The organism is Bradyrhizobium sp. AUGA SZCCT0160 (assembly GCF_018130105.1).
Classification (GTDB): domain Bacteria; phylum Pseudomonadota; class Alphaproteobacteria; order Rhizobiales; family Xanthobacteraceae; genus Bradyrhizobium.
In genome coordinates this window covers 282,519-338,486 of record NZ_JAFCMD010000001.1, presented here as the reverse complement: position 1 = coordinate 338,486, position 55,968 = coordinate 282,519, and the positions used below count along the sequence as shown (strand labels likewise).

General features: G+C 63.5%; 57 protein-coding genes and 1 other RNA gene (2 of these 58 running past the window's edge). 40 read left to right on the top strand and 18 right to left on the bottom strand.

The window, feature by feature from the left end; translation table 11 throughout:
* The 5 genes from JQ558_RS01675 to JQ558_RS01655 all read right to left on the bottom strand — a co-directional run.
* On the bottom strand, positions 1-640 hold the 5' portion of the coding sequence (locus JQ558_RS01675; protein ID WP_212292652.1) for a tetratricopeptide repeat protein. It extends 239 nt beyond the left edge of the window; only the first 640 of its 879 coding nucleotides appear in the window; it begins with the start codon at positions 638-640; its stop codon lies off the left edge, out of view.
* 61 nt (positions 641-701) lie between these two features.
* Positions 702-1,694: a hypothetical protein gene (locus JQ558_RS01670; RefSeq protein ID WP_212292651.1), complete on the bottom strand. Its 993-nt coding sequence runs from the start codon at positions 1,692-1,694 to the stop codon at positions 702-704.
* A 203-nt stretch (positions 1,695-1,897) separates the two neighbouring features.
* Complete coding sequence (locus tag JQ558_RS01665; RefSeq protein ID WP_212292650.1) at positions 1,898-3,691, bottom strand: thioredoxin domain-containing protein; 1,794 nt, start codon at positions 3,689-3,691, stop codon at positions 1,898-1,900.
* A gap of 109 nt (positions 3,692-3,800) precedes the next feature.
* Positions 3,801-4,265, bottom strand: coding sequence for a DoxX family protein (locus tag JQ558_RS01660; protein ID WP_212292649.1), 465 nt, complete (start codon positions 4,263-4,265; stop codon positions 3,801-3,803).
* A 146-nt stretch (positions 4,266-4,411) separates the two neighbouring features.
* Positions 4,412-5,143 (bottom strand): cytochrome c biogenesis CcdA family protein, encoded by a 732-nt coding sequence (locus JQ558_RS01655; RefSeq protein WP_212206962.1) that lies wholly within the window; start codon positions 5,141-5,143, stop codon positions 4,412-4,414.
* A 221-nt stretch (positions 5,144-5,364) separates the two neighbouring features.
* On the opposite strand from JQ558_RS01655, the gene JQ558_RS01650 reads away from it, so the two are divergent.
* The 3 genes from JQ558_RS01650 (at position 5,365) to JQ558_RS01640 (ending at position 9,853) form a co-directional block, all read left to right on the top strand.
* Positions 5,365-7,407 (top strand): adenylate/guanylate cyclase domain-containing protein, encoded by a 2,043-nt coding sequence (locus JQ558_RS01650; RefSeq protein WP_212206963.1) that lies wholly within the window; start codon positions 5,365-5,367, stop codon positions 7,405-7,407.
* 24 nt (positions 7,408-7,431) lie between these two features.
* Positions 7,432-8,409: an NAD(P)-dependent oxidoreductase gene (locus tag JQ558_RS01645; RefSeq protein ID WP_212206964.1), complete on the top strand. Its 978-nt coding sequence runs from the start codon at positions 7,432-7,434 to the stop codon at positions 8,407-8,409.
* A gap of 151 nt (positions 8,410-8,560) precedes the next feature.
* Positions 8,561-9,853: an MFS transporter gene (locus JQ558_RS01640; RefSeq protein WP_212206965.1), complete on the top strand. Its 1,293-nt coding sequence runs from the start codon at positions 8,561-8,563 to the stop codon at positions 9,851-9,853.
* A gap of 5 nt (positions 9,854-9,858) precedes the next feature.
* On the opposite strand, the gene JQ558_RS01635 is transcribed toward JQ558_RS01640, so the two are convergent.
* A complete protein-coding gene (locus JQ558_RS01635) occupies positions 9,859-10,470 on the bottom strand; it encodes a TetR/AcrR family transcriptional regulator (RefSeq protein WP_212206966.1) in 612 nt (203 codons plus the stop codon).
* Positions 10,471-10,610: 140 nt separating this feature from the next.
* On the opposite strand from JQ558_RS01635, the gene JQ558_RS01630 reads away from it, so the two are divergent.
* The gene (locus JQ558_RS01630; protein ID WP_212206967.1) at positions 10,611-11,843 is read left to right on the top strand and encodes a cytochrome P450; all 1,233 of its coding nucleotides are present in this window, start codon (positions 10,611-10,613) and stop codon (positions 11,841-11,843) included.
* A gap of 172 nt (positions 11,844-12,015) precedes the next feature.
* Positions 12,016-15,744: an AsmA-like C-terminal region-containing protein gene (locus JQ558_RS01625; RefSeq protein WP_212292648.1), complete on the top strand. Its 3,729-nt coding sequence runs from the start codon at positions 12,016-12,018 to the stop codon at positions 15,742-15,744.
* Between the two features lie 100 nt (positions 15,745-15,844).
* Here JQ558_RS01625 and JQ558_RS01620 read toward each other — a convergent pair whose 3' ends face one another.
* Entirely contained in the window at positions 15,845-17,419 is a 1,575-nt protein-coding gene (locus JQ558_RS01620; protein ID WP_212292647.1) for an ABC-F family ATP-binding cassette domain-containing protein, read from the bottom strand.
* 244 nt (positions 17,420-17,663) lie between these two features.
* Between JQ558_RS01620 and JQ558_RS01615 the strand changes: the two genes are divergently transcribed.
* Positions 17,664-18,257 (top strand): tetratricopeptide repeat protein, encoded by a 594-nt coding sequence (locus JQ558_RS01615; RefSeq protein ID WP_312014939.1) that lies wholly within the window; start codon positions 17,664-17,666, stop codon positions 18,255-18,257.
* A gap of 78 nt (positions 18,258-18,335) precedes the next feature.
* Here JQ558_RS01615 and JQ558_RS01610 read toward each other — a convergent pair whose 3' ends face one another.
* The 5 genes from JQ558_RS01610 to ssrA form a co-directional block, all read right to left on the bottom strand.
* Positions 18,336-18,596, bottom strand: coding sequence for a ribbon-helix-helix domain-containing protein (locus JQ558_RS01610; protein WP_212206970.1), 261 nt, complete (start codon positions 18,594-18,596; stop codon positions 18,336-18,338).
* Positions 18,593-18,781 carry a DUF4169 family protein gene (locus tag JQ558_RS01605; RefSeq protein ID WP_192738001.1) on the bottom strand — a complete coding sequence of 63 codons (189 nt, stop codon included), beginning with the start codon at positions 18,779-18,781 and terminating at the stop codon, positions 18,593-18,595. The genes JQ558_RS01610 and JQ558_RS01605 overlap by 4 nt, the downstream gene beginning before the upstream one ends.
* Before the next feature lie 273 nt (positions 18,782-19,054).
* Positions 19,055-20,473 carry a class II fumarate hydratase gene (gene fumC, locus JQ558_RS01600; protein ID WP_212271907.1) on the bottom strand — a complete coding sequence of 473 codons (1,419 nt, stop codon included), beginning with the start codon at positions 20,471-20,473 and terminating at the stop codon, positions 19,055-19,057.
* A 79-nt stretch (positions 20,474-20,552) separates the two neighbouring features.
* Positions 20,553-21,080 (bottom strand): SspB family protein, encoded by a 528-nt coding sequence (locus JQ558_RS01595; RefSeq protein WP_212206972.1) that lies wholly within the window; start codon positions 21,078-21,080, stop codon positions 20,553-20,555.
* Positions 21,081-21,293: 213 nt separating this feature from the next.
* Positions 21,294-21,652, bottom strand: a transfer-messenger RNA (tmRNA) gene (gene ssrA / locus JQ558_RS01590).
* 78 nt (positions 21,653-21,730) lie between these two features.
* Here ssrA and JQ558_RS01585 point away from each other — a divergent pair.
* From JQ558_RS01585 to JQ558_RS01505, 17 genes are all read left to right on the top strand, one after another.
* Complete coding sequence (locus JQ558_RS01585; RefSeq protein ID WP_212292646.1) at positions 21,731-22,351, top strand: chromate transporter; 621 nt, start codon at positions 21,731-21,733, stop codon at positions 22,349-22,351.
* A complete protein-coding gene (locus tag JQ558_RS01580; protein WP_212292645.1) occupies positions 22,348-22,881 on the top strand; it encodes a chromate transporter in 534 nt (177 codons plus the stop codon). Before JQ558_RS01585 ends, JQ558_RS01580 begins: the two co-directional genes overlap by 4 nt.
* A 105-nt stretch (positions 22,882-22,986) precedes the next feature.
* On the top strand, positions 22,987-23,487 hold the full coding sequence (locus tag JQ558_RS01575; RefSeq protein WP_212292644.1) for a tripartite tricarboxylate transporter TctB family protein: 501 nt from the start codon (positions 22,987-22,989) through the stop codon (positions 23,485-23,487).
* Positions 23,488-23,494: 7 nt separating this feature from the next.
* Positions 23,495-25,060, top strand: coding sequence for a tripartite tricarboxylate transporter permease (locus tag JQ558_RS01570; RefSeq protein ID WP_212206976.1), 1,566 nt, complete (start codon positions 23,495-23,497; stop codon positions 25,058-25,060).
* Positions 25,061-25,177: 117 nt separating this feature from the next.
* Positions 25,178-26,164: a tripartite tricarboxylate transporter substrate binding protein BugD gene (locus JQ558_RS01565; protein WP_212206977.1), complete on the top strand. Its 987-nt coding sequence runs from the start codon at positions 25,178-25,180 to the stop codon at positions 26,162-26,164.
* Between the two features lie 183 nt (positions 26,165-26,347).
* Positions 26,348-27,142, top strand: a complete 795-nt coding sequence (locus tag JQ558_RS01560) for a thymidylate synthase (RefSeq protein WP_212206978.1) — start codon at positions 26,348-26,350, stop codon at positions 27,140-27,142.
* Between the two features lie 8 nt (positions 27,143-27,150).
* Positions 27,151-27,636, top strand: a complete 486-nt coding sequence (locus JQ558_RS01555; protein ID WP_212292643.1) for a GNAT family N-acetyltransferase — start codon at positions 27,151-27,153, stop codon at positions 27,634-27,636.
* Positions 27,636-28,163 carry a dihydrofolate reductase gene (locus JQ558_RS01550; RefSeq protein ID WP_212206979.1) on the top strand — a complete coding sequence of 176 codons (528 nt, stop codon included), beginning with the start codon at positions 27,636-27,638 and terminating at the stop codon, positions 28,161-28,163. The genes JQ558_RS01555 and JQ558_RS01550 overlap by 1 nt, the downstream gene beginning before the upstream one ends.
* 169 nt (positions 28,164-28,332) lie before the next feature.
* Positions 28,333-29,478: an FtsH protease activity modulator HflK gene (hflK, locus tag JQ558_RS01545; protein ID WP_212206980.1), complete on the top strand. Its 1,146-nt coding sequence runs from the start codon at positions 28,333-28,335 to the stop codon at positions 29,476-29,478.
* Positions 29,475-30,383: a protease modulator HflC gene (gene hflC, locus JQ558_RS01540; protein WP_212206981.1), complete on the top strand. Its 909-nt coding sequence runs from the start codon at positions 29,475-29,477 to the stop codon at positions 30,381-30,383. Before hflK ends, hflC begins: the two co-directional genes overlap by 4 nt.
* A gap of 91 nt (positions 30,384-30,474) precedes the next feature.
* Complete coding sequence (locus JQ558_RS01535; RefSeq protein WP_192737988.1) at positions 30,475-30,675, top strand: DUF2065 domain-containing protein; 201 nt, start codon at positions 30,475-30,477, stop codon at positions 30,673-30,675.
* Positions 30,676-30,835: 160 nt separating this feature from the next.
* Entirely contained in the window at positions 30,836-32,353 is a 1,518-nt protein-coding gene (locus JQ558_RS01530; protein WP_212206982.1) for a Do family serine endopeptidase, read from the top strand.
* Between the two features lie 222 nt (positions 32,354-32,575).
* The gene (locus tag JQ558_RS38285; RefSeq protein ID WP_409410479.1) at positions 32,576-32,875 is read left to right on the top strand and encodes a hypothetical protein; all 300 of its coding nucleotides are present in this window, start codon (positions 32,576-32,578) and stop codon (positions 32,873-32,875) included.
* 367 nt (positions 32,876-33,242) lie between these two features.
* Entirely contained in the window at positions 33,243-34,298 is a 1,056-nt protein-coding gene (locus JQ558_RS01520) for an efflux RND transporter periplasmic adaptor subunit (RefSeq protein ID WP_212292642.1), read from the top strand.
* A 50-nt stretch (positions 34,299-34,348) separates the two neighbouring features.
* On the top strand, positions 34,349-35,029 hold the full coding sequence (locus tag JQ558_RS01515) for an ABC transporter ATP-binding protein (protein WP_212207167.1): 681 nt from the start codon (positions 34,349-34,351) through the stop codon (positions 35,027-35,029).
* Positions 35,026-36,186 (top strand): FtsX-like permease family protein, encoded by a 1,161-nt coding sequence (locus tag JQ558_RS01510; RefSeq protein WP_212292641.1) that lies wholly within the window; start codon positions 35,026-35,028, stop codon positions 36,184-36,186. Before JQ558_RS01515 ends, JQ558_RS01510 begins: the two co-directional genes overlap by 4 nt.
* A 2-nt stretch (positions 36,187-36,188) precedes the next feature.
* Positions 36,189-37,379 carry an ABC transporter permease gene (locus JQ558_RS01505; RefSeq protein ID WP_212206986.1) on the top strand — a complete coding sequence of 397 codons (1,191 nt, stop codon included), beginning with the start codon at positions 36,189-36,191 and terminating at the stop codon, positions 37,377-37,379.
* Between the two features lie 120 nt (positions 37,380-37,499).
* Here the strand turns inward: JQ558_RS01505 and serB are convergent, their stop codons facing one another.
* Positions 37,500-38,393 (bottom strand): phosphoserine phosphatase SerB, encoded by an 894-nt coding sequence (gene serB, locus JQ558_RS01500; protein ID WP_212292640.1) that lies wholly within the window; start codon positions 38,391-38,393, stop codon positions 37,500-37,502.
* On the opposite strand from serB, the gene miaA reads away from it, so the two are divergent.
* The 8 genes from miaA to ilvC all read left to right on the top strand — a co-directional run bounded on the left by miaA (position 38,392) and on the right by ilvC (position 46,432).
* Entirely contained in the window at positions 38,392-39,321 is a 930-nt protein-coding gene (gene miaA, locus JQ558_RS01495; RefSeq protein ID WP_212292877.1) for a tRNA (adenosine(37)-N6)-dimethylallyltransferase MiaA, read from the top strand. The two genes, serB and miaA, sit on opposite strands and share 2 nt — an antisense overlap.
* 406 nt (positions 39,322-39,727) lie before the next feature.
* A complete protein-coding gene (locus JQ558_RS01490) occupies positions 39,728-41,503 on the top strand; it encodes an acetolactate synthase 3 large subunit (protein ID WP_212206988.1) in 1,776 nt (591 codons plus the stop codon).
* Between the two features lie 5 nt (positions 41,504-41,508).
* Positions 41,509-42,495 carry a threonine dehydratase gene (locus JQ558_RS01485; RefSeq protein WP_212271898.1) on the top strand — a complete coding sequence of 329 codons (987 nt, stop codon included), beginning with the start codon at positions 41,509-41,511 and terminating at the stop codon, positions 42,493-42,495.
* 19 nt (positions 42,496-42,514) lie between these two features.
* The gene (ilvN, locus tag JQ558_RS01480) at positions 42,515-43,057 is read left to right on the top strand and encodes an acetolactate synthase small subunit (protein ID WP_192737977.1); all 543 of its coding nucleotides are present in this window, start codon (positions 42,515-42,517) and stop codon (positions 43,055-43,057) included.
* Between the two features lie 3 nt (positions 43,058-43,060).
* Positions 43,061-43,759, top strand: a complete 699-nt coding sequence (locus tag JQ558_RS01475; RefSeq protein WP_212206989.1) for a class I SAM-dependent methyltransferase — start codon at positions 43,061-43,063, stop codon at positions 43,757-43,759.
* A gap of 6 nt (positions 43,760-43,765) precedes the next feature.
* Complete coding sequence (locus JQ558_RS01470; protein ID WP_212271897.1) at positions 43,766-44,656, top strand: EamA family transporter; 891 nt, start codon at positions 43,766-43,768, stop codon at positions 44,654-44,656.
* A gap of 7 nt (positions 44,657-44,663) precedes the next feature.
* The gene (locus JQ558_RS01465) at positions 44,664-45,266 is read left to right on the top strand and encodes a LysE family translocator (protein WP_212206991.1); all 603 of its coding nucleotides are present in this window, start codon (positions 44,664-44,666) and stop codon (positions 45,264-45,266) included.
* 146 nt (positions 45,267-45,412) lie between these two features.
* Positions 45,413-46,432 carry a ketol-acid reductoisomerase gene (gene ilvC / locus JQ558_RS01460; RefSeq protein ID WP_192737974.1) on the top strand — a complete coding sequence of 340 codons (1,020 nt, stop codon included), beginning with the start codon at positions 45,413-45,415 and terminating at the stop codon, positions 46,430-46,432.
* A 148-nt stretch (positions 46,433-46,580) separates the two neighbouring features.
* On the opposite strand, the gene JQ558_RS01455 is transcribed toward ilvC, so the two are convergent.
* A complete protein-coding gene (locus JQ558_RS01455; protein WP_312014955.1) occupies positions 46,581-47,378 on the bottom strand; it encodes a DUF2336 domain-containing protein in 798 nt (265 codons plus the stop codon).
* On the opposite strand from JQ558_RS01455, the gene JQ558_RS37055 reads away from it, so the two are divergent.
* The 3 genes from JQ558_RS37055 (at position 47,283) to JQ558_RS01445 (ending at position 49,390) form a co-directional block, all read left to right on the top strand.
* Complete coding sequence (locus JQ558_RS37055) at positions 47,283-47,789, top strand: hypothetical protein (protein WP_249142329.1); 507 nt, start codon at positions 47,283-47,285, stop codon at positions 47,787-47,789. The genes JQ558_RS01455 and JQ558_RS37055 overlap by 96 nt on opposite strands.
* 502 nt (positions 47,790-48,291) lie before the next feature.
* Entirely contained in the window at positions 48,292-49,143 is an 852-nt protein-coding gene (locus JQ558_RS01450; protein ID WP_212292638.1) for an SDR family oxidoreductase, read from the top strand.
* Positions 49,144-49,150: 7 nt separating this feature from the next.
* Complete coding sequence (locus JQ558_RS01445; RefSeq protein WP_212206994.1) at positions 49,151-49,390, top strand: hypothetical protein; 240 nt, start codon at positions 49,151-49,153, stop codon at positions 49,388-49,390.
* A gap of 33 nt (positions 49,391-49,423) precedes the next feature.
* Here the strand turns inward: JQ558_RS01445 and JQ558_RS01440 are convergent, their stop codons facing one another.
* Complete coding sequence (locus tag JQ558_RS01440; protein WP_212292637.1) at positions 49,424-50,047, bottom strand: ferric reductase-like transmembrane domain-containing protein; 624 nt, start codon at positions 50,045-50,047, stop codon at positions 49,424-49,426.
* Positions 50,048-50,158: 111 nt separating this feature from the next.
* On the opposite strand from JQ558_RS01440, the gene JQ558_RS01435 reads away from it, so the two are divergent.
* From JQ558_RS01435 to JQ558_RS01425, 3 genes are all read left to right on the top strand, one after another.
* A complete protein-coding gene (locus JQ558_RS01435) occupies positions 50,159-50,857 on the top strand; it encodes a TetR/AcrR family transcriptional regulator (protein ID WP_212292636.1) in 699 nt (232 codons plus the stop codon).
* 145 nt (positions 50,858-51,002) lie between these two features.
* Positions 51,003-51,185 carry a hypothetical protein gene (locus JQ558_RS01430; RefSeq protein ID WP_212271892.1) on the top strand — a complete coding sequence of 61 codons (183 nt, stop codon included), beginning with the start codon at positions 51,003-51,005 and terminating at the stop codon, positions 51,183-51,185.
* An 11-nt stretch (positions 51,186-51,196) separates the two neighbouring features.
* Positions 51,197-51,439, top strand: coding sequence for a hypothetical protein (locus tag JQ558_RS01425; protein ID WP_212271891.1), 243 nt, complete (start codon positions 51,197-51,199; stop codon positions 51,437-51,439).
* Here JQ558_RS01425 and JQ558_RS37050 read toward each other — a convergent pair.
* Complete coding sequence (locus JQ558_RS37050) at positions 51,411-51,656, bottom strand: helix-turn-helix domain-containing protein (RefSeq protein ID WP_249142274.1); 246 nt, start codon at positions 51,654-51,656, stop codon at positions 51,411-51,413. The genes JQ558_RS01425 and JQ558_RS37050 overlap by 29 nt on opposite strands.
* Positions 51,629-52,117 (bottom strand): Crp/Fnr family transcriptional regulator, encoded by a 489-nt coding sequence (locus JQ558_RS01420; protein ID WP_249142273.1) that lies wholly within the window; start codon positions 52,115-52,117, stop codon positions 51,629-51,631. The genes JQ558_RS37050 and JQ558_RS01420 overlap by 28 nt, the downstream gene beginning before the upstream one ends.
* A gap of 281 nt (positions 52,118-52,398) precedes the next feature.
* Between JQ558_RS01420 and JQ558_RS01415 the strand changes: the two genes are divergently transcribed.
* A complete protein-coding gene (locus JQ558_RS01415; protein ID WP_212271889.1) occupies positions 52,399-52,623 on the top strand; it encodes a response regulator in 225 nt (74 codons plus the stop codon).
* A gap of 145 nt (positions 52,624-52,768) precedes the next feature.
* Here JQ558_RS01415 and JQ558_RS01410 read toward each other — a convergent pair whose 3' ends face one another.
* Complete coding sequence (locus JQ558_RS01410) at positions 52,769-52,963, bottom strand: hypothetical protein (protein WP_212271888.1); 195 nt, start codon at positions 52,961-52,963, stop codon at positions 52,769-52,771.
* A gap of 598 nt (positions 52,964-53,561) precedes the next feature.
* Here JQ558_RS01410 and JQ558_RS01405 point away from each other — a divergent pair.
* The gene (locus JQ558_RS01405; protein WP_212292635.1) at positions 53,562-55,274 is read left to right on the top strand and encodes a sulfatase-like hydrolase/transferase; all 1,713 of its coding nucleotides are present in this window, start codon (positions 53,562-53,564) and stop codon (positions 55,272-55,274) included.
* 98 nt (positions 55,275-55,372) lie between these two features.
* A protein-coding gene (locus tag JQ558_RS01400; protein WP_312014938.1) for a sulfatase-like hydrolase/transferase crosses the window boundary here: on the top strand, positions 55,373-55,968 show its start. It continues 1,075 nt past the right edge of the window; the window shows 596 of its 1,671 coding nt (coding positions 1-596); its start codon is at positions 55,373-55,375; the stop codon falls past the right edge of the window.

Sequence of the window (55,968 nt, the reverse complement as noted above, 5' to 3'; positions counted from 1 at the left end):
GGTTGCTGAGGGCGCCGGCGTGTCGCGGCGCGATCTGCAGCGCCTTGCCGTATTCCGCGATGGCCAGCTCTTCGAAGCGGCCCTCGTTGACGAAGGCGTCGAAATCGGAGCCGGCCTTTTGCTGCAACGCCGCTGCCCGGCCGAAGTAAGCATTGACCCACTTTGGATTGATCACGATCGCGGCGTCGTAGTCCTGCATCGCGCGGTCGATGCGGCCCTTGTCCCGGTAGGCGTCGCCGCGGTTGGTGAAGGCAAGGGGATCGTTGGGATTGAGCCGGATCGCAGAATCGAACTCCGTGATGGCGCGATCGATCTGCTTCTGGCGCAGGAAGGCGACACCGCGGCTGTTGAACGGGCCATGGGCGGTCGGGTGGGCTTTCGTCGCCGCGTCGAAATCCGCCACCGCCCGGTCGTAGACGCCGAGAGCCAGATTGGCATTGCCGCGGATGAGATAGACACGGGCAAGTTCCCTGGCCTCGGCGGGCGGCGCATTCGTGATGACGAATGAGCAGGCCGCAGCCCTCGGGGCGGGCGGGGTGGCATTGTCCAGGCAGATGCGCTGCTGCGCTTCGGCCTGCGCGCCTGCCGGCGCCAGGATGATCGTGACGGCGGTGAGAAGGACACTGGCGAGAACCCGCATCGCGCGCTCCGTGTTTCGAGACTGTCCCGTTGCTGATCGGGGCCGCTGCGTCGCTTTCATGTCACGAGCGTCCCGGCTGGCGCGCGATCGTGTCGGAAGCCGTCTGCGGCGGGGACTTGGCACGGGCTTCGTCTTGCAGACGCCGGTTGGTCTCGGCGTTGCGGCGTATGAGCGTGCCTATTGCCCGCGCGATTTCGTCGTCGTGCCGGCCGAGCACGCAGCCGCCCATCGCGATCGCGCCATAGTCGAGCACCGCGTGACGCTTCGGGTCGGTGGCTTCGACGAGGAGGTGGGGAACCACGTGGCCGGCCTGTCGCAGGGTGTGCACCATGGGGGTCTGCTGAGCGGCTGTCGGCACCTGCTGGTCATACGGGTCGCTAATGACCATCATGCGCAGGGCGCGGTTCTGCGCGAGCCATTGCACCTTGCCCGTGATGTCGAAATAAGTCCTGGCAGGATCGCCGGGCCGTGCGGGACCCCGGGTCACGATCTGTCCCGAGCCGGAAATCAGGCAGGCGACGTCGCGCCGCATTTGCGCGAGGCCGAACACCAGCCGGCCTCCGCCGGACTCCCCGAACAGATGGAAGCCTTCGAACTGGTAGCGTTGCCGGAGCGCCTCGAGCGCCATGTCCATCAGGTGCAGCTCGACGAGGGTCTTGCGTGATAGATGGGTGCCGGAGGTGCCTTCGACGCCGATACGACCAAGATAGATCGCGGTGGTCTTCGCCATCTTCGAAAAATGGTCGGCGATAGCGACGAGTTTGTCGGTGTTGACGTCACTGGCCTTGGACGGATCTGCCCAGGTCCAACGGGTCGGATCAACCGGACCGTTGTGATCGCCGTTCAGAATGATGACCGGGCGCGAGCCCTGGCCTCCGGCGGTGGAAAGATAATACCGGACACAGAAATCCTGGCTGTAGACGTTGAGCCAGAAGGTCTGCGGTTTCGCGGCGCACTCTTCGCGCGTCATCGTGATCCCGCGCAGCGTGTCTTCCTTCCTGATAATCTCCGCGCCGGCAGGGCCGGCCGCAAACAGCGAAACGGCCAGCAGCATCGCTGCAAGCGAGCCGCGCGCCACATTCGACCAGCAAGCATATGTTGAGAAAGCCATGACGACCAACACCGGTTCATTCCTGTTGGCCGTTTGTCGCTTGAAGCGGGTGGAGGCGCTGTGATGCCGGTCACAGAGGGGCGCTTCCCGCTTGGCGGGATGGTCGCGGGGCTGCGGGCGCGCATCGCCCGTCTTATGAACGGCGCCTAGTTCATCGCGGCGCGCGAAGGTTTCAACTTTGCCATCTGTTTCACCGTGGCCTGCAGCTCTTCGGCATTGAACGAGGGGAACGAGCAGATCCGGTTGCTGCAGGCGAACGCGGCGGGCTCGCCGAGATCGGGATATTCGACGTCGGGATTGGGCAGCTTGCCCTCGCGCAGGTCGAGCCACTCCAGGCGCTTGTAGCGGGCCGGCAGCGCCCGTGCGAGGGTATGCAGGGCCTGCGCGCGGGGCGCATCCTTACGGCCGACGATCGTCATATGGGTCGGCTCGATCGCGAGTTCTTCGTCGGCGAGCAGCACGCCGGGCAACGGGCGCATCATCTCGGCCGAGGCACTGCTCGCATAGCGCATCGCATGTGAGGCGTGCTCGCGATAGGTTTCGTCGCCGTAGTAGCGGTTGAGCAGGTTCATGAAGCGCGCCACCTGCACCTGGTCATCAAGCAGTTTTGCCGGTTTTGCCAATACGCCGGTTTTGCCTTCCGCTTTCCTCGACGTTACGAAGCCACCGGCCTCGTCGCGAAAAGTCGCGACGAAATCGCCGGCTTTGGCCGCGGAGGTGAGCCAGTCGCGGTTGCCGGTGGCTGCGTAGAGATCGAGGAAGGCCTGGCCCATCGCCAGCGTGTCGCCGAGGAAGGGTCCGCCGCGATCCTTCTCGCCATGGCGGAACCCACCGCCCGGCAGCGCGCGGTTGGCGTTGACCCATTTCGCAGCACGCTCGGCAATGGCCAGCGCTTTTACATCGTTGGTGACGTTGTAATAGGCGGCGAGAGCCGAGATCGCCCAGCCGTTCTCGCGCGCATACAGATTCTTGTCGATGCGTGGCATGCCGAGTTTGCGGCGCCCGGCATCGCCTAGCGCATAATATTTGTGGCCGTCGGTGTCGTGATCTAGATCGGCATCCTGGCTGACATAGAAGGCGCCCTCGGGACCCGAGAGAAAGGCCGCAAGATAGCGCTCGATATCGCGGGCCGCCTTGAGATATTTCGGGTCCTTCCACAGCGCATAGGCCTGGCTGTATTGCCGCAGATACTGCGCCTGGAACGACATGATCTTTTCGAAATGCGGATGGGTCCAGGAGCCCGCTTCGGAATATTGATACACGCCGCCCCACACCGGATCGATCAGTGCGATTGCAGCGTCCAGCGTCTGTCGCGCGCGCTTGATCGCAAGGGCATCGCCGGTCTCTGCACGGGTGATCGCAAGATCCAGGCTGTCGGCGTCGATGAATTTCTGGTTCTCGCCCCAACCGCCGAGCTTTTCGTCGTAGGACTCGTCGACAATCTTGGTTAGGTCCGCGCGCTGCTGCTTGCTGAGGAAGGCCGATGCTGAAGGTTTGACTTCAAAGGCCTCGCCGACTGAAGGCCCGGGTGAGGGATCGTCGATGATGGCCTTGAGCAGCGCCCGCATCCGTTCCGGCTCGATATAGCCCCGGAGCTTGGCGATCTCGGTGCCGTCGGGTCCAAACACGATGGTCGCCGGCCAGCCCCAATCGCCATAGCGGCTCGACAGATCCGGATTGGCGTCCTGGTCGACACGAACCGGCAGATATTTCGACGCCAGCAGGCCTTTGACCTCCGGATCGGCATAGGTGGTCTTTTCCATGACGTGGCACCAGTGGCACCACACCGCCTCGAGATCGAGGATCACAAAGCGCTTTTCGGCGGCGGCGCGGGTGAACAGGTCATCGCTCCATTCGCTCCATTTGACGCCATCGGATGCGTGGGCGGAACCGGCCGCGAGCGCGGCAAGGGCGAGGGCGGCGAGGCGGACGAGTTTCATGGCGGCTCCCGGAAGCGCTGGTGTCTCGACAGCTACGCGCGCGCCAAAATCCGGGCTCAGACTCATCCGCGATGTCACGGCATTGTGAGGGCGCGGGGGCTGCCGATGCTCAGGCCGGCACTTTGTTGTACCCGGCAGATTTCATCAGCAGCCGATCGAGGGACGCGGCACCAGGGCCTGCGATGGCGAGCCACGTGAAGGCGGCGAAGTAGGTCATTTCCTCGAAGCCGAGCAGCGTTTGCAGCGAATCGACGTCATCCCATTTGGCCGACTTGATCGCGACCAGCATGACCACCGCCAGCATCGCGGCGGGGATCCGGGTGAACAGGCCGAGGATCAGCATGGCGCCGCCAAAGAACTCGACGCCCGATACAAAAGGGGTGAGGATTGTCGGAAACGGGATGCCCCAGCCGATAAAATTCTCGGTGACTTGTGGTAAATTGGTGAGCTTGCCCCAGCCGGCCAGCATGAAGGTGTAGCCGACGACCAGCCGCATGATCAGCGGGCCGGCCCAGGAGAAGTATGAGCCGATCTGCGCCGGCAACAGGATCAGAAGATTGACGATAAAATTCATGCGGGCCCCCTCCGATTATTATCGTGACGCGAGGCCGCACCGGCGGCCTCTCAAATCAAGTGCGCACGAAGACGCTGCGGCCGCGCAGGGCGGCAATCTGGTCATGGCAGGAGTTTCGCAACGGATAGCCCGTTTGTTACGGGGCGTTAGCCGAAATTTTGCAGTGCGGGAAACGTTTCCAGCAGCCAGATGCTGGCGCTGGTAACGGCGCCGGTCAGGAAACCGATGCCGGTAATGACCATCAACACACCCATGGCGCGCTCGACGGTGGTGAGATGCCGCTTCATCCGCGCGAACAGCTCGGAGAATTGTTCGATCATGAAGGCGGCCAGCAGGAACGGAATTCCAAGCCCGAGGGAGTAGACCGCGAGCAGGCCCGCGCCCTTGGTCACCGTGGCTTCGGCGGCCGCGATCGACAGGATCGCCGCCAGGATCGGCCCGATGCAGGGGGTCCAGCCGAACGCAAACGCAAGCCCCATGACATAGGCGCCCCACAGCCCGACCGGCTTCGGTGCGGTCAGCCGTCCCTCGCGCATCAACAGCCCGATGCGGGTCAGCCCCAGGAAGTGCAGGCCCATGATGATGATGACGATGCCGGCGAGAATCGAGAGCTCCGCCGACCAGGCCCGGATCAGGCCGCCGACGAACGAAGCGCTGGCACCGAGCGCCACGAACACGGTGGTAAAGCCGAGCACGAACATCAGCGCCGCGGCCATCACCGCGCGTTTCGAGGCCTTCGTCGCCCCGTCATTGTTGACCTGCTCGATGGTCGCGCCGGTCAGGTAGATCAGATACGGAGGCACCAGCGGCAGCACGCAGGGCGACAGGAAGCTGACAAGTCCGGCAATCAGGGCCGCCGGGATGGAAACATCGTGCATTGCATGACCTTCGAGAACTGCCGCAAGGCATAGCGCCGTCTTGGCTTGTACGGAACAGGCAATCGGTAAGTTTCGTCGGCTTCCGGCTCAACTCTGGTCACAGAGCCGTGTCCAAGGGTATGACAAGGCATATGGAAGGCGCCGGGATAGCCTCGCCGGTGAAACAGACGCTAGTATCATTCCGTATTGCGGTAACCGATCCCGCGAACCAGGACCCCGCAATGCGCATCGGCATTCGCAACGCCATCTCGGCCCTCGTGCTGACTTCGATCGTCGTCAGCGCCGTCGGCGTGCACCTGTTGTGGTGGCGCACCGCCCAGCAGGTCAGCCAGACCCTTGCCGACACCATCAACGACCAGATCGTCTCCGCGGTCGGCGACGAACTGCAATCGATCACCTCGGAAGCGCGATCGTCGATGTCGGCGGTGCGCACCCTGTTGCTCGGAAAAGTGTTCGAGGCGCGCGACGCCGAGATGCGCGAGGTCGTCATCCGATCGCAGTTGCGGTCGCAACCGACCATTTCCTGGGTAGCGTTCGGATGGCCGGACGGAACGTTCTTTGGCGGGCACAAGCTTGGCAATGGCGTCATCGAGATGATCGAGATCGCGGGCGATCGAAAGGCGAAGATCAACCGTTATGAGTTCGGAGGTGGCGACACGCTGCTCAAGTCCAGCCGCGTCGAGGACACCAATTATTCCGTCACCGATCAGGAATGGTTCCGCGAGGTAGCCAGCTCCAACGACGAAAACTGGTCGACGCTGACCAAGCATCCCAACGGCGAACGTCTGGCGGCCGCCTTCGCGGCGCCGATCCAGATCGATCAAGGACCCGCCGGCGTCATCGCCATCATCATCGAACTGACGCGGGTCTCGAATTTCCTGTCGCAGCTGACGGTCGGCAAATCGGCCGGCGCCTTCATCCTCGATCGCGAGGGCGGCGTGGTCGCGGCGCCCGATCCGGATGCCAGCGAAGTGACGCCGCTGAAGACCGGCCATCCGCTGTTTGCGGTCGCGGTGGACGCGATGAAGAAGGCCGGCACCGCCTACAATCCCGGCGAGGGCGAGCCGCTGAAGCGCCAGGTGACGCGGGACGGCAAGGTCTATCAGGCGGTGCTGACGCCGATCTCGTTTCCGGGCTGGTCGCTGGTGACAGTGGTGCCGGAGTCGGAATTTCTGGGGCCGGTACAGATGACGATCCGGAACCTGCTGATCGGACTTGCGATCCTGATCGTGATCGCCGGGCTGCTGTCGGCATGGCTCGCCCAGCGCCTGATCGCGGCGCCGCTGATCAAGGTGGTGGGCGAGATCAGGCATGTCGAGCGCTTCGATCTGGACAAGGTCGAGCGGCATCCGTCGCGGCTGACCGAGATCGAGAACCTGTCCGGCGCCATCGGCGACATGGCGCAGGGGCTGGCGGCGTTCCGAAAATACATTCCCGCGGATCTCGTGAAGCGGCTGATCAGCGACGGTAACGGCGCGCGCCTCGGCGGCGCGGTGCGGCCGATGAGCGTGATGTTCATCGACCTCGCCGGCTTCACCGGCATCTCGGAGCGGCTCGGCGACCGCATCATCCCGCTGCTGTCGCGTTATTTCGATTCCGTCTCGGTGCAGATCCAGGCGCAGGGCGGCACCATCGACAAATTCATCGGCGATGCCGTGATGGCGTTCTGGGGTGCGCCGGCGCCGAACCCCGAACACGCCGTCGATTGCTGCCGTGCGGCTCTGGCCTGCCAGCGCGCGATGACCGAGGTCGGTCTGGTCGACGACCATGGCCAGCCGGTCAAAATCCGCATCGGCATTAATTCCGGTGACATGCTGGTCGGCAATATCGGGTCCGAAGTGCGGCTGAACTACACCGTGATCGGCGACGCCGTGAACATCGCGAGCCGGCTCGAGGGCACCAACAAGGTCTACGGCTCGACCATCATCATCGGTCCCGAAACGCGGCGTCTCGCGGGCGACCGCATCGTGGTGCGCGAACTCGATCGCCTCGCGGTCTACGGCCGCGCCGGGGGCTTGCAAATCTACGAATTGCTTGCGATGGCGGACGAGGCCGGCGGTGCGATCGACTGGGTGAGGGCCTATGAAGCCGGCCTCGCATGCTGGCGGGCGCGCGAATTCACGGCCGCGATCACGGCGTTCGAAGAGGTGAAGAAGGTCAAGGATGATGCGGCGGCATCGGTGATGATCGCGCGCTGCAGGGAGCAACTCGAGAATCCGAGCGACCAGGATTGGGACGGCACTTCAGTCGCCAAATCCAAGTAGGTGCTAACAGGCGGAGATGTTGATTTGAAAGTCCTGCTCACCCATCCGCCGCAAGCGAGGGCGCAATATTACGGCGAGCGCAGCCTGAGCGGATTGCAGGCGATCGCGCAGGTGCAATTGCACGAGGGCAACGACGCGCTGGATGCGTTCGGCCTGATCGACGCCGCACGTGACGTCGAGATTATCGTCGCCGACCGGCTCACCGCCGGACCCGGCGAGATATTTGCGCGGCTGCCAAAGCTGCGCGCCTTCGTTCGCTGCGCCGTCGACATTCGCAACATCGACGTCGAGCAGGCTTCGCGCGCGGGCGTGCTGGTTACCCGGGCCGGACCCGGTTTCGTCCAGTCGGTCGCCGAACTTGCGCTCGGATTCATGGTCGACCTATCGCGCGGCGTCTCGCGTGCCAGCGCCGACTATCATGCCGGGCGGAAGCCCAAAGTGATGATGGGCCGACAACTGGCCGGCAGCCGCATCGGCATTATCGGATATGGCAGCATCGGCCGCTACCTTGCCGGGATTGCCAAAGTGCTGGGCATGGAAGTTTTGGTCGCCGATCCCTTTGCGAGTGTGAGCGAGCCTGACATCCGGCATCTGCCGCTCGACGATCTGCTAGCGCGTTCGGACTTTGTCGTCTGCCTCGCAGTCGCCAATGAGGCGACGGAAAATCTGATCGGGCAGGCGGCGCTGGCGCGGATGCAGCCGCATGCGTTCTTCATCAATCTGTCGCGCGGCAATCTCGTCGACGAGGCGGCGCTGACCGCGGCCCTGCACGAGAACCGCATCGCTGGCGCGGCGATGGATGTCGGCCGGGCCCTGGACCAGATGCCGACGCCGGAACTGGCAAAGCTGCCGAACGTGATCGCGACGCCGCATATCGGCGGCCTGACGCCGCCGGCGATCGAGTACCAATCGCTGGAAACGGTGCGGCAGGTCGAGAAGATCATCGCAAGCGAGATTCCGGTCGGCGCCGTGAATGCCATCAGCTGGACGCGACGTCCTTGATGCCCTGCAGCATTCATGGCTGACCAGACGAGCTGGCGCTTGTATAGTTTCAAAAGCTCTTGACCCCGTCATTCCGGGATGGTCCGAAGGACCAGACCCGGAATCTCGAGATTCCGGGCTCGCACTTCGTGCGCCCCGGAATGACATGCCAATGCGCCTTCCCTTCTTTTACGGCTGGATGATCGTCGCGGTGACGTTCGTCACCATGGCGATCGGCGTCAATGCGCGGACCGCGTTCTCGTTGTTCTTTCCGCCGATCATCTCCGAATTCGGCTGGGAACGCGGCGTCACCGCGGGCGCCTTCTCGTTCGGCTTCGTGGTCTCCGGCGGCGTCAGCCCATTGATCGGCCGCTTGATGGACCGCCACGGCCCGCGCGCGGTGATGGAACTCGGCGTCGCCTTGATGGGCGCGGGCCTGCTGCTGGCGCCGCTGACGACGCAGCCCTGGCATCTCTATCTCACCATCGGCGTGCTGGTCGGCGCGGGAAGCGTGTGTCTCGGCTATTCCGGCCAATCGCTGTTCGTACCGAACTGGTTCATTCGCCGCCGTGGCCTCGCGATGGGGCTGGCGTTTGCCGGCGTCGGGATCGGTTCGGTGACCTTGCTGCCCTGGGTGCAGCATATGATCGAGCAGACCGGCTGGCGCACCGCCTGCACCGCAATGGGCATTGTCGTCCTCGTCGTGTTGGCGCCGATCAATCTGTTGCTGCGGATGCGCCCCGAAGATATCGGGCTACTGCCGGATGGTGATGCCGCGCCGACGGCGACTTCAGCAAAGCCGATCTCGAACATCGTCGATCCGGTCTGGGCCGCTACCGACTGGACCTTGCGGCGTGCGCTGCGCACCGCGCGATTCTGGTGGATCTGCCTCGGCTATTTCTGCGGCCTGTACGTCTGGTACGCGGTGCAGGTGCACCAGACCAAGTTCCTGCTCGATATCGGATTCTCGGCCAACGTCGCGGTCTGGGCGCTCGGCGTGGTCAGCCTGCTCGGCATTCCCGGCCAGATCTGGCTCGGGCATCTCTCCGACCGGGTCGGACGTGAATGGATCTGGGCGATCAGCTGCCTGGGTTTTGCGATCTGCTTTGCGGCGCTGATCGGGCTGAAATTCGCGCCTGTGTTGCCGCTGGTTTATCTGATGATCGTGACCCAGGGCGTGCTCGGCTACGGCCTGACCTCTGTGATGGGCGCGGTGGTGCTCGAAATCTTCCAGGGCAAGCAATATGGCAGCATTTTCGGCACCATCATGCTGGCGGCGCTGGCCGGCGGCGCGGCCGGCCCGTGGGCGACCGGGTTTTTGTTCGACCGCTACGGCAGCTACACGCTGGCCTTTGCGATCGGCGTCGCCGTGAGCGCCTTGTCGGCGTTCGCGATCTGGCAGGCCTCACCGCGCAAGATCCGCGCCGTCGCGGGTCAGCTGCATAAGATGCAAGGCGACGGTTAGAATATTTACTTGGACGCCACGCCGATCACGCGTTCCAGATCGCTGATTGCGCGCAGAAAGCTGTCTGAGGGCGTGGTATCCGGATCGATCAGCCGATGCAGGCGGAAGCCGTCTTCCATCGCCAGAACGATAGCCCCCCACCATGCCGGATCGAGCACCGAATCCTTGCCGCTGTTCTTCGCCGTGGTCTCGACAATGTCGGCGATCAATTTTCGGCGAGCGCGCAGCCGCTTGGCAAGTTCGGGCCGGCGCTTTTCGGCGCGCGCCACGAACAGGATCATCTCCATGTGCAGCAATGGCGAGCGGCCGAGCGGATCCTGCTGGCTGCGATCCATGGTCTTCAGCGCGTCGATGAAATCCGGCAGGCTTTTGTGTTTCGCCAGCAGATCGTGAAGGCGCAGAATGGATTGCTCGACGTGATTCTCGAGCATGGCGATGATCAACTCGTCCTTGCTCGTGAAATTCGAATAGAATGCGCCGCGCGAGAAGCCGGCCGCGGCGGCAATGGTTTCGATGCTGGCGCCACCGATGCCTTGTTCCTCGAACACCCGCGCCGCCGCCTCGAACAGCTTGTCGCGGGTATCGTCCCTTGTCGGTCTGGTTCGCAACCTTGACATCGGCGCAATTTAGGTGAGAATGCAACTCAATACAACAGTGTATCGAGTTGCGGAGACCCGGATGGAAGATCCGGCATCAGAGCATGCGATGCGCTGATAGACTAATAAAAACTGCGGTGTGGAAACCAATCGAGGTCATCATGAACGAGCACGTTCAGGCTGCGACGAGCGAACCGCTTTTCAATCCGTTGTCACCGGAATTCATCCGCAATCCCTATCCGCACTACGCGCGGATGCGCGCCACCGATCCCGTGCATCTGACGCCGCTCGGCCTTTATGTCGCCAGCCGGCACGCCGAAGCCAGCCTGGTGATCCGCGACAAGCGCTTTGGCAAGCAGCATGTCGAACGCACCATCCGGCGCTATGGGCCCAACATCATGGAGGAGCCGGCCTTTCGCAGCCTGGGCCTGATGATGCTGCAGCAGGATCCACCCGACCATACCCGCCTGCGCGGGCTGGTGGTGCAGGCTTTCACCGCGCGCCGGGTCGAGGACATGCGTCCGCGCATCCAGCAAATCGTCGACGAGACGCTCGACCGGATCATCCCGCAAGGGAAGATGGACCTGATCGAGGATTTCGCCTTCCGCCTGCCGGTGACCGTCATCTGCGACATGCTCGGCATTCCCGAAGAGCATCGCGAGGCGTTTTACACCAGGGCGCGTGCGGGTGGCCGCATTCTCGATCCCGTGCCGTTGTCGCCGGAGGAGATCAAGCAGGCCAACGAAGGCACGATGATTTCCGAGATGTATTTCCAGCAATTGTTCGAGTTGCGGCGAAAGAACCCCGGCAACGATCTGACCACGCAGCTGGTGCAGGCGGAGGAAGACGGTCACAAGCTCTCCAATGAGGAGCTGACGGCCAACATCATCCTGCTGTTTGGCGCCGGCCATGAGACGACCGTCAACCTGATCGGCAACGGCCTGCTGGCGCTGCATCGCAATCCGGACCAATTGGCGCTGCTCAAGGCCAGGCCCGAGCTCATGACCAATGCGGTCGAAGAGTTCCTGCGTTACGATTCCTCCGTGCAGCTGACCGGCCGGGTGGCGCTGGAAGACATCGATGACCTCGGCGGCAAGCGGATTCCGAAAGGCGAGACCGTGCTGTGCCTGCTGGGTTCGGCCAACCACGATCCGGCGGTCTATCCCGATCATCCCGAGCGTCTCGATATTACCAGACCCAATGTGAAGCCGCTGTCCTTTGGCGGGGGCATCCACTTTTGTCTCGGCGCCCAGTTGGCGCGCATCGAGGCTGAGATCGCGCTTTCCACCCTGCTGCGCCGGATTCCCGACCTGCGGCTGGATGACGCGGTGAACCCGGAATGGCGGCCGACCTTCGTGCTCCGGGGCCTGAAGCATCTGCCGGCGAGCTGGTAACCATATCGCCTCGACATCAACGAGGCCTCAGGTTCTGAATAAATCGGAACCGGCGGGGGCTATGGCGCTGATGCCGCTGTGACTTCGCCATACTTCTCTCTATATATTGGGCTGCTCCGGCCCTGAGTTCGCGTGGCGCGGTCTGTGCCGGAGCGGTTCATGGGGAGACACCGTGCAGACGACGCTGCTCGGCCTGGCAATCGCCTTTATCATTGCGCTGGTGGCCGCGCTTGTCGGGCCGTATTTCATCGACTGGAATCAATTCCGGCCGCAATTCGAGGCCGAGGCGAGCCGGATCATCGGCGCGCCGGTGCGCGTCGGCGGCAAGCTCGACGCGCGGCTGTTGCCGGCACCGTCGTTGCAGCTGCGGGCGGTAACGGTCGGCGGCGCCAACGACCTCGGCAAGGTGCGCGCCGACAAGCTCGACGTCGAATTCAGCCTGGGTTCGCTGATGCGCGGCGAAGTGCGCGCCACCGAACTTTCCATCAACGGCATGTCGCTCGATCTCGGGCTCGATCCAAAGGGCCGGATCGACTGGCCGGCCTCGACCGGAACGCTCAATCCGGGCTCGCTGGCGATCGATCGGCTGAATCTCACCGGGCGGATCGCGCTGCACGACGCCGCCAGCCGCAGCACCCTCGAACTGAACGACATCGCCTTTTCCGGCGATGTCCGTTCGCTGGCGGGCTCGATCCGCGGCGACGGCAATTTCGTGCTGTCGGGCACGCGCTATCCGTTTCGAGTTTCTTGCGGCCAGACCGCCGACGGCAACGGCACGCGTGTGCATTTGAATATCGATCCCGGTCCGAAGACGCTTTCGGCCGATCTCGACGGTCTATTGTTTTTCGAGGCGCGGGCGCCGCGCTTCGAGGGCACCATGGTATTGGCGAGTCCGCCGCGCCCAAAGGCAGACGACTTCGACACGTCGCCGCCATCCTGGCGTGTCAGCTCCCGCGTCAAGGCCGATTACTCAACCGCACGGCTTGATGCGCTCGAAGTGACGTATGGCGCGGACGAGCGCGCGCTGAAACTGGCGGGCAATGGCGACCTGCGCTTCGGCGCCGCGCCGCTGCTGCGGGCTTCGCTCGCCGCGCGCCAGCTCGATGCCGACAGATTCTTCGCCAAGGACAGCAAGGACGCCAGCGCGACCGAGCCGGTGCGAGTGCTGCCGGCGGTGCGCACGCTGATGTCGGGCCTTCCGCAAGTCCCGATTGCGGCGCAGATCGGATTGGCCTCCGAACAGGTGATGCTGGGCGGCCGTCCGTTGCAGGACATCGCTGCCGAACTGCATGGCGATGCGAAATCCTGGAGCGTACGCAAGCTGGAGTTTCGCGCGCCGGGTACGACGCGGGTCTCGCTGAGTGAGGCGATCGCCAAAGGCGCGGCGCCGGATCAGTTCAAGGCCGCGCTCAACGTCGAATCGTCGGATCCCGACGCGCTGATGACCTGGCTGCAGGGCCGCGGCGACATCGGCTTTCGCAGCCAGAAGCCGTTGCGGCTGCGCGGCGACGTCACCATCGCGCCTGATGGATTTGCCATCGATGCGATGAAGGCCGAGATCGATGGCGGCGCCGTCGAAGGCCGTATCGCGGTGTCACACCGGCAGCCAAGCAGCGGCTCGAAGATCACGGCAGAGTTGAAGGCCGAGCGCCTCGACCTTGATGCGGCCACGGCATTGGCGCGTTCGCTGGCCGGCCCGCAGGCCGAATGGCCGGACGAAGGGCGGCTGTCATTGGATATCGGCCGCGCCATTTCCGCCGGCCAGGAGTTGCGGCCGCTGGTGGCCAGGCTTGGTTATGGACCAAAGGCGTTTTCGCTCGACCAGTTGAATATTGGCCAGCCCGACAAGGTCGCGTTGGAAGGCGTCGGCCGTTTCGATCGCTTCGCTTCGATTGGGAAGCTGGAACTTCATTCGACGGCGTCGTCGTTTGGCCAGATCACCGCGTTGGTGGCGCCGTTTGCGCCGTCGCTGGCCGCGCGGCTCAACGCGATGGGAGCGAGCCCGGGGCCTGCGCGCGTCAAACTCGCGCTCGAACTCAACAAGAGCGCGGGGCAGGCCGATCATGCGAACGCGCGCGCGGTGGTCGACATCGAGGCGCCGCAGCTCAAGGGGATCACCACGATCACCGCAAGGCCGGCCGTGACGGCGATCCAGGGCATCGATCTGCAGGCGCTGGGGCGCAGCGAAATCGGCATCGAGTCGAAGATGTCGTCGGGGCAGGGCCGTGCCTTGCTGGCGCTGCTGGGACTGGATCGCACGATGACCGCCGGCGACGGCCCGGCGCAATTCGAAGGCTCGGCGACGGGGGCATGGGGTGGATCGCTGCGGCTCAAGGCGAAGATCTCCGGAAAGGGTCTGGACGCCGATGCCGACGGTACGGCGGAGCCATGGGCGCAGGAGGCCAAGGGCAGTTTCTCCCTGAAAGTTCGCAGCGCCGATTTCGGGCCGTTGCTCGACCTCAAGCCGACGGACACGCTGGCACAGAATATCGGCCTGTCCTCGCGCGTGTCGCTCGCAGGCAACAAGCTCACGTTCGACGATCTCGACAGCAGCATTGCCGGTTCACGGCTGCGCGGACACGTCGCGGTTACCCTGGGCGAGGAAAAAAATATCGAAGGCGAAATTGGCCTCGACCAAATCGCGCTGGCGCCGGCCTTTGCGTTGGCGATGGGGGCTGCCGGACACGATGCGGCGGAGCCGCTGACCGCGGGGCTGGTCAAGGGCTGGCGCGGCAAGGTCGCATTCCAGGCATTGCGTGGCTTGCTGCCGGGCGGCAGCGAATTGCAGCCGGTGAGCGGGATTGTGAAAAGCGACGGCCAGTCGCTGACCTTCGATTCCATCAAGGGCAAGATCGGCGGTGGCGAGGCCACGACCACGATCGACGCCAGGCAGGGCCCAAATGGCATTGCGCTGAACGCGAGCGTGCAGCTCAGTAGCGTCGATGGCACGGCGCTGCGCTATCGCAATCTCTCGATGCCCGCGGGCCGTGCGTCGCTGCAGATGGCGTTGGCAAGCCAGGGCCGCAGCGCGGCGGCGCTGACCGGCGCACTCTCCGGCAGCGGAACCGTGACGCTGGAATCCGCAAGGATTGCCGGGCTCGACCCGCGCGCCTTTGAGGTGGCGGTTCGCGCCAGCGATGGCGGCCAGGCCAAGGACGATGCGCGGCTCAAGCAAATCGTCGAACCGGCGCTGCTGGCCGGCGCGCTGGCGGTCGGCTCGGCGCAAATCCCGTTCAACATCCGGGATGGCCGGCTGCGCGTCGGCGCCACCACGCTCGACGCCAATGGTGTGCGCGCCACCGTCTCCGGCGGCTATGACATTCCGGCCGATCAGGCCGACATCCGCGCCGCGCTGGCGCTGACGATGGTGGGGCCTGCGACCGGCCGCCCCGAAATTCAATTGTTTGCCGTGGGCACGCCCGATGCGCTCAGTCGCAGCGTCGACGTGACGGCGTTGTCGTCCTGGCTGGCGGTACGGACGATTGATCACGAAACACGAAGGCTGGATGCGATCGAGCGTGGCGAACCGCCGCCGCCGATGCCGGCCCCGATATCGTTGCCGCCGGATGCGGCGGTGCCATTAACGCCGGAAGCGGCGTCGCCGAGCGAGGCGCTGTCGCCAGTGCCGGTGCCCGGCCGCGATCCGCGGCGGCCGCCGGCAGCCAAGCCAAAGGCCGCCACACCGCCGCGCCCACCGGCACCGATTGCGACAGCGCCCGCGCCAAATCCGCCGGCGCCGCTGGCGAGCCAGCCGCAGCTTGCACCGCTGCCGCCGCCGATCGAAGTCAGGCCGGCGCCCGGTGCTGCGCCGATAGCCAAGCCGAGGCCGAGGCCGCCGCTGTCGCTGACACCGCAGGTCGCCAATCCGCCTCCGCAGCGGCCGGCGCTGCAGAATAACTAACCAAAGCGTTTTCAAGCGAAGTGGCTACCGGTTCGCATAGCAATCTGTTTGCGCAGATTGCGTAGACTTATCTGCGGCAGAAAACGCGTCAAACAAGAATCTAGAGCACGATCTCGCGCTGGATCCCGAACGACTGCAAGAACGCCTGATCGTGGCTGATCACGATCAGCGCGCCGTCGAAGCCCTTCAACGCAGCTTCCAGTTCCTCGATCGAGGTGAGATCGAGGTGATTGGTCGGCTCATCCAGCAGCAGCATGAAGGGCGGTTGAGGTCTTGCAAACACGCAGGCCATTCCCGCGCGCAGCCGCTCGCCGCCGGACAGGGTGCCGGCGATTTGCAGCGCCGCGCGGTTGCGGAAGGCAAAGCGGGCGAGGGCGGCATGCGCTTCATTCGCGGTCAGCTCCGGATTGAGGCGGCGGAGATTGTCGAGGATCGATGAAGCCGGATCGAGCAGCCCGACATGCTGGTCGAGCACGGCGATGCGATCGGTCAGGCGGCGGATCTCACCGCTCGCAGGTTTCAGTTCTCCCGTGATCAGGTGGAACAGCGTGGTCTTGCCGGAGCCGTTGGCGCCGCGGATCGCGATCCGCTCAGGCCCTCGGACCTCGAACGACAGGGGGCCGAACAAACGGCGGTCCTCAAAGGACATCGTTACATCCCCGAAGGCGATGAGTTCGCGCCCGCCGGGCAGGTTGGTCTTGGGCAGGTCGATCGAAAGCGGTGTCAGGACTTCCACTTTGGCGCGGGCTTCTTCCAGCGCATCGGTGCGATCGCCGAGCAGGCGGTCGGCAAGGCGACCCTCGCGGGCGCTGCTCGCTTCCGCGATCTGCTTTTGGACACCCAACATTATCCTTGCCTGGCTGCCCGAGCGTGCGTAGGCGCGACCGACGCTGTCGCGGCGTGCCTTCTTCTCGCGCGCCTTCTGTACAGAGCGTTCGGTGTCGCGCAGCGCGTCCGACGCGCGCTCGAGCTCGGCTCCCGCGCGTGCCCGGGCGGCATCGCGCGCCTCGGCGAAGGTGGACCACGCGCCGCCAAACACGGTAATGCCGACCGGCGTCAGTTCGACGATGCGGTCGACGCGATCCAGCAGCGTGCGATCGTGGCTGGCGACGAGTGCGCCGCCCTGCCAGCGTTCCAGCAGTTGCGCCACCGCTTGCCGTCCATCGGCGTCGAGATTGTTGGTGGGCTCATCGAGCAACAACAAGTCCGGCGCCTCGATCAAGAGGCGCGCCAGCGCGACGCGCGTTCGTTCACCGCCGCTCAGCGAGGCGAGCCCGCGATCGAGCGGCATCGCCGGCAGGGCGGTTTCGATCAGCGCGGTCTGCAATCTGGCTTCCAGCGTCCAGTCGGCATCCGCGGCATCGTCGAGCGAGCCCTCGCCGCGTTCGAGACGGCGCAGGCGGGCGAGGTCGCCGGCAACACCGAGCGCTTGCGCGACCGTCTGCCGGTCATCCGCCAGCTGCGCGAGCATGCCGATCAAGCCGATGCGTTGCACGGATCCGCCGGCAGGTTCGCTCTCGCCTGCGATCAGGCGCAGCAGTGTGGATTTGCCGGAACCGTTGCGGCCGACGAGCCCCGTTCGCTCGCGCCCAAGCGCAAGCGTCAGTCCGTCGAACAGTGGCCGGCCGTCAGGTGTATTGAGGGAAATCGAATCCAGAATGAGAAAGGCGGGCATGAAGAGCTTCCGAAATGGACAGGGATCGCGGCGCGGTGTGCATTGCGATGTCCATTGCTCTCTCCATGTGTCCGTGTAGCTGGATCGGCATTTCCTAGAAACTTGCCGGCCCGAAGGCAAGGGCGTCCTCGCCGGTCTCTCCGATTTGTGAGGAGGCTCCGACGAAGTCGGGGAATGTACGGTGCAAGGCGGGGTTGATGGATACGGCTGGAGGAATTTTTACCCTCGAGAGCAGGAGGTGCGCGTGGTCAAATCCGTGATCAGTTTAGTAACACTGGCAATGCCCTTGATGGCGCTGGCCGTTGCGTCACCGCCGGTTCCAGCCTTTGCCGCCGGAGGTGGCGGCGGCGCCGATTCACCGATGGCAACGACCCCAGCGCCGGAAACCAGGTCGGCGCCGCGGCCCGCCAGAAGCAGCACCCAAAAGGCCAAGAAGAAAGCCAAGGAAACCAGCCTCGGCGACCCCGCCTTTATCCAGGGGTATCGTGCGGCCTATGCGACGATCTATGACCGCAACGAGTATGCCGGCGCCATCGAGCAGTTGAAGGCGCTTGGCCACGACGACCATCCCAAGGTGGCCAATCTGATCGGCTACTCCTATCGCAAGCTCGGCGACTACAAACTGTCGCAAGCCTGGTACGAGCGCGCGCTCAAGGCGGATCCGAACCACGTGCTGACGTGGCAGTACTACGGCCTATGGCAGATCGAGCAGGGCAACCGTGATTCTGCGCAATATCATCTGAGCCGGATCGCTGCGATCTGCGGCACCGACTGCACGGAGTATCGTTCGCTCGCGGCCGCGCTTGAGAAGCCGCCCGGTTCGAGCCTCGTCTATTAATGTGTGCGAGACGATCGCCGCGGGCGTATTCCCTTGCGAGGAACGCCTGCGGCTAGTTTGAGCCCGACGACATGCGTTCTAGCTCTGCGGTCTGGCCTCAGGCGCAGCTGCGGCCGCCGGCATCGCGCGGGTGCGGAAATAGTCCAGCACGAACAGACGTATCGCCGAGGACAAATTGCCCTGCTGGCGATTGCTGTCGATCTCGCCGACCAGTTCGGACAGCGTCATGTTCCGCAGGCCCGAGATTTCCTTCATGCCGTTCCAGAACGCCTCTTCGAGGCTGACGCTGGTCTTGTGGCCGGCGACCACGATCGAGCGCTTGACGACCGGCGACTTCATGATGCGTCTCCGCCGTCGATGCGATGTTGATCCAGCAAGTTCCCGGCGCGATCCTTCGCCTGCTCGTCGAGCGCGCGTTCGGATTTGGTACGGCCGAACCGCGCGCGGTTGGCGTCGGCCTGCTTGGCCGAGGCTTCGCGCTCGTTGCGCTTCTTGAAGCGCTTCAGGTTGACCACGTCCCCCATGCTCGCCTCCATCATCCGGCGACTTGAAGGTGTGAAAATCCGTTACGTATGCAAACGTGATCACGCCGCGCGCGTGCAAAATCGATCGTCATCAGAATCCCCGTGTAGCGCTCTCTGATAGCATCAATAAATAAGTTTCGCTCTGCGAAAACCAAATATTTTGTGCTCGTACCATGTGTCCGCGAGATGGCGATAGATGAGCAAACTCATTCTTTGGAGTTATGATCTATATCAAGTCCTGCACGTCCGTAGTTTACCGGGGGCGCGCGACCATTAGCCCGGGTGTGTCATCTTGTCGGGCTGGACCAGGCGATCGAACTCGGCCGCAGTAACGAACCCAAGCCGCACAGCCTCTTCTTTCAACGTGGTTCCGCGCGCATGCGCCGATTTGGCGACCTTGGCGGCGTTGTCGTAACCGATCTTGGGCGCGAGCGCCGTCACCAGCATCAGTGAACGCTCCATCAGATCGCGGATGCGCTTTTCGTCGGCGCGTATTCCCACCACGCAATGCTCGGTGAAGGAGCGAACCACGTCCGACAACAATTGGATGGAATTCAACATACAATATGCCAGCACGGGCTTGTACACGTTCAGCTCGAAATGGCCCTGGCTGCCGGCGACGGTCACGGCGGTCTGGTTGCCGAACACCTGGCAGCAAACCATCGTCAGCGCTTCGCATTGGGTCGGGTTGACCTTGCCCGGCATGATCGACGAACCCGGTTCGTTTTCGGGCAGGATCAATTCGCCGAGGCCGGAGCGCGGGCCCGATCCCAGAAAGCGAATATCGTTGGCGATCTTGAACAGGCCGGTTGCCACCGAGTTGATCGCGCCGTGCACCAGCACATAGGCGTCGTTGGAAGCCAGCGCCTCAAACTTGTTGGCGGCACTCGTGAACGGCAGTTTCGTGATCTTGGCGACGTGTTTTGCGAATGTCCTTGCGAATTTCGGTTTCGAGTTGAGGCCGGTGCCGACAGCGGTGCCGCCTTGCGCCAGCGGATACAGATCCTTCACCGCCACGCGCAGCCGTGCGATGCCGCTTTCCACCTGTGCGGCGTAGCCGGAAAATTCCTGACCCAGCGTCAGCGGCGTCGCATCCTGGGTATGGGTTCGTCCGATCTTGACGATCCCAGCGAACGCCTTTTCCTTCTTGCGCAGTTCGCGATGCAATTCGCTCAGGGCCGGGATCAGATCGTCAATAATGCGCCCGGCGGCGGCGATATGCATCGCGGTCGGGAATGAATCATTCGACGACTGGCTCATATTGACGTGATCGTTGGGATGAACCGGCTTCTTGGCGCCGAGTTCGCCGCCGAGCATCTGGTTGGCGCGGTTGCCGATCACCTCGTTGAGATTCATGTTGGTCTGGGTACCGGAACCGGTTTGCCAGACCACCAGCGGAAAATGGTCGTCGAGCTTGCCCTCGATCACCTCGCGCGCGGCGCGGGAGATGGCGGTGGCGCGGCGCGCGTCGAGCAGGCCGAGGTCGCGGTTGGTCTGCGCGGCGGCGAGCTTGACGATGCCGAGCGCATGGACCAGCGCGGTCGGCATGCGGTCATGGCCGATACGAAAATTCTGCCGCGAGCGCTCGGTCTGCGCGCCCCAATAGCGATCGGCGGGAACGTCGATGGGCCCGAAACTGTCGGTTTCGCTGCGGGTGGACTTGGATCGCTTGGGTGTCGCTCGTCGGGCCATCAATGAATTCCGTTACGCTTGGATGCGGAACGGTCATTCTAGCGCGCCGCGGATTTTCCCGCGCGTAGATTGTCTCCAGTTATTTCTTGCGGAAACGATCCAGCCGCACCACTTCCGCGCCCTCGCTTGGCTTGGCCGGATCATCCTTGCTCTCATCCTTGCTTTCGGCGGCTGTCGCCGGTGCAGGAACGGGCAGGCTGGTAGCTGCGGGAACGGTGGGCAGATTGGCAGTGGGCGTTTCGGCGGCCTCGTCGGACGGCTCGAATTGCAGCCCGAACTTCACCGAAGGATCGAGGAAGCTCTTGATCGCCGCGAACGGAACCACCAGCCGCTCGGGAATGCCGCCGAACGACAGGCCGACCTCGAAGCGATCCTCGCTCACCACCAGATCCCAGAACTGGTGCTGCAGGATGATGGTCATCTCTTCCGGATATTGCGCCAGCAGCCGCGGCGACAGTTTGACGCCGTCGGCGGTGGACAGGAAGGTGATGAAGAAATGATGCTCGCCGGGCAGGCCGTGCTCGGCGGCGTCGGTCAGCACGCGGCGCAGCACCCCGCGCAGCGCGTCACGCGCCAGCACGTCATAACGGATGTGGTCGGTCGCCATGATGGTCCTGTCAGGTTGAGAAGGGTGGCGCTGCCGGTCGCCCGACTCGCCATTTGACCCATGCTACCCCGGCGGCGGCCGCAGGTCAGCAGGCGTCATCGATCGAATTTCCGGCAGCAGCGTTCCGCCGAGCGGCAAATCGCAAGAAAACCGGCAGGAAAACCGGCAAGAAAACTCACAAGAAATCTCGCAGGAAAAGCGGGAGCAAATAAAAGTGGAGGCTTCTGTTGCCAGGTGCCTCCGAACCCCGCCTAGCGGAGCTTAACCCACTAGGACTTTAGACTTGGTTTTTCAAACTGCGTTACGCAGCCTGAGCAACCGGAGCATAGTTGTCGTTTGCAACTATTGCATAGCCCGATAACGGCGGAACCATACCGAGAAAAAACACGCCCTTTACGCCCTCGTCGATCCTGTTTCGCCCCCGCCGAAACCCGCCTTCAAGGGGGTGGGCTTGGGTGGAGGCGCCGGGTACTGCCCCCGGGTCCGAATGGTTTATTGCGACGGCAATTTATTTCCATAGCCGGCGAACCGGCACCCCTAATATAGGGGGCAAAGGCTGAGAAAAATAGTGCCGGGATAGGCGTGGAAAGCGCGGGAACCGGCCGAATTGGGATTGGCCCTGGCGGTGCCGCCGTTCTAGGTTTTGGACCATGAAATCCCCGGCTTCGGAATCCCCGCCGGCCGCTGTCACGGCGCCGGATCTTCCTGCATCGCACCCGCCAAACCAGCCCGGTCTGCTCGAGCTGTTTGTGGCGTTCGCCAAAATGTCGCTGGCCGGCTTCGGCGGGGTGCTGGTCTGGGCTCGGCGCGGTATCGTCGACCAGCACCGCTGGATGACGGCGGAAGAATTCAATGAGACCTTCGCGCTGTGCCATTTTCTGCCGGGGCCCAATATCGTCAACCTGTCGGTCGTGTTCGGCTCGCGCTTTCGTGGCATTGCCGGCGGCATCGCGGCCTTTGCCGGGCTGGTCGGTCCGCCCATGGTGATCGCCACGATCCTCGCGGCGCTGTACGCGCGCTACGGCGAGATCGACGCGCTGCGGCGGATCCTGGCCGGCGTTTCCTGCGCGGCGGTCGGGCTTCTGATCGCGGTCGTCTTCAAGATGATGATGCCCTTGATCAAAAAGCGCGACCTGGTCGGGCTCGTGATCCTGCTTGCGGTATTCATTGCCATCGGCGTGCTGCGGCTGCCGCTGCAGACGGTGCTGCTGGTGGCGGTCCCGCTCAGCCTCGGCATTACCTGTTTTCTGCGCCAGCGGGTGGGCGCATGAATTCGGAGGGCAATCCGATTTTGACGCTCGTTTGGACTTTCGGATTGATGTCGCTGTTTGCGGTTGGCGGCGCGAATTCGGCCATACCCGAGATGCACCGGATCGCGGTCGACGTTCACCACTGGATGAATGACAAGCAATTCGCCGACATCTTCGCCATCTCCCAGCTCTCGCCCGGGCCGAACGTGCTGATCGTGACCCTGATCGGCTACTCCGTCGCCGGGGTCGGCGGTGCGCTGGCGGCGACCCTGGCGATGTGCGGCCCGACCGCCGTCCTTGCCTATTATGTGAGCCGCCTTTTGCAGCGGTCGAGCCAATCCCGCTGGCCCGCCATTATCCAGGCGGCCCTTGTTCCGCTTTCGATCGGCCTGATGGGCGCCAGTGGCCTGATTTTGGCGCTGAGTTCGGACCTTAGCTGGGTGGCCGGCCTGATTACGGCAGCCGCCGCGGTTCTGGCATTTGCGACGCGGCTCAATCCGGTCTGGATATTGCTGGCCGGAGGTGCTTTGGGTTTTGCTGGCGTTATCTGAGGAAAATCGCTAGGCAAGACCCTGGGACTGTGCACAAACGCCATCCAATCAGAAACGCCATCCAATCAGAACGGGCGGGAAGCCCTGTCGGGGGGAGAGATATCGATGAGTGATACGCCGAGCCACGCGCCGGTCAATTCCATCTTGCCGAAATGGATTCGCGGTCCGCAGGACTTTATCGGCGGACTCGCGATGGTGGCGATCGCGGTGTTCGCCCTGTGGGCGTCGAGCGATCTGCAGGGCATGCGGGGGTTCTCGTTCGGAGCCGGGACAGCGCCGCGCATGTTCGCCTTTCTGTTGCTTGGCCTCGGCGTTGCGGTGATGCTCGTCGGCATCGTCACCGAGGGCGCGCACCTGGCGAAATACCATTGGCGGGGCCCGCTCTTTGTATCGCTGGCGATCCTGTCCTTTGCGTTCCTGATCCGCCCGATGGGCCTGATCGTCACGGCGTTCTCGAGCTTCCTGATTTCAGCGCTGGGGACGCCGGAAACGAAATGGACGGAAACCATCATCGTCGCCGTGTGCCTGACGGCGTTCTGCAGCCTGTTGTTTCCCTACGCGCTTGGTCTGCCCTTGCAGATGCTGCCCAAATTTATGATCCGGTGAGGGTGTGATGGGTGACATTTTTTCAAACCTTGGTCTCGGCTTCGGCGTCGTATTCCAGCTGGTGCAGTGGACCCCCGCTTTTCTTGGCGGCGTATCCATTCCCATTCCCGTCAACATTCTGCTCTGCCTGATCGGTGCATTGGTCGGAACGCTGGTCGGCGTGCTGCCGGGCATCGGCACCATCGCCACGGTCGCCATGCTGCTGCCGATCACCTTCGGTCTGCCGCCGGTCGGCGCGCTGATCATGCTCGCCGGCATCTACTACGGTGCGCAATATGGCGGTTCGACCACCTCGATCCTGGTCAACATTCCGGGCGAGGCGGGCTCCGTGGTGACCGCGCTCGACGGTTTTCAGATGGCCAAGCAGGGCCGGGCAGGTCCGGCACTGGCGATCGCGGCGATCGGCTCGTTCTTTGCGGGCTGCGTCGCGACCGTTCTGATCGCGCTGCTTGGCGCGCCGCTGACCAAAATCGCGTTGGCGTTCGGGCCCGCCGAATATTTCTCGCTGATGGTGCTCGGCCTGATCTTCGCGGTGGTACTCGCCAAGGGCTCGGTGCTGAAGGCGATCGCGATGATCGTGTTCGGCTTGCTGCTGTCGATGGTCGGGTCCGACATCGAGACCGGTGCGTCGCGGATGGCCTTCAACATCCCCGAACTCGCGGACGGATTAGGCTTTGCCACCGTCGCGATGGGCCTGTTCGGCTTCGCCGAAATCATCCGCAATCTCGATGCGGGCGGTGAAACCGACCGCCAGCTGGTGCAGCAGAAGGTGACCGGCCTGATGCCGACCAAGAAAGACCTGATTGCTTCTGCACCTGCGATCGGGCGTGGCACGGTTCTGGGATCGATGCTCGGAATTCTGCCGGGCGGCGGTGCGACAATCGCATCGTTCGCGGCCTATACGATGGAAAAGAAGCTGTCCAAGACCCCATCGCGGTTCGGCCGCGGCGCGATCGAAGGCGTGGCGGCGCCGGAAAGCGCCAACAACGCGGCGGCGCAGACCTCGTTCATCCCGCTGTTGACGCTCGGCATTCCGCCGAACGCCGTCATGGCGCTGATGGTCGGCGCGATGACCATTCACGGCATCGTGCCGGGACCGCAGGTGATGCAGAAGCAACCCGACCTCGTCTGGGGCATGATCGCTTCAATGTGGGTCGGCAATCTGATGCTGCTGATCATCAACCTGCCGATGGTCGGGATCTGGGTGCGGCTGTTGCGTGTGCCCTATCGGCTGATGTTCCCCTCGATCGTGGTCTTCTGCTCGATCGGCATCTATTCGGTGAACAATGCTCCGACGGACGTCATGCTCGCCGGCGCATTCGGGCTGGTCGGATACTGGCTGATCAAGCACGATTTCGAGCCGGCGCCGCTGCTGCTCGGGATGGTGCTCGGACCGCTGATGGAAGAGAACCTGCGCCGGGCGCTTCTGATCTCGCGCGGTGACTGGTCAGTGTTCCTGACGCGTCCGCTATCGGCGCTGTTGATGGCTATCGCTGCAGCCCTGCTGGTGCTGGCGGTGCTGCCTTCGCTACGAAAGAAGCGCGACGAGGTGTTCGTGGAGTCCGAGAACTGACCTGCGTCGGCTCGCCACAGCCCGAAGTCGACTCGACTTCGCGCGTTATTTCGTGAAATGGAAATGCCGGCCGATCGGGCCGGCATTTGCTTCAACGGCTTTAGCTGGGAGACTTAGATGAAACTATATGGTCGTCGCTCTGTGGCGGGTGGTTGCCTGGCCATCCTTGCCGGGCTGGTCGCGCTTGCCGCGCCGGCCCAGGCGCAAAACTATCCGACGCGTAGCATCACCATGATCGTGCCGTTTGCGGCGGGCGGTCCGACCGACGTGATCGCGCGCATCGTCACCGGCCATATGGCCCAGACGCTCGGCCAGGCCATCATCATCGAGAACGTGGTCGGCGCCGGCGGCACCACCGCCACGACCCGCGCGTCGAAGGCCGCCAATGACGGCTATACGCTGATCACCGGGCATATGGGCACGCATGCGGCGTCGGTTCCGCTCTATCCCAAACTCGCCTATCATCCCGAGAAGGATTTCGAGCCGGTCGGGCTGCTCGCCGGCACGCCGATCCTGATCCTGGCGCGCAAGGATTTCGCGCCCAAGGACCTCAAGGAATTCATCACCTACGTCAAGGCGAACGAAACCAAGATCAATGCGGCGCATGCCGGCGTGGGCTCGGTCTCGAACGTGTCGTGCGAACTGCTGAACTCGGTGCTGGGGGTCAAGCCGGTCGGCGTGCCCTTCAACGGCACCGGGCCTGCGATGAACGCGCTGGTGGCCGGACAGGTCGACTACATGTGCGACCAGATCGTCAACGCCGTGCCGCAGATCAATGGCGGCACCATCAAGGCCTATGCGATTGCGACCGCCGAGCGCAATCCGTCGCTGCCCGATGTTCCGACCACCACGGAGGCCGGCCTGCCGGCCTTCCAAGCCCAGGCGTGGAATGCGATTTTCGCGCCGAAGGGAACGCCGGCCCCGATCGTCGCCAAGCTGAACGAGGCGATCGTCAAGGCACTCGACGACGAGACCGTCAAAAAGCGCCTGCTTGAGCTCGGCAGCGTGATCCCGGGCCCCAAGGATCGCACGCCGGAAGCGCTGGCCGCGCTGGTGAAGAGCGAAATCGCGAAGTGGACGCCGGTTCTCAAGCCGGCAGGTTGATCAATCCGATCAAGTAGATAGGTGAGGGGCGGAACGCAGGTTCCGCCCCTTGTTGTTTCACGGAAGGCGCATCATTTTTCCGGGTATAATCGGGGCGTCGCCGAATCGGCGCTGTCGATTGCCGCTTCAGGCCGCTAAATTCGCCTTCCCGATAGGCTTGCGAAACCGACGCCAAGAAGTGCCATGAATCAGTACCACGACCTGCTCGAACGGATCCTCAGCGACGGCGCGGAGAAGCACGACCGCACGGGCACCGGTACGCTGTCGATCTTCGGTCACCAGATGCGCTTCAACTTGAGCGCCGGGTTTCCGATGCTGACCACCAAGCGGCTGCCGCTGAAGGCGATCGTGCACGAATTGCTGTGGTTTCTGGCCGGCGACACCAACATCAAATACCTCAAGGATAACGGCGTTTCGATCTGGGACGAATGGGCCGACGCCAATGGCGATCTCGGCCCGGTCTATGGTTCGCAATGGCGATCATGGCCGGCGCCCGACGGCCGCCGCATCGACCAGATTTCCAATCTCATCGACATGATCAAGCGCAACCCGGATTCGCGGCGCCTGATCGTGAGCGCGTGGAATCCGGCCGACGTCGACAAGATGGCGCTGCCGCCCTGTCACTGCCTGTTCCAGTTCTATGTCGCCAATGGCAAGCTGTCGTGCCAGCTCTATCAGCGCTCCGCCGACGTGTTCCTCGGCGTGCCCTTCAACATCGCGTCCTACGCATTGCTGACGATGATGGTGGCGCAGGTGACGGGATTGAAGGCGGGAGATTTCGTGCACTCGCTCGGCGATGCGCATCTGTATTCCAATCATCTCGAACAGGCGCGCCTGCAACTGACGCGGCCGACGCGGCCGCTGCCGGTCATGAAGATCAATCCTGACGTCAAGGACATCTTCGCGTTCCGTTACGAGGACTTCGTGCTCGAAGGCTACGATCCGCACCCGCATATCAAGGCTGCGGTCGCGGTGTGAGCGATTGAATGGCCCTTGCTATCCGCCGCGCACGTCCCGATGAAGCCGGGCTTGTCTTGTCCCTGGTTCGCGAACTCGCCGAGTACGAAAAGCTGCTTCACGAGGTCGAGGCCACCGAAGCTGACATCGACGCCGCGCTGTTCGGCAGCCATCCGCGGCTGTTTTGCGAGATAGCGGAGTGGGAGGGGGAGCCGGTCGGCTTCGCGGTCTGGTTCGTCAATTTCTCAACGTTCAGCGGCCGGTCCGGTATCTATCTTGAGGATCTGTTCGTCCAGCCGGCGCAGCGCGGCAAAGGCATCGGCAAGGCGCTGCTGTCGCAGCTTGCGAAGCAATGTGTGGCCAACGGCTGGTCGCGCTTGCAATGGTCGGTACTGGACTGGAATACGCCGTCGATCGAATTCTACAAATCGCTGGGTGCAGTCATGATGGACGAGTGGACGGTATGCCGGGTGAGCGGTCCGGCGCTGACAGCGCTGGCGCGGGGCGCGCGCTGATGGAGATCGTCCTCATGGTCGCGGTCGCCGAGAACGGCGTGATCGGCGCCGATGGCGCCATCCCGTGGCGGCTGAAATCCGACATGCAGCGGTTAAAGGCGATGACGATGGGCAAGCCGATCGTGATGGGCCGCAAGACCTTCCAGTCGTTTCCGCGCCGGCCGCTCCCAGGGCGGACCAACATCGTGGTGACGCGCGATGCCGCCTACCGCGCGGAGGGCGCCGTGGTCACCACTTCCCTTGCCGACGCCGAGGCGATCGCCACCGGCGATGCGCTGCGACGTTTCGCCACTGAGATCGCGATCATCGGCGGCGCGGAAATCTACGCGCATTGGATCGATCGTGCCGATCGGCTGGAAATCACCGAGGTGCATGCCCGGCCCGACGGCGACACGCGTTTCGCCGCAATTGCGGCTTCGGACTGGGAAGAGGTCGCGCGCGTGCGGAATCCGGCCGGACCCGACGACAGCGCCGAGTTCTCCTATGTGACATTTCGTCGGCGCGGCACGCGTCAATTGTCGCATTAACCTCGCTAGCCAATGTTTGCATTGACAATTATGGCCCCAATCATAGCTGTTTCAGATCATAAGCTTGCGTTGTAAGGGCCCGGGCGGTCCCCTATAAAGCCGGTCGGACATGCGAGGCCGGGCATTTTGCCCAATCAGGCGGACCCGGGCCCGCGGAGGAGACTTTAATATGCCGTGGAAGAATCAAGGCGGGGGCCCGTGGGGCTCGGGTCCAAAGGGACCGTGGGGCAACGGACCTCAATCGGTTGGACCACGCCCGCCCGATCTCGAGGACCTTCTGCGCCGCGGCCAGGACAAGCTGCAGAATCTTCTGCCCGGCGGCCATTTCAGCGGCATGGGCATCGCGCTGGTTCTGATCGGCGCGCTGGCGATCTGGTTCCTGTCGGGCTTCTTCCGCGTTCAGTCGGAAGAACTCGGCGTGATCCTGCGCTTCGGCAAGCACATCAAGACCGTGCAGCCCGGCCTGAACTACCATCTGCCGTATCCGATCGAGACCGTGCTGCTGCCGAAGGCGCTGCGCGTTTCCACTATCTCGATCGGCATGACGCTGATCAGCGATCCGAGCGGGCGCGGCCGCACCATGCGCGACGTGCCGGAAGAAAGCCTGATGCTGACCGGCGACGAGAACATCGTCGACGTCGATTTCACGGTGCTGTGGCGGATCAAGCCCGACGGCGTCGGCAATTTCCTCTTCAACATCCAGAACCCCGAAGGCACCGTGAAGGCGGTCGCCGAAAGCGCGATGCGCGAAGTGATCGGCCGTTCCAACATCCAGCCGATCCTGACCGGCGCCCGCACCACCACGGAAGCCGGCGTGCAGGAGCTGATGCAGAAGACGCTCGACAATTACGGTTCGGGCGTCCAGATCACACAGGTACAGATGCAGAAGGTCGATCCGCCCGCGCAGGTGATCGACGCGTTCCGCGACGTGCAGGCCGCCCGCGCCGACCTCGAGCGTCTGCAGAACGAAGCGCAGACTTACGCCAACCGCGTCGTTCCGGACGCTCGCGGCCGCGCCGCACAGATCCTGCAGGTCGCCGAAGGTTACAAGGAACAGGCGGTCGCCGAGGCCAAGGGCCAGAGCGCGCGCTTCCTGAAGGTCTATGACGAATACAACAAGGCGAAAGACGTGACGCGGCAGCGGATCTACCTGGAGACAATGGAACGTATCCTCGCCAATGCCGAGAAGCTCGTCTATGACGGCGGCCCGAATGGACAGAACATGGTGCCGTATCTGCCGCTCAACGAGTTGTCGCCGCGGCGAACGCCGACGCCGCCCGCCACCGGTCAGCAGCAGCAGGGAGGCAACCGATGAGGTCTCCCGTCACAGGCATTGTCCTCCTGATCTCGCTGTTCGTCGTCGTCATCTTCGGCTACAGCTCCGTCTTCACCGTCGACCAGACCCAGCAAGTGCTGGTGGTGCGGCTCGGTGAACCGATCCGCGTCGTCACTGAACCGGGCCTGAACTTCAAGGCGCCGTTCATCGACACCGTCATCTCGATCGACAAGCGCATCCTCGATCTGGAAAATCCGTCGCAGGAAGTGATCGCTTCGGACCAGAAGCGGCTGGTGGTCGACGCCTTCGCCCGCTACCGCATCAAGAACGCGCTGCGCTTCTATCAGAGCATCGGCTCGATCCAGGCCGCCAACGTCCAGCTCACCACGTTGCTGAACGCGGCGCTGCGCCGCGTGCTGGGCGAGGTCTCCTTCATCACGGTGGTGCGCGACGAGCGCGAAGCCCTGATGCTGCGTATTCGCGAACAACTCGACAAGGAAGCCGACGGTTACGGCATCCAGGTGGTCGACGTGCGAATCCGCCGCGCCGATCTGCCGGAGCAGAACAGCCAGGCGGTCTATCAGCGCATGCAGACTGAGCGGGCACGCGAGGCCGCCGAGTTCCGCGCCCAGGGCGGACAGAAGGCGCAGGAGATCAGGTCGAAGGCCGATCGTGAGGCGACCGTCATCATCGCGGAAGCCAATTCGACGTCCGAACAGACGCGTGGTGCCGGCGACGCCGAGCGCAACCGCCTGTTCGCCGAGGCCTACGGCAAGGATCCCGACTTCTTCGCCTTCTACCGCTCGATGTCGGCCTATGAGACCGGGCTTCGCAGCAACGACACCCGCTTCCTGTTGCGGCCGGATTCGGAGTTCTTCCGCTTCTTCGCCAATTCGGCCGGCCACCCGCCAGCCGCCCCCGCGCCAGCCACGCCGAAGCAATAGCTCTCGGCCGGCCACACCATATCAGGCGAAGCGGACCCCGCTTCGCCTGCGACAAAAGCAAGAACTGCGTTCAGCGGGAGGTTGCCATCCGATGAGGTCCATAGCGTTTGCCGACTTCCTCATCGGCCTGGGAATCCTGTTTGTGCTGGAAGGCCTGATGTTCGCGGCAAGCCCGGCCTGGATGCGCCGGGCGATGAAGAGCGCGATGACGACGCCGGACAACATTCTGCGCGCGGTGGGCATCGGATCGGCGGTCGTGGGCCTGCTCCTGATCTGGCTGGTTCGCCGCTAGCGCCGGCTGTGCCGACCTTGGCAAATCGTCTGCGGAATCAACGAAATCGTGAGCCGCCGATGGCCGGTTTTTCGCCGAAATGCCCGGTTCAAATGCTTGCGCCTCAGACCCGTTCGGGCGCACTGTGGACCCCAAATCGACCCGCTGGAGAGAAGCTGACATGACCGGAGCCAGACCCGCTTTGAGCCGTCGCCTGCGCATGATGGGGGCTGCGATTTCACTCGGCGCCGCCGGCGCTCTGGCTTCAGCGCCGGCTTTTGCGCGGGGCCCGGACGGCATCGCCGACATCGCTGAAAAGGTGATCGACGCCGTCGTCAATATCTCGACCTCGCAGAACGTCGAGGCCAAGGGTGGTGGTGGTGGCGGCGACCGGCAGGCCACGCCGCAATTGCCGCCGGGTTCGCCGTTCGAGGAATTCTTCGACGACTTCTTCAAGAACCGTCGCGGCGGCGCTCCCAAGGGCGGCGAGCGAAGCGAGATGCAGCCGCGCAAGACCAATTCGCTCGGCTCCGGTTTCATCATCGATACCGCTGGCGTCGTCGTCACCAATAATCACGTCATCGCGGATGCCGACGAGATCAACATCATCATGAACGACGGCACCAAGATCAGGGCCGAACTGGTCGGTGTCGATAAGAAGACCGATATCGCGGTGCTGAAATTCAAACCGGTGAAGCCGCTGGTCGCGGTTAAGTTCGGCGAGTCCGACAAGCTGCGTCTCGGCGAATGGGTGATTGCGATCGGCAATCCCTTCAGCCTCGGCGGCTCGGTGACGGCCGGCATCGTCTCGGCGCGCAACCGCGATATCAGCCAGGGGCCCTACGACAGCTACATCCAGACCGACGCCTCCATCAACCGCGGCAATTCCGGCGGTCCGCTGTTCAACCTCGAGGGCGAAGTGGTCGGCGTCAACACGCTGATCATCTCGCCGACCGGCGGTTCGATCGGCCTCGGCTTTGCAGTACCTTCGAAGACCGTGATCGGCGTGGTCAATCAGCTCCGGGAATTCGGCGAGCTGCGCCGCGGCTGGCTCGGCGTACGCATCCAGCAGGTCACCGACGAGATCGCCGAAAGCCTCAACATCAAGCCGGCGCGCGGCGCGCTGGTCGCCGGCATCGACGACAAGGGCCCGGCCAAGCCCGCCGGGATCGAGCCCGGCGACGTCGTGGTCAAGTTCGACGGCAAGGACGTCAAGGATCCGAAGGACCTGTCGCGGGTGGTCGCCGACACCGCGGTCGGCAAGGAAGTCGAAGTCGTCGTCATCCGCAAGGGCGCGGAGGAAACCAAGAAGGTGACGCTCGGCCGGCTCGAGGATAACGAGAAGGTGCAGCAGGCCGCCGCCAAGTCGAAGGACGAGCCTGCCGCCGAGAAGCCGGTGACGCAGAAGGTGCTCGGTCTCGACCTGGCCGCGCTGAGCAAGGATCTGCGCGGCAAGTACAAGATCAAGGACAGCGTCAAGGGCGTGGTCATCACCGGCGTCGACAATGCATCCGATGCCGCCGAGAAGCGGCTGTCCGCCGGCGACGTCATCGTCGAAGTGGCGCAGGAGGCGGTGACGAACACCGCCGACGTCAAGAAGCGGGTCGATCAGATCAAGAAGGACGGGCGCAAGTCGGTCCTGCTGATGGTTGCCAACGGCGAAGGCGAACTGCGCTTCGTGCCGCTGCTCGTGCAGTAGGAAGCTTGGAACCGGCGGCGCTTTTCGCTGCCGTTCGCCGGCCTTTCTTGGGCCGGCTGTGTTGGCGGGCGGTGTCTCGACCGGCCGCCTGACAGCAAATCCAATCAAGCCAAATCCGATCAAGCGATGACCCGACCCCGTGGCAGGCGTGCGCAAGCACCCTGCGTCACGTCGCGCCTACCCGTGTCCAATGTCGATTAATTGCTTCCTTGGACGGGGGCCATGGCCGACGATCCGCATCTCGGAAAACGGCGGGATCACCTCAACGCCCGACTGGCGGTGGCGCCGCTGGATGCGTTCGCGTTCAAGGCGCGGTGCTATTCGGCGATGGCGCAGATGCTGGGGACGCGCTCGGTCACCGAACGGCTGCATCGCCTACTGATTTTTCTGTTGCGGATACATGGCATCCGCAAAGGCCAAACGCCAGACCGCGCTGAAGAAGAACCGGCGACGGATCGGTCGAGGACATCAAGGCATGGTGGACGCCATCTCGGCCAATCGCATGGAACCGGCAATCGATAAGACCTTTGCGCTCGCCCTTATGGAGCGCGGCGCGCATTTCGGCAAAGTGGCGATCGCTATTGGATGAACCGCCGCATACCAAAAATGGCAGCATCTGGCCACATGCAACTCTTGGTGTTCCAGCAATTGCTTCCGTTGCCATTAAGCTTTAAATTCACGCTATTCGCCTCGTCGAAAGAACGGGCGCCGCCTGGCGCTCGCGAGAGCTGAACGGGATTTACAACCGAGCTGGGTTTGCCGCCTCGCCGAAAGCGGGCCCGCCCCAAAAGATGACGCGACGCGTAGACCGGCTGTGAGCGAGACCACTAGCGCGAGAACGATGCCGACCGCGCGGGAACGGCAGCGAGCAGGTGGATGGAAATGAACAATGAGCGAAGACAAGAGCAAACTGCTGAGATCGCTTACGATCGATCGCAGCGCCGGCAAGGCGGAGCGATCGGGCAGCCGTTGGTTGCCGATCTCATTGGTGATTATCATCTGCGTCGTCGGATTCGCCGCCTTTGCCGCATTCGAGTTCCACAGGCAGGACCCGACCAAAGAGGGCGCATCGCGCACCGCACAGCAGCCCGTCGCACAAGCGCAGGCGCCACAGCAGCCGCCAACGAATAGCAAGGCGACCGGCAGCCTGGCGGCCTCCGGCTATGTGGTGGCGCGCCGCAAGGCGACCGTTGCCGCCGAGATCACCGGCAAGGTGGTCGAAGTGTTCATCGACGAAGGCATGACAGTGACCGAGGGGCAGGTCGTCGCGCGGCTCGACAGCGTGCTTGCTGAACGGGACTATGAGCTGGCCCGCTCGCGCGCCGAGACGGCCAATGCGGCGATCGCCGCGATCGCCGCCGATCTGGAGGACGCGACCCGGATCATGACGCGCGTGCAAACACTCTCGCAGAAGAATTTTGCGACCGAGGCCGATCTGACCAAGGCGCAGGCCCGGGTCGGCGTGCTCAACGCGCAAATGCGCCAGGCGCAGTCGCAATTCGAGACCGCCAAGATCGACGCCAGGCGCAGCGCCTCGATGCTCGACAAGCATCAGATCAGGGCGCCTTTCGCCGGTGTCGTCATCGACCGCAGCGCACAGCCCGGCGAGATGATTTCGCCGATGTCGGTGGGTGGCTACACGCGGACCGGCATCTGCACCATCGTCGACATGGATTCAATCGAGATCGAAGTCGACGTCAATGAGGCCTTCATCGGCCGGGTCGTCGCCGGAGGCGCCGTGAACGCGATGCTGGATGCGTATCCGGACTGGACGATTCCCGCCTCGGTGATTGCCATAGTGCCGACGGCGAACCGCGAGAAGGCCACGGTGAAGGTTCGAATCCGCTTCGACAAGAAGGACCCACGCATCCTGCCCGACATGGCGGTGAAAGTGAATTTCCTGGCCGATGTGAAGGACGCCACCAAGACCACCGCCGCGAACTAGCTTCCGGCCGGAAACCTTGAGAGGAGAAAAGCGTGACAGCCGAGCATCCGATGGTTCGCCTTACCGGCGTAGCCAAGCGTTTCACCAAGGGCAAGGAAACAATCTCGATCTTCGACCATCTCGATCTTGCGATTCCGCGCGGCGACTTCATCGCCGTCATGGGACCGTCCGGTTCGGGCAAGACGACGCTGCTAAATTTGCTCGGGGGTATCGATCGCGTCGACGCCGGCGAAATTTCGGTTGCGGACCAGCGCATCGATGGTCTCTCCGAAGGTGAACTCGCCGCCTGGAGGGCCGCCAATATCGGCTTCATCTTCCAATTCTACAATCTGATGCCGATGCTGACCGCGGCGCAGAACGTTGAACTGCCGTTGTTGCTCACCAGGTTGAACCGCAAGGATCGCGCCGCGCGCGTTCACACCGCACTGTCCGTGGTTGGACTCGCCGATCGGGTCAAGCATCGTCCGCGCGAAATGTCGGGCGGCCAGCAGCAGCGCGTGGCGATTGCACGCGCGATTGTCTCGGATCCAAACCTGTTGCTGTGCGACGAACCGACCGGCGACCTCGACCGGCAATCCGCCGACGAGATCCTTTCAATCCTGCAATTGCTGAATGGCGAACTCGGCAAGACCATCGTGATGGTAACGCACGATCCGGCGGCGGCCAACTATGCCAAGCGCGTCCTGCATCTCGACAAGGGCCGCTTCGTCGAACGGGAGCTCGCCGCGTGAACGACTTCGACCTGGTCCGGAAAAACCTGTTCCGCCGCAAATTGCGCGCCAGCCTGATGATCGTGTCGATCCTGATCGCCTTCATGATCTTCGGCGTGCTCGCTGGATTCTACCGCGCCTTCACCGCCGGCGAAGATGCCGCCGCCGCGGACCGCATGATCACCGTCAACAAGATCAACTTCACCCAGCCGCTGCCGATCGCCTACTACAATCGCGTGCGGGCGGTGGAAGGCGTGCGGCAGGTGACCTTCGCCAACTGGTTCGGCGGCTACTATCAGGATCCGAAGAATTTCCTGATGTCGCTGGCGATCGAGCCGAGCACCTATTTCGACGTGTACCGCAGCGAATTCGAAGTTCCGCCCGAACAGCTTCAAGCCTTCATGCGAGATCGCGGCAGCGCGGTGGTCGGCGAAAGCCTGGCGCAGAAGTGGGGCTGGAAGATCGGCGATCGCATCCCCGTTGCGAGCAATATTTTCAGCCAGAAGAGCGGCGGGCATACCTGGGATTTCACCATTGCCGGCATCGTCAAGGGCAAGGCCGAGCACGTCGACACCAACTTCCTGCTGTTTCAGTACGCCTACTTCGACGAGACCCGCTCGTTCGGCAAGGACACCATCGGCTGGATGATCCTTCAGACCACCTCTCCCGAAAGCAACCCTCGCGTCGCAAAGACGATCGACGCGATGTTCGCCAATTCTACCGCCGAGACCTCGACCGACACCGAAAAGGCCTTCGGCAAGGCGTTCGCGGCCCAGTTCGGCAACATCGCGCTGATTGTATTGCTGGTTGTGGGTGCCGCCTTCGTCACCATCCTGATGATCGTCGGCAATACCATGGCGCTGTCGATCCGGGAGCGCACCCGCGAGATCGGCGTGCTGAAGACGCTCGGCTTTTCGGGCCCGCGGATCCTTGGGATGGTGCTCGGCGAATCCGTATTGCTGGCGCTGCTCGGCGGAATTCCCGGGCTGGCGATTGCGGCGCTGATCGCCATGGCCCTGCGCTCGAGCCTCTCCAACATCGCGCCCGCTTTTGCCGTGTCGCCGACCATCATCATGCAGGGCCTGGCGTTGATGATTGCGCTCGGGCTGATCACGGGGATCATTCCGGCGCTCAACGCCATGCGGCTCAAAATTGCAACCGCGCTTGGACGGGGATAGACATGCGTTCGCTCTGGCTTCAGGTGGCCGCCGTCACAGCCATCAACCTCAGGAGCATAGCGCAGCGGCGCTGGCTCTCGCTCTCGACGGTGATCGCGATCGCATTGGTGGTGATCGTCCTGCTCGCGTTCCTGGCGATGGCCAACGGGTTCCAGCGCACCATCGCGGGATCCGGAGCCGATGACATCGCAATCGTGCTGCGGGCCGGCTCGCAGGCCGAAATCAACAGTACCGTGAGCCGCGATCAGGTACGGCTGATCGAGGACGGTCCCGGCATCGCGCGCGGCAGCGACGGCAAGCCCCTGATCTCGCCGGAGCTCTATCTGGTGGTCGACGGCATCAAACGCTCGACCGGGACCAAGGCCAACTTGCCGCTGCGCGGGATCGGGGAACAGGGCGCCGCGCTGCGCAACGGCATCACCGTCACCGCAGGCCGCATGTTCAACCGGGGCAGCAACGAGGTGGTGGTCGGCAAGGCCCTGCTGCGGGAATTCGAGGGATTCGACCTCGGCAGCACCGTGGCTTTCGGCGCCACGCGCTGGACCGTGGTCGGCGTGTTCGACGCCGGCGGCAGCGTGTTCGAATCCGAGATTTGGGCCGATCTCAACGTGGTGCAGAGCCTGTTCAATCGCAACAATATCGTCCAGATCGTGCGCGCGCGCCTCACCGGGCCGGCCGCCCTCAATGAGCTCAAAACCTATAGCGACAACGATCCGCGGCTGAAGCTCGATGTCAAATCCGAAGCAGCTTACTTCGCGGAACAGGCCTCGCAGACCTCCGATTTGATTCAGAAACTTGGCTGGCCGCTGGCGATCGCGATGGCGCTGGGCGCGGTCGCCGGCGCGCTCAACACGATGTATTCGTCGGTTGCCAGCCGCGCGACGGAAATCGCAACGCTGCGCGCCATCGGCTTCGGTGGTTTTCCTGCGTTCGTCGGGACGCTCGCCGAATCGCTGGTGCTCGCCGTCATAGGCGGCTTGCTCGGCGCCGCCGCCACTTATCTGATTTTCGACGGCGTCACGGCGTCCACCCTTGGCGGGAACTTCACCCAGGTGGTGTTCGACTTCAAGCTCAGTCCCCGGCTGATCGCCGAGGGGGTTGGGCTGGCGCTGATCGTGGGCCTGATCGGCGGACTGTTTCCGGCCCTGCGGGCCGCGCGATTGCCGATCGTCGAAGGCCTGTACGCGCACTAGGGCAGCCCCATTCTTACTTTGCATGGGGTTGTTTTCGCGATTTTGTGTCGAGCCGCCGCAGCGCGAGCGGGTCGTCACGAACAAGCAATTAAATGCTTTGTGTCCAGGTGCGTCGGTGGTTCACGCCGTCACGAATTCATCGCGCCGATAGCCCTGCGCATACAGCAATGCCGTGAGATCGCCGTGATCGATCCGGGCCGCGGCGGCCGCCGCCACCGCCGGCTTGGCGTGATAGGCGACGCCGAGGCCGGCGGCCTCGATCATGCCGAGATCGTTGGCGCCGTCGCCGGTCACCAGCGTGTCGATGTCGTCGAGATCAAAGGACTCGGTGAGTTCGACCAGCGTCGCGAGTTTGGTGGCGCGGCCCAGGATCGGCTCGATGACTTCGCCCGTGAGCTTGCCGCCCGATACCTTCAATTCGTTGGCGCGGTTTTCCTGGAATCCGATCATCGCGGCGACCGCATGGGTGAACAGCGTAAAGCCGCCCGAGATCAGGCAGGTGTAGGCGCCGTTGGCGCGCATGGTCATGACCAGTTCGCGGCCGCCCGGCGTCGCCGTGATGCGCTTTTTCAGCACTTCATCGACCACGCCGACCGGCATGTCTTTCAGCAGCGCGACGCGCTCGCGCAGCGCCGGCTCGAACTCGATCTCGCCGCGCATCGCGCGCTCGGTAATGGCGGCGACGTGCGCCTTCAGTCCGGCAAAATCGGCCAGTTCGTCGATGCATTCCTGGCCGATCATGGTGGAATCCATGTCGGCGAGAAAAAGCTTCTTGCGCCGGAAGGCGGTAGGCTGCACCACAATGTCGATCGGCAGGTCGCCGCGCGCCCGGCGCAGGCGCGCTTCGATCGCCTTGATATCCTCGCTGCCCGTGAAGGGGATATCGACCGCGACTTCGTCGAACAGCCATTGAGCCGTGCCGGGCGAGGGCAGGACGGCCAGCGCGCCGTCGACGATGGTGGAGTCGAGCGCGGGGTTGACGGGATTGCAGATGAGCGTGGCGACGAGGGACATGCAGGCGAATTCGCGTTTGGGGAATAAGGCCGTGCTTATCGCAGGGCCGACCGCCAGCGGCAAGTCGGCGCTGGCCCTTGAGCTGGCGCAAAAAACCGGCGGCGTCGTCATCAACACCGATTCCATGCAGGTCTATCGCGATCTCCGTGTCATCACGGCCCGCCCGACGCCCGCCGAAGAGGCGCAGGCGCCGCATTGGCTCTATGGCCATGTTGATGCCGCCGTGAATTTTTCCGCCGGCGCGTGGGTCGCGGACGCCGCCAAAATGCTGTCGGAAGCACAATCCGCAAAACGGCTGCCGATCTTCGTCGGCGGTTCCGGCCTCTATTTCAAGGCGCTGACGCGCGGCCTGTCGGCGGTGCCGCCAATCCCGGCCGAAGTGCGTGACAGCGTGCGCGCGCGGCTGGAGCGCGATGGCGTCGAAGCGCTGCACGCCGAACTGGCGCAGCGCGATCCGGTAACGGCGGAACGCCTGAAGCCGCGCGACCGCGCCCGCATCGCACGGGCACTCGAGGTGGTCGAGGCGACCGGCCGCGCGCTGACCGACTGGCACCGCGAAGGCCTGCCGCCGCTGCTGCCGCAAGGCGCGTTTCACGCGGTGTTTCTGGCGCCCGAGCGCGACCTGCTCTATGCCCGGATCGATGCGCGGTTCGATGCGATGCTGGCAGCAGGCGCATTGGAGGAGGTGGCCGCGCTCGCCGCCCGACACCTCGACCCGCTGCTGCCGGCGATGAAGGCCCATGGCGTGCCGGGGCTGATCCGGCATTTGAGGGGCGAGATCAGCCAAGCGGAGGCCGCCGAGACCGGCCGCGCCGACACCCGCCACTACGCCAAGCGGCAGTTTACCTGGTTCCGGCACCAATTGCCGGAATTTGAGTGGGTGGCGCCAGGGGCGGCGCGGGGGTGGGTCGACCAGATCCCTGTCTAGGTCGTCATGGCCGGGCTTGCCCCGGCCACCCACGTCTTTGCCGCAAGGAGGCAAGACCTGGATGACGAGGAGTGGTTTGCATGGCAGGGAACAGCAAATTCGCACTCGCCGAACGGCCGGAACCCCGTTACACTGCCTTAATCGGGCTGAAAGCGTCCTTCCCTTGACTTCCGGGGTCCGGTCGCTATAACCCGCGTAATCTTCGGGAAGTCTGGGCCGTCTGATGCGTAATATTATTACCAAACTCCTTATCGTAGTCGTACCCTGGCGCACCGCCCGGGATGGCTGAGGCCATCCAGTTGCAGGCGGTGTGCATAGGGCCTCTGGGGCCCTTTTTTATTTCCCAAATCCAAGCCGACGAAGCCGCGCAGACACAGCGCATCCGGAGCAAGCCAAGGAAAACGTCATGACCGACAAGAGCCACGATCCGAACCAGATGACCGGTGCCGCGATGATCGTGCGCGCGCTCATCGATCATGGCGTCCAGCATTTGTTCGGCTATCCCGGCGGTGCGGTGCTTCCGATCTATGACGAGATCTTCCAGCAGAGCGAGGTCGAGCACATCCTGGTGCGGCACGAGCAGGGCGCCGGCCACGCCGCCGAAGGCTATGCGCGCTCGACCGGCAAGCCGGGCGTCGTGCTGGTGACTTCCGGCCCCGGCGCCACCAATATGGTGACGCCGCTGACGGACGCGCTGATGGATTCGATTCCGCTGGTCTGCATCACCGGGCAGGTGCCGACGCATTTGATCGGCAATGATGCGTTCCAGGAATGCGACACCGTCGGGATCACGCGGCCCTGCACCAAGCACAATTGGCTGGTGCGCGACGTCAACGATCTCGCGAAAGTGCTGCACGAGGCGTTCTACGTCGCCACGACCGGCCGTCCCGGTCCCGTCGTGGTCGACGTGCCAAAGGACGTGCAGTTCGCGACCGGCACCTATCATCCGCCGCGCAAGTCCGACGTGCATGTTTCCTACACGCCGCGGGTCAAGGGTGATGCGACGCAGATCCGCAAGGCCGTGGCGCTGCTCGCCGGCGCAAGGCGCCCGGTGATCTATAGCGGCGGCGGCGTCATCAATTCCGGACGCGAAGCCTCGAAATTGCTGCGCGAACTGGTCGAAGTCACCGGCTTTCCGATCACGTCGACCCTGATGGGGCTCGGCGCCTATCCCGCGACCGGCAAGAATTGGCTCGGCATGCTCGGCATGCACGGTACCTATGAATCCAACATGGCGATGCATGATTGCGACGTCATGCTGTGCGTCGGCGCGCGCTTCGACGACCGCATCACCGGCCGCACCGACGCGTTCTCGCCGGGCTCGAAGAAGATCCACATCGACATCGATCCGTCCTCGATCAACAAGAACATCCACGTCGACGTGCCGATCATCGGCGACTGCGGCAACGTGCTCGGCGACCTGTTGCAGGTGTTCAAGGCGGAAGCGAAAAAACCTGATATCAAGGCGTGGTGGCAGGAGATCGCCGTATGGCGGGCGCGCAATTCGCTCGCCTACCGGAAGAACAGCGAAGTCATCCTGCCGCAGTACGCCATCGAGCGGCTGTTCGAGGCGACGCGCGGGCACGACACCTACATCACGACCGAAGTCGGTCAGCACCAGATGTGGGCGGCGCAGTTCTTCGGCTTCGAAGAGCCGCACCGCTGGATGACCTCGGGTGGCCTCGGCACCATGGGCTACGGGCTGCCGGCCGCGCTCGGCGTCCAGGTCGCGCATCCCGACAGCCTCGTGATCGATATCGCGGGCGATGCCTCGGTGCAGATGACGATGCAGGAGATGTCGACGGCGGTACAGTTTGAACTGCCGATCAAGATCTTCATTCTGAACAACCAGTACATGGGCATGGTGCGGCAGTGGCAGCAGCTGCTGCACGGCAACCGGCTGTCGCATTCCTATTCGGAGGCGCTGCCGGATTTCGTCAAGCTCGCGGACGCGTTCGGCTGCGTCGGCCTGCAGGCGATCAAGCCCGGCGATCTCGACGGTGCGCTCAAGGAAATGATCTCGATCAAGCGCCCGGTGCTGTTCGATTGCCGCGTCGCGGCGCTGGAAAATTGCTTCCCGATGATTCCGTCAGGCAAGGCGCACAATGAAATGCTGTTGCCGGCGGAAGCGACCGACGAAGCGACCGCGGCCGCCTTCGCCGGCGGCAAGGCGCTGGTGTGACGGCGATGTTTGATCTGGGGCAACTCGAGCGCGCGCACAGGATCGTCGGGGCAGCGATGCCGCCGACGCCGGCGCATGCGTGGCCGCTGCTGGCGCAGCGGCTCGGGGCTGACGTGGTCGTCAAGCACGAGAACCACACCCCGATCGGCGCCTTCAAGGTGCGGGGCGGGCTGGTCTATGTCGAGCGGCTGCAGCGCGAGCGGGCGCAGACTTCAGGAATTATCTCGGCGACCCGCGGCAATCACGGCCAGAGTCTCGCCTTCGCCGCGCGCCGTTTCGGCGTGCCGGCGACGATCTATGTGCCGCATGGCAATTCGCTCGAGAAAAACCAGTCGATGCGCGCTCTCGGCGCCAACCTCGTCGAGCATGGCGAGGATTTTCAGTCCGCCCGCGAGGAATGCGAGCGTCACGCCGAACGCGAGGGCCTCGAGCTGGTGCCGTCGTTCCACCGCGACCTCGTGATGGGCGTTGCCACCTACGCGCTGGAATTGCTGCGCGCCGCTGATGATATCGATGTCCTCTATGTGCCGATCGGGCAGGGCTCCGGCATCTGCGGCTGCATCCTGGCCCGTGATCTGCTCGGGCTAAAGACTGACATCGTCGGCGTGCAGTCGACGGAGGCGCCGTCCTATGCGCTGTCGTTCGCGGCCGGCACTATTGTGAAGACCAACAGCAGCAACACGCTGGCTGACGGCATGGCGACCCGCGTCCCCGACGCCGAGGCGCTGGCGATCATTCGCGACGGCGCCTCGCACATCGTGCAGGTGACCGACGACGAAATTGCCGATGCGGTGCGGGCCTACTGGACCGATACCCACAATCTCGCCGAGGGCGCCGGCGCTGCCGCGCTTGCTGCAGCCCTGCAGGAGAAACCGAAGCTCCGCGGCAAGCGGGTCGGGCTGATCCTGTCCGGCGGCAATATCGATTTCGATCTGTTCTGGAAATGGGTCGCCCGCAACGAAAATGTCACCGCCGCCAAGGCACTGGCGTAGCCAAGATTTGGGAACGACAATGAACCAGCCCGCATCCGCCTACTTCCTCGAAGAGCGCCACGATCCGACCGAGTCGCACACGCTCTCGGTGCTCGTGCAGAACGAGCCGGGCGTGCTCGCGCGCGTGATCGGGCTGTTCTCCGGCCGCGGCTACAACATCGAAAGCCTCACCGTCTCCGAGACCGAGAGCCAGAAACATCTCTCCCGCATCACCATCGTCACGACGGGAACGCCGATGGTGATCGAGCAGATCAAGCACCAGCTCGACCGCATGGTTCCAGTCTATCGCGTCGTCGACATGACGCTGACCGGCCGCTCGATCGAGCGCGAGCTCGCCATGGTCAAGGTGCGCGGCGGCGGCGACAACCGCGTCGAGGCGTTGCGGCTGGCGGACGCGTTCCGCGCTCGCGTGATCGACGCCACCACCGAAAGCTTCGTGTTCGAGATCACCGGCAATTCCGCCAAGGTCAGTCAATTCATCGACCTGATGCGACCGATCGGCCTTGTCGAAGTGTCGCGCACCGGCGTTGCCGCGATCGGACGCGGGCCTGAGGGGATGTGAACCATGCTGGCGCGCGACTGGTATTACAATCAACGGCGGCAACTCGGGCTCGATTCCGCGGTCGCCTCGATCTACGACCGGCATGACGACAGCGACATCCGCGCGCGCGCGGCGCTGACCATGCTTGGCGTCCAAAGCGGCTGGCGGGTGGCCGATATCGGCTGCGGCAACGGGGTATTGGCCGTCGAAGCGGCGCTGATGGGCGCCGAGGTCGATGCCATCGACATCTCGCCGGCGATGCTGGCGCTCGCCAACATCCAGGCGCGCGACCGCAAGGTCGCGGTCCGTACCCAGCCGGCGGGCATGTTGAGCTTCGCCTACCAGCCGAATTCCTACGACCTGATCGTCAGCGAGTTCACGCTGCATCATCTGCCGGATTTCTGGAAGGCGGTGGCGCTGGCGCGGATCCATGCCGCGCTGAAGCCCGGCGCGAATTTCTACCTGCGCGACATCGTCTTTGTCAGCATGCCCGACGGCGTCGATCGCGACGTCGAGGCGTGGGCGGATTTCTCGATCAAGAACCACGATTTCGAGCGCGAGAGCGTGGTCACCCATATGCGCGATGAATATTCGACCTTCGGCTGGGTGATCGAACGCATGCTGACCGATGTCGGCTTCACGCTGGAATCGGTCGATTACCACGCGCCGCTGCACGGCACGTATCTTTTGCGCAAACCGAAGCCGGACCACCAACAGAGCTAGAAAAAAATGAAACCGGCTGATGTCTGCATCGCCGTCCTGGTAGCGGTGATCTGGGGGCTTGCCTTTGTCGCAAGCCGGATCGCGCTCAACGAATTTTCGCCGGAGCTGATGACGACGCTGCGCTTTGCGATCGCCGCGCTGCCGTGCCTGTTCGTGAAGAAGCCCGATGTGTCCTGGCCATTGTTGATCGCGATCAGTTTTACGCTGTTTCTCGGCCAGTTCCTGTCCCAGGCGTTTGCCATCGCCGATGGCGTGCCGGTCGGCTTGTCCAGCGTGATCGTGCAAAGCCAGGCGCTGTTCACCATCGGCTTTGCGGCGCTGCTGTTCAGCGAACTGCCGTCACGCACGCAGACCATCGGCATCGCGATCGCCACGCTTGGTCTTTTGATGATCTGCGGCACCGTCGGCTATGATTTCAGCATCGCGGCGTTCGCCATTCTGATGATCTCGCCGCTCAGCTTTGCGGCCGGCAATCTGCTGCTGCGGCGGGCGCAGGATGTGCGGATGTTCGACCTGTTCGCGTGGCTGTGCCTCGCCGCCGCCATTCCGCTGTCCGCGCTGACGTTGGTCAGCAACGGACCGCAGCCGACCTGGCAGGCGCTCTCGCACATGTCGCTGACCGGACTCGTCTGCGTGCTGGCGCTCGGCCTGATCTCCACCAGCGTCGCCTACTGGCTGTGGGGCCGGCTGCTGCGCGATTATCCCGCAGCACAGGTGGTGCCGTTCGCGCTGCTGGTGCCGTTCGTGGGATCCGCCGCTTCCAGTGTCGTGTTCGGCGAAACCTTTGGGCCGCTGCGGCTTGCCGGCATGATCACCGTGGTCGGCGGCATCGCCATCATGCTTTTGGCGAAACGTTCGCAAACCTCATCAAAAACAGTTCTGCCAAAGATCGCGTGAGGCCACCATGTCACATTCGCTGCTGATCGCCTTCGTGCTGTTCGCCACCGTGATGTTCTTCACGCCGGGCCCGAACAACATCATGCTGCTTTCCTCGGGGCTGACTTACGGGTTCCGCCCGACCATCCCGCATATCGCCGGGATCACGGTCGGCTTTGCCTTCATGGTCGGCGCGGTCGGGCTTGGCCTTGGCACCATTTTCATCGCCTATCCGGTGCTGCAGACGATCCTGAAATATGCCGGCGTCGTTTACCTGATCTATCTTGCCGCCGCGATCGCGATGTCCGGTCCGGTTTCGGCCGACCAGGACAACCGCCGCGGGCCGATGACCTTCTGGGGCGCGGCCATGTTCCAATGGGTCAACGCCAAGGGCTGGGTCATGGTGATCGGCACCATCACGGCCTATGCGGCGATCGCGGCCTATCCCTGGAACATCGCGATCCAGGTCGTCCTGAGCCTGTTGCTGGGGGTGCTTTCGTGCACCGCCTGGGCCCTGTTCGGCAGCGCGCTGCGGCCGGTCCTGACCTCGCCGAGGGCCGTGCGGGCCTTCAATATCGTGATGGCGTTGCTGCTGCTGGCCTCGCTCTACCCGGTCTTCATGGACGCATGATGCCGCACCGCGCCATGCAGAAACGGGTTTCCCCTGAAGCGGAAAATGCTCTAGACAACGCCGGAAATTCGCGGGCGACCGGCGCTCCATCTTAACCCAAATGCCTGATTAACCGGCCCATTCTGGCCACCGATGAGGAAACGACTATGCGAGTTTACTACGATCGTGATGCCGACCTGAACCTGATCAAGGGCAAGAAAGTCGTCATCGTCGGCTACGGCAGCCAGGGCCACGCCCATGCGCTGAACCTGAAGGATTCCGGCGTCAAGGAAGTCGCCATTGCGCTGCGCAAGGGCTCGGCTTCGGCCAAGAAGGCGGAGGCCGCCGGCTTCAAGGTGATGGAAGTCGCCGAAGCCGCCAAATGGGCCGACCTCGTCATGATGCTCACCCCCGACGAACTGCAGGGCGACATCTACCGCGAGCATCTGCACGACAACATGAAGAAGGGTGCGGCGCTGGTGTTCGCGCACGGCCTCAACGTGCATTTCAACCTGCTCGACCCGCGCGCCGATCTCGACGTGCTGATGATCGCGCCGAAGGGCCCCGGCCATACCGTGCGCTCGGAATATCAGCGCGGCGGCGGCGTGCCCTGCCTGATCGCGATTTCAAAGGACGTTTCCGGCAATGCCCATGACCTCGGCCTCAGCTACGCCTCGGCGATCGGCGGCGGCCGCGCCGGCATCATCGAGACCACGTTCAAGGAAGAGTGCGAGACCGATTTGTTCGGTGAGCAGGTGGTGCTCTGCGGCGGCCTGGTCGAACTGATCAAGGGCGGCTACGAGACGCTGGTGGAAGCCGGCTACGCGCCGGAGATGGCCTATTTCGAGTGCCTGCACGAAGTGAAGCTGATCGTCGACCTGATCTATGAAGGCGGCATCGCCAACATGAACTACTCGATCTCCAACACCGCCGAATACGGCGAATACGTCACCGGCCCGCGCATCGTGACCGCCGAAACCAAGGCCGAGATGAAGCGCGTGCTGGCCGACATCCAGGGCGGCAAGTTCGCCCGCGACTGGATGCTGGAGAACAAGGTCAACCAGACCTCGTTCAAGGCCACCCGCGCCAAGCTCGCCGAGCATCCGATCGAGGAAGTCGGCGCCAAGCTCCGCGACATGATGCCGTGGATCAAGAAGGGCGCGCTGGTCGACAAGACGAAGAACTGATCGATCTGTTGGATCGGAATGGAATCGGGCCGCGCATTGCGCGGCCCTTTTTCATTCATGGGATCGTAGGGTGGGCAAAGCGAAGCGTGCCCACCATTAGGATTTCGGTTTAGATGGTGGGCACGGCGCAAGAGCGCCTTTGCCCACCCTACAGACCGGCGTCGCCTCGGGCACGCGCCGCACCAGATTGGGCATCGTGCGGCTGCTTCTCGATCCGGTTGTGCAACTGCCAGAAGCGCACGGTGCGCTGGGCGGTTTCCATCGACAGTTTCCTGTAGTCCCGCTCGGCAACGGCCAACGTCTGTTCGTCGATCTTCAGCTTCACCGGGCGGTTGCGCAGGATGCTCTCGACCGTCGGCCAGTTCAGCCGGGCCGACCGGCAGGGAATCAGGATGAGGTCGGAGCGGGGCCCTTCGATCAGGCGGGCCATCATTTCGGCCGGCACGTCGTTGAGGACCGCGAGCGAGACCATGACCTCGTCGAATTTTTTGCTCTCGGCGAAACCATAGACCGCCGCGTCGTCCAGCTCTTTCAATTCCATCATCAGCCTGACCAGTTCTTCGGCCACGCGAAAGTCGCGTCCGGACGGAGGTCCCTCGCGCACGATGTCTTCGATCACCCGCCGGATCTCTTCCTGGAGCGCGGGGGGCGCAAGGGCCAACAGCCGGGTGCGAACGGCGTCCTTGGCGCGGCGCAGCAGGTCGCGCAGGAACTTGACGGGAAGATCGAGGCGCAGGCCGAGGATCTCGACCAGTTCGTCGTCAGATTCGGAATGGGCCACCATGCCGGAATAGCCGGCTTCGGAGAACCGCGCGGTTGCGTTCTTCGCCAGCCTGCGAATGACCTTGGTTTGGCCGCGATCGACGATCACGTCGGTGACAGCCTCCGGCAAATTGTCGCGCGCCGAAATTGCGAGCAGATGGTCCTGCCCCTTGCTGCTGGCGATCTCGACCAGCGCTTCGACGCTGATGCAGCTGGAATGGGTGAGCACCTCGCCAGCGACCGCGATTTCATCGTCCCATGCGAGGTATTGAATGACCTCGAACGGCGCATAGTCGAGCGGTGCCAGCCGCTTGCTGAGCTCGGTTCTCGCCCGTGTCTCGACGCGAGCGATCAAAAGGCAGAGCACGTCGTCAAACACCTTGACCTGGTCTTCGCTGAGGCGTTCGCCGTCATTGAGGAAGAGATCGGTGACCTGACGCAGGGTTTCGACGCGTCGGGCTGGCGATCCACCCCTTACGGCATCTTCGAGTTCGGCGATAATCGAGTGAGCCGGCTGTTGCGCCATTGTGGCGGCCTGTTTGTTGTTTCAACTTCAGCACGCACAATGGCGAGCGCGGTCTTTCGCGAGCGTTAAGGCGAAAGCCCGTAGAAATGCGGAACGACAGCACTGAAAACAGGCAATTGCGAAATTCGCAACCATTGTCGCGAATTCGCCGCAGAACATTGTCCGCTTTGCATTCCCGATTGCTTTACCACGCACGCGACGCTGCATGCCGTTATATTGCGCCGTGATCAGCGCCTAACCGCCGACATTCGCATGATTTGCGCCGTTTCCGGTGTTTTCACCGGCGGCTATCCTCCCCAGGCCTCTGCGGAAAAACGCGCAGGCGAAGCGCTCCGACAACAGGCCATCAAGCCCTGGTCCGCCGTCGAGCAGGCGGTCCATGCGCGCGCGGCGCTAAGAATTTTTTCACGATGAATTCTGTTAACGCTGCCGGACTGCGTTCCTCAACCCCTCCTGCAAGAACGGGAGCGCACGCACCCCGGCGTGACGGGAATTTTGGCCGCCGCCGCCGCGCATTGCACTTCTCTCGATCCGGATTACATCAACCCCGCCTCACGGAGGGGAGACAATCATGAGATCCGTCGTCATTACCGGTGCATCCACCGGGATCGGCTGGGCTGCCGCGAAACTGCTGCTCGATCGTGGCTTTCGCGTGTTCGGCAGTGTGCGCAAGCAGGCCGACGCGGACCGCCTCAGGGCTGAGTTCGGCGACAATTTCGCGCCGCTTCGGTTCGACGTCACCGACGAGGCCGCGGTGCTGGCCGCCGCGCGCGAGGTGCGCAGCCAATTGAATGGCGAAACGCTCGCGGGCCTCGTCAACAATGCCGGCATCGCGGTGGCGGGTCCCGTGCTTGAACTCGCGGCCGACGAATTCCGCCGCCAGATGGAGGTCAATGTGATCGGGCCGGTTATCGCGACGCAGGCGTTCGGCCCGCTGCTCGGCGCCGATCCGGCACTGAAGGGACCAAAGGGACGCGTCATCATGATCTCCTCGGTCTCGGGGAAAAATGGCGTCCCGATGACGTCGGCCTATGCTGCCTCCAAGCACGCGATCGAGGGACTGTCGGAGAGCCTGCGCCGCGAATTGATGCTGTTCGGGATCGACGTCATCATCATCGCGCCCGGCGCGGTAAAAACGCCGATCTGGAGCAAGGCCGAGGAAGTCGACATATCCGGCTACAAGAACTCGCCGTTCTTTCCATCGTTGCAGAAGGTCCGCGCCTACATGCTGCAGCTTGGTTCGATCGGATTGCCCGCGGAGAAAATCGCCGCGAAGATCTTCGACGCGCTGACGCTGCCAAATCCCAAGGTCCGCTATTCGATCGTGCCCGATCCGCTTCAGGTGCTGGCGGCGGCGCTGCTGCCCAAGCGTACCGTCGACAAGATCATCGCCAGGCGCCTCGGCCTGACGCCGCAGGCATGACGACGCGGTGACAGAAACAATCGGCAAGACCAACGCGGAACTGACCGAACTCGTCAACGAGGCGCTTGGCGATCAACCGGGATGCGAAACGGCGCGCATCACCGGTCTTCAACCGGTGCCGGGCGTCCGCGGCGGCCGCAACTGGGAAATCCCGAGCGTCGCGCTCGGCGACAGCCTGATCAGCGACGTCGATCGCGCCGTGATCACGATTCATCGCCGATTGGGCCGCACGTTTCATCTGATCTGATATCGCCGTACAAGCGCGCAGGCGGTGCGGCCGTCATCCCGCCTGCACCGTGCGCGGCGTTCGCGCTGCGGCCATGCTGATCATCCGCAAGGCAAACACCGCCAGCAGCGGGATCAGGAACAGCGCGTATAGCGGCATGTCGGGAATTCGCTTGCCGAACGAGACCGCGAACTGAAACAGCAGATAATAACCGCCGATCAGATGCAGCCTGCGCCAGGCGCTCGCGCCGAGGGCCTTGGCTGACCGATCGAATGACGTTGCCGTCATCGCGATGATGACGGCATAGCCGATGCCACCGAAAATGTAGGAGGCGGGCGAGGTCGCGGCCGCATAGCCCGCGGGATCCATCATTGCGAAGGCGGCGATCGCAATCGCATGAATGCCGTGCGAGGCAGCGAAGGTCACGCCGAGGTAACGGCGGTTGCGGCGCTGCCATCGCGTCCAGGCATTGGGCCAGAGCCGCGCCAGCGCGGCGGCGCTGAAGGCGAGACAAAAGAGCAGCAGTGAGGTCCGCGCCGTGAAGCGGATCACCATGCGCACGCCATCGACCTCGAATTGCTGCATGCCGGCGATCCAGACGCTAAGCGCGAGCAGGGTCAGCCCCAGCACGGCCAACAGCCGCCAGCCTTCGAACCAGTTTTGACGACTTTCCGACATCGCGCGCTCCCCTGCAAGTAAATGTAATCACCAGTTACATATGCGCGTCACGCATCGTCAATCCGTGTAATCGATGCTTACATTCACAAGGGGGTGATGTTAGGAGAGACGATGCGTTCCTCGGCCAAGCCTCCGTCCGCCAAACTGCCGGCTAGGCCGCGCCGCCCCGCGGCGCGCGCGCCGGCGCCAAAGCCCTATCATCATGGCGATCTGCGCCGGGTCCTGATCGACGCCGCGCTGCAACTGGTCGGCGAGGGCGGTCCTGACGCGGTCAGTGTCCGCGAGGCCGCCCGCCGCGCCGGGGTGTCGCCGGGGGCGCCGTTCCGGCATTTTCCCAGCCGCGACGCCCTGATGAACGCGGTCGCCGAGGAGGCGCAGCGCAGGTTCCGGGCCGAGATCGAAGCGGCGCTGGCCGAGGCACCGGCCAACAATCCTTTGGGCCGGTTCCGCTGCCTGGGGCTTGCTTACCTGCGCTGGGCGATGAAGAACCCGACCCATTTCGAGATCATTTCCAGCCGCCGTTTTTTTGATCATGACAAGACGGCCTGCGTCTCGCAGGACAATGCCGAACTGATCGACCTTGCCGAACGCACGCTGGCGGAGGCGTTTGCACAGGGGCAATTGCGCTCGGCGGACCTGAAACAGGTGCAGATCGCCGGCCGGGCGCTGGTCTATGGCTTCGCCCGGATGAATATCGACGGTCATTTTCCGCGCTGGGGCGTCGCCGGCGCGGATGCCGAGCGAACCGCGGAAGCTATCCTAGACCTCTTCATCGAAGGTATCGCCAAAGTTCCTAGCAAATCCGCTTGATGCGTTTGAGGAGCTTTCCGCCGCACGTCACGCAGCAAGCCGGAACCGGCAATCTCGCCGGGCGTTGACAAGGCGCGGCAAGGCGTTCCGCCACCGTTCGCTGCTGCACAATTTAAAGACTGCATCCTGAACCGGGAGGACGCCCGTGGTCAGAGAAGGTTCTGCGCAACCCGCACCACCGCCAAAAGAAGCCTATCCCGCCGACAAGGCGCGGGGCGCCGAGGTGATCCTCAATACGCCGCTGAGGAAGTGGATCTTCTTTGGCGGGCTTATCGGCGCGATTCTGCTGGTGCTCGTCCTGAGCCTTGTTCGCTTGGGAAGCGGCTAACGGAGGCTGCCATGAAACGAAGCCTGTTCTGCGCTGTCTTCGTGCTGACCCTGAACGGTGCCGGTCTCGCCCAGCCGGCGCGAAACGGCCCCGCATTCTACATCGTTCTGAACTCGCTGACGAAGACCTGCACGGTGGTCGACAAGACCCCTCGCACCGACACACCCAACATCACGGTGGCCAGCGACACGATCTACAAAACGCGAGCCGAGGCGGAAACCGCGGTCAAGACGCTGAAGCCATGCAACCAATAGAGCGGCATCCGCAACGCATCAGTCCGCCGGTTACTTCTTGAGAGGCCCGAGCAGCCTTTCGTAATGCGTCTTGACCGAAACCGTAGCATTCGCAGGCACTCGCCTGCAGTGCTTCTGCATCCACGATCTGGATCTTGCCGCGGGCATATTTGATCAGACCCGTCTCCTGCAATGTCCTGGCCACCGCGGTCACACTCGTTCGTCTGACACCCAGCATCTCACCGAGATATTCCTGCGTGAACGGCAGGTAGTCACTATCTGGTGCGTGGCAAAACATGCCGCGGATTGCTGGGCCTGGGCGTAGACCGTTTGTTCGTGCCGCATGAGCAGGGCAAGCAGTTTCGGGCTTTGCATGGCGACCGATTTCAGGGCTTCGATGTCGCATACGACAATTTCACCGCTGAGCTGAATGATGCCGCGGCTCACCGCGATCTTCCCGTCAAGCGCTGCGGAAGCACCCACCACACCGTCCTTGCCGATCATGGCCGCTTCGACCATTTCGCCGGTCGAAAGCGTGATCACGAGCGACACCACGGCGCTGGTCGGAAAGTAGACATGGCGGATTCGCTGGTCCGCCTCGAACAACACCCGGTGCTGGTCGAATTGTGCGGCCTTCAAATGCGGACCGAGAAGTTTCATGTCGGACGGCGGGAAAAGGCTGAGCAATTGATTGTTCATGAAATGCGCTCCTGCTGACAGGCGGGAGCGCGAACTACTCTCAGCTATCGGTGCCTTCGCGGGATATCCGATAATTGCCGGACGGTACGTTAACTACCGGACATAGTAAGGAAATAATCCCACTATGTCGGATAGCGGACAGACGCCCGAGCTCATTCAGCGAACGATCCGGACAGGATTGCAACAGGCTCGGGAACCTCCCTTTAGGATGCCGCTTGGCGCGCCGGGACGAGCAGGGCCCTATCAAACTCAGCCGGCGAGATATGCATGAAGGAAGGATCATGTCCAAAGTGCCGGACGTCCCCCTTTCCTCGATCGAACGGCCGTGCTGCGGCAGGTGCCTCACCCGGATGATGCTGGCCCGATTAGCGCCTCTGCCTGACGGGTCGGAGGAGCGGACTTTCGAATGCCCGAAATGCAACGCGATCGAGACCATGACGGTTGCCGACCCGCTGAAATCGGAAGCCGTTGCGCGGCTGACGACCAATGTCCGGCCGCCGGTTTGACGAAGACCTGAGCTTGACGGAGATCGCGATCCGGGTCGCGGGCGCCTCGGCGTGGACCGTCGTGATCGCCGTCTCGATATTCTTCGCGATCCTGTTTTTCTTCGGGGCGGGCTGACGTTTTCCGTGGCTGACGGTCTGGCTTGGCTCAGGTCTTCGGTGGCCGGCCCCGCTTCGCAAACAGCATGCCCTGTATGTCCACGGCGTTTTGCAGAATGCCGGCGCGTTTCATCGCTTCGGTGCGCTCCGGGCCGGGGGCCATGGTGCGGGCTGCTTCAAGCGCGGCCAGCGCTTCGGTTTCGAGATCGAGCTTGGGGCGGGGATTCTTGATCGGTCTGGCCATGGATCTAACGCTTCGGCTGGGTCTTGGTCGGATTATCGAAGACCGGGCCTGGCGCGGCTTCCTGCGGGGGCAACCGTCCCGGCTCGTGAACTGTCCCATCCACGGCCGTCGTATCCAACGGGTCGATCGCCTCGATCCTGGTTTCGGCATGGGCACACTTCGGGCATTGATAATTTCGATGCTCGAAACCTTCCGGTCCCGCTGACACGGCAACCGTCAGCATCCGCGTTTTGCAGTCTGGGCAGCGCGGACGGTGGATGGCAGCAGCTCTGGATCAGCTCTGGTCCTCAGCATGCCAAAAAATACCGCCGACCGAAAACGCTTGTCTGTCGGATACCTGACCAAAAAGTCACGAAAATCAGGTTTCGCCCGTGACGGTCCTCCGCCTTTGGTAGGGAGCTGGCCTGAAGTCAGCGGCGTGGGCCGACGTCCTGCCGGATTCACTAAAGCTTTGCGTTGCAACGGCAAATTCATTGCCTGTTCATGACGTTTACACTACGTTTTCATGACACGATCCAGGTTCCGGCTGCGTCGTGCGTCTCCTGGCCGTCGCCAGCCAAGGCATTTGCATTGTGCCGGGTAGTGTTGCGTCCCGCCCATGGCGCCCGCGCCAAACCCAGGTTCCTCTGCCACCGCTGCGGTTACCGCCGGCATTGCCGCGATCGGCATTTGGCGGCTGTTGGCCGTCGCCGCACCGCATATGGCCGCGCTGGCGATCATGCTGCAGACCGAGGCCGATTTCGGCTCGCGCCTGTGCTTCGCGCTGTCGTGGGGCATCCTGAACTTGCTGTTCATCGCCCTGCTGCGCCGGCCCGCGCTGTCGGGCGCGCTGTCGCTGACTCTGGTGGTGGTGCTGGTGCTGCTGTCGCGCCTCAAGCACGACGTGGTGCAAATGACCGCGAACTTCGTCGATCTGATGGTGATCGATCGCGACAGTGCGGCATTCCTGTTTACGATCTTTCCGAACCTGCGCTGGTCGGTGATCTCGGCGGGCCTTGTGACGATCCCGCTGATGTATGCGCTGTGGTGGCTCGATCCGTTCCGGATTCGCCGGTTGCCGGCGCTGGCGGGAATGCTCGCCTGCCTTGCCGCGCTCACCGGATACGCCTTTGCCTGGCCGGAAGATGCCTGGCGCGGCTACTATCCCGACGGCTATCTGTCCAAATTCGCCCGTTCCGGAGTTACCGCGGTCTCGGATTTCGTCAACTACGGCTTCATGGAGTCCGATGCCGTCGCCGCCGGTCGCCTCAAGCTGCCGCTGGTGGATTCATGCGCCCCGGCGGGGCGGCGGCCGCACATCATCATGGTCCATGATGAGTCGAGCTTCGACATTCGCCAGGCACAGGGCGTCAAGGTTCCGGCGGGCTACGGCAGCCATTTCGACTCCTTCGACGGCAAGGCGCGCAAGTTTGTGGCCGAAAGCAGCGGCGGGGCGAGCTGGTTCACCGAATACAATGTGCTGGCCGGGCTTTCGTCGCGCTCGTTCGGCCGCTTTTCCTACTTCGTGACCCGTATCGCAGCGGGCCGCGTCGAGCGCGGCTTGCCGCTCGCGCTGCGCCGCTGCGGTTACAGCACGACCTCGCTCTACCCCGCCCACGGCGCGTTCATGAGCGCCCGCGGCTTCCACACCACCACCGGCATCCAGAAATTCTACGATGCACGCGATCTCGGCGCCAAGGGCATCGAGCCCGACAGCTTCTTCTATGACAAGGCGCTGAACCTGCTGTCGCAGAACGCAGCATTGAACCCGCAGTTCATTTTCGTCTATCTCGCCGCCAATCATTTCCCATGGGAGACGCCGTTTCGTGCGGACCTGACGCCATCCTGGTCGAAGCCCGGCAACGCGCCCGCGGTCGATGAATATGTGCGGCGGCAGACCATGAGCGCCAACGACTATTCGGCGTTCGTCGCCGGCTTGAAGAAGAAATTCCCGGCGCAGCCATTCCTGATCGTGCGCTATGGCGACCATCAGCCCGAATTCTCGTCGCATGTTCTCGATCCCGGGATTGACGAGACCGCCGCCGGCAAGAAATTCGAGAGTTACGATCCACGCTATTTCACCACCTATTATGCGATCGATGCCATCAACTTCGAACCGGTCAAGAGCCCTGCGGTGATGGAGACCGTCGACGCGGCCTATCTGCCGCTGGTGGTCCAGGAGGCCGCCGGCATCCCGCTCGATCCCTCCTTTTCGGAGCAGAAGAGCATCATGCTGCGCTGCAAGGGCGTGTTCTATGCTTGCAAGGGCGGCGCGGAAGCCCGACGCTTCAACCGGCTCCTGATCGACGCCGGTTACGTGAAAAACCTCTAGCAACAAGGGAGGGCAGCATTCCAGCCTCCGCCAAACCTGCAGCAAGCCGGACCGGCGATACGGCATCGCGCGGGGTCTGGTTCTATGCCGGCGTCGGCGTGGTCGCCGCGTTGCATCTGGCGGCCCTGGCTGTCCTGTTCAGCACGGAATACGGATTCGTTGGGATCACGCTCGCGCTGCTGGCGTGGGTTTTTGTGAATTGCCTGTTGCTGCTGGTGCTGCGGCGGCCCGGCGTCGCCGCGGCGCTGGCGCTGGTTTTGGTGGTGCTGCTGATCGTGCTGTCGCGCTTCAAGTTCGACATTCTGCAGCTATCTCTGACCTTCCTCGATTTCCTGATCGTCGATCGCGATACGCTTTCGTTCCTGCTCTCGGTGTTTCCACAGCTGCGGACGCAGCTGATCGTGGCGGCGGTGATTGCCGTTCCACTGCTGTGGGCGATCTGGCGCGCCGATCCGCTTCGTGCAGCTCGCGGCCCGGTGCTGGCGGTTCTTGCCGCCACGACCGTGTCGATGTCGGCGATATCGGTCGCTGCGCCCGAGCAGCCCTGGGAGCCGTTCCAGGGCATCAATCATATTTCCAACCTCGCGCGCTCGGGCGTGGTCGCGGTGTCGCGGCTGGCCTCGACCGGATGGATCGAGGCCGATCCGCCGGCGAGCGGTTCGCTTGGCCTGGCCCCGGGAGCGCACGCCACAGC

Bases quoted from the DNA above. Each gene is read 5' to 3' on its own strand.
- JQ558_RS01670 (WP_212292651.1), bottom strand. From the start codon at position 1,694: ATGCTGCTGGCCGTTTCGCTGTTTGCGGCCGGCCCTGCCGGCGCGGAG.
- JQ558_RS01665 (WP_212292650.1), bottom strand. From the start codon at position 3,691: ATGAAACTCGTCCGCCTCGCCGCCCTCGCCCTTGCCGCGCTCGCGGCC.
- JQ558_RS01660 (WP_212292649.1), bottom strand. From the start codon at position 4,265: ATGAATTTTATCGTCAATCTTCTGATCCTGTTGCCGGCGCAGATCGGC.
- JQ558_RS01655 (WP_212206962.1), bottom strand. From the start codon at position 5,143: ATGCACGATGTTTCCATCCCGGCGGCCCTGATTGCCGGACTTGTCAGC.
- JQ558_RS01650 (WP_212206963.1), top strand. From the start codon at position 5,365: ATGCGCATCGGCATTCGCAACGCCATCTCGGCCCTCGTGCTGACTTCG.
- JQ558_RS01640 (WP_212206965.1), top strand. From the start codon at position 8,561: ATGCGCCTTCCCTTCTTTTACGGCTGGATGATCGTCGCGGTGACGTTC.
- JQ558_RS01635 (WP_212206966.1), bottom strand. From the start codon at position 10,470: ATGTCAAGGTTGCGAACCAGACCGACAAGGGACGATACCCGCGACAAG.
- JQ558_RS01630 (WP_212206967.1), top strand. From the start codon at position 10,611: ATGAACGAGCACGTTCAGGCTGCGACGAGCGAACCGCTTTTCAATCCG.
- JQ558_RS01620 (WP_212292647.1), bottom strand. From the start codon at position 17,419: ATGCCCGCCTTTCTCATTCTGGATTCGATTTCCCTCAATACACCTGAC.
- JQ558_RS01610 (WP_212206970.1), bottom strand. From the start codon at position 18,596: ATGAAGTCGCCGGTCGTCAAGCGCTCGATCGTGGTCGCCGGCCACAAG.
- JQ558_RS01605 (WP_192738001.1), bottom strand. From the start codon at position 18,781: ATGGGGGACGTGGTCAACCTGAAGCGCTTCAAGAAGCGCAACGAGCGC.
- fumC (WP_212271907.1), bottom strand. From the start codon at position 20,473: ATGGCCCGACGAGCGACACCCAAGCGATCCAAGTCCACCCGCAGCGAA.
- JQ558_RS01595 (WP_212206972.1), bottom strand. From the start codon at position 21,080: ATGGCGACCGACCACATCCGTTATGACGTGCTGGCGCGTGACGCGCTG.
- JQ558_RS01585 (WP_212292646.1), top strand. From the start codon at position 21,731: ATGAAATCCCCGGCTTCGGAATCCCCGCCGGCCGCTGTCACGGCGCCG.
- JQ558_RS01580 (WP_212292645.1), top strand. From the start codon at position 22,348: ATGAATTCGGAGGGCAATCCGATTTTGACGCTCGTTTGGACTTTCGGA.
- JQ558_RS01575 (WP_212292644.1), top strand. From the start codon at position 22,987: ATGAGTGATACGCCGAGCCACGCGCCGGTCAATTCCATCTTGCCGAAA.
- JQ558_RS01570 (WP_212206976.1), top strand. From the start codon at position 23,495: ATGGGTGACATTTTTTCAAACCTTGGTCTCGGCTTCGGCGTCGTATTC.
- JQ558_RS01565 (WP_212206977.1), top strand. From the start codon at position 25,178: ATGAAACTATATGGTCGTCGCTCTGTGGCGGGTGGTTGCCTGGCCATC.
- JQ558_RS01560 (WP_212206978.1), top strand. From the start codon at position 26,348: ATGAATCAGTACCACGACCTGCTCGAACGGATCCTCAGCGACGGCGCG.
- JQ558_RS01555 (WP_212292643.1), top strand. From the start codon at position 27,151: ATGGCCCTTGCTATCCGCCGCGCACGTCCCGATGAAGCCGGGCTTGTC.
- JQ558_RS01550 (WP_212206979.1), top strand. From the start codon at position 27,636: ATGGAGATCGTCCTCATGGTCGCGGTCGCCGAGAACGGCGTGATCGGC.
- hflK (WP_212206980.1), top strand. From the start codon at position 28,333: ATGCCGTGGAAGAATCAAGGCGGGGGCCCGTGGGGCTCGGGTCCAAAG.
- hflC (WP_212206981.1), top strand. From the start codon at position 29,475: ATGAGGTCTCCCGTCACAGGCATTGTCCTCCTGATCTCGCTGTTCGTC.
- JQ558_RS01535 (WP_192737988.1), top strand. From the start codon at position 30,475: ATGAGGTCCATAGCGTTTGCCGACTTCCTCATCGGCCTGGGAATCCTG.
- JQ558_RS01530 (WP_212206982.1), top strand. From the start codon at position 30,836: ATGACCGGAGCCAGACCCGCTTTGAGCCGTCGCCTGCGCATGATGGGG.
- JQ558_RS38285 (WP_409410479.1), top strand. From the start codon at position 32,576: ATGGCCGACGATCCGCATCTCGGAAAACGGCGGGATCACCTCAACGCC.
- JQ558_RS01520 (WP_212292642.1), top strand. From the start codon at position 33,243: ATGAGCGAAGACAAGAGCAAACTGCTGAGATCGCTTACGATCGATCGC.
- JQ558_RS01515 (WP_212207167.1), top strand. From the start codon at position 34,349: ATGGTTCGCCTTACCGGCGTAGCCAAGCGTTTCACCAAGGGCAAGGAA.
- JQ558_RS01505 (WP_212206986.1), top strand. From the start codon at position 36,189: ATGCGTTCGCTCTGGCTTCAGGTGGCCGCCGTCACAGCCATCAACCTC.
- miaA (WP_212292877.1), top strand. From the start codon at position 38,392: ATGCAGGCGAATTCGCGTTTGGGGAATAAGGCCGTGCTTATCGCAGGG.
- serB (WP_212292640.1), bottom strand. From the start codon at position 38,393: ATGTCCCTCGTCGCCACGCTCATCTGCAATCCCGTCAACCCCGCGCTC.
- JQ558_RS01490 (WP_212206988.1), top strand. From the start codon at position 39,728: ATGACCGACAAGAGCCACGATCCGAACCAGATGACCGGTGCCGCGATG.
- JQ558_RS01485 (WP_212271898.1), top strand. From the start codon at position 41,509: ATGTTTGATCTGGGGCAACTCGAGCGCGCGCACAGGATCGTCGGGGCA.
- ilvN (WP_192737977.1), top strand. From the start codon at position 42,515: ATGAACCAGCCCGCATCCGCCTACTTCCTCGAAGAGCGCCACGATCCG.
- JQ558_RS01475 (WP_212206989.1), top strand. From the start codon at position 43,061: ATGCTGGCGCGCGACTGGTATTACAATCAACGGCGGCAACTCGGGCTC.
- JQ558_RS01470 (WP_212271897.1), top strand. From the start codon at position 43,766: ATGAAACCGGCTGATGTCTGCATCGCCGTCCTGGTAGCGGTGATCTGG.
- JQ558_RS01465 (WP_212206991.1), top strand. From the start codon at position 44,664: ATGTCACATTCGCTGCTGATCGCCTTCGTGCTGTTCGCCACCGTGATG.
- ilvC (WP_192737974.1), top strand. From the start codon at position 45,413: ATGCGAGTTTACTACGATCGTGATGCCGACCTGAACCTGATCAAGGGC.
- JQ558_RS01450 (WP_212292638.1), top strand. From the start codon at position 48,292: ATGAGATCCGTCGTCATTACCGGTGCATCCACCGGGATCGGCTGGGCT.
- JQ558_RS01440 (WP_212292637.1), bottom strand. From the start codon at position 50,047: ATGTCGGAAAGTCGTCAAAACTGGTTCGAAGGCTGGCGGCTGTTGGCC.
- JQ558_RS01435 (WP_212292636.1), top strand. From the start codon at position 50,159: ATGCGTTCCTCGGCCAAGCCTCCGTCCGCCAAACTGCCGGCTAGGCCG.
- JQ558_RS01425 (WP_212271891.1), top strand. From the start codon at position 51,197: ATGAAACGAAGCCTGTTCTGCGCTGTCTTCGTGCTGACCCTGAACGGT.
- JQ558_RS37050 (WP_249142274.1), bottom strand. From the start codon at position 51,656: ATGCTGGGTGTCAGACGAACGAGTGTGACCGCGGTGGCCAGGACATTG.
- JQ558_RS01420 (WP_249142273.1), bottom strand. From the start codon at position 52,117: ATGAACAATCAATTGCTCAGCCTTTTCCCGCCGTCCGACATGAAACTT.
- JQ558_RS01415 (WP_212271889.1), top strand. From the start codon at position 52,399: ATGTCCAAAGTGCCGGACGTCCCCCTTTCCTCGATCGAACGGCCGTGC.
- JQ558_RS01410 (WP_212271888.1), bottom strand. From the start codon at position 52,963: ATGGCCAGACCGATCAAGAATCCCCGCCCCAAGCTCGATCTCGAAACC.
- JQ558_RS01405 (WP_212292635.1), top strand. From the start codon at position 53,562: ATGGCGCCCGCGCCAAACCCAGGTTCCTCTGCCACCGCTGCGGTTACC.